Annotated in this window: 41 protein-coding genes and 3 tRNA genes (2 of these 44 running past the window's edge); 14 read left to right on the top strand and 30 right to left on the bottom strand. The window is 69.9% G+C overall.

Features of this window, described 5'->3' with window-relative positions; all coding sequences use genetic code 11:
* The 5 genes in view from EDD30_RS20400 to EDD30_RS20380 are tightly spaced (at most 40 nt apart) and all read right to left on the bottom strand, a layout consistent with a single transcriptional unit that may run on beyond the window.
* A protein-coding gene (locus tag EDD30_RS20400) for a condensation domain-containing protein (RefSeq protein WP_071803110.1) crosses the window boundary here: on the bottom strand, nucleotides 1–5,803 show its 5' portion. 896 nt of this gene lie to the left of the window's left edge; 5,803 of the gene's 6,699 nt are visible here — the first part of the coding sequence; its start codon is at nucleotides 5,801–5,803; the stop codon falls past the left edge of the window.
* A complete protein-coding gene (locus EDD30_RS20395) occupies nucleotides 5,800–8,847 on the bottom strand; it encodes a type I polyketide synthase (RefSeq protein WP_071803111.1) in 3,048 nt (1,015 codons plus the stop codon). Before EDD30_RS20395 ends, EDD30_RS20400 begins: the two co-directional genes overlap by 4 nt.
* 4 nt (nucleotides 8,848–8,851) lie before the next feature.
* Nucleotides 8,852–12,172, bottom strand: coding sequence for a non-ribosomal peptide synthetase (locus EDD30_RS20390; protein ID WP_071803112.1), 3,321 nt, complete (start codon nucleotides 12,170–12,172; stop codon nucleotides 8,852–8,854).
* Nucleotides 12,169–14,133, bottom strand: a complete 1,965-nt coding sequence (locus tag EDD30_RS20385; protein ID WP_071803113.1) for a non-ribosomal peptide synthetase — start codon at nucleotides 14,131–14,133, stop codon at nucleotides 12,169–12,171. Before EDD30_RS20385 ends, EDD30_RS20390 begins: the two co-directional genes overlap by 4 nt.
* Before the next feature lie 40 nt (nucleotides 14,134–14,173).
* Entirely contained in the window at nucleotides 14,174–14,899 is a 726-nt protein-coding gene (locus tag EDD30_RS20380) for a thioesterase II family protein (RefSeq protein WP_071803124.1), read from the bottom strand.
* Nucleotides 14,900–15,161: 262 nt separating this feature from the next.
* Between EDD30_RS20380 and EDD30_RS20375 the strand changes: the two genes are divergently transcribed.
* Together EDD30_RS20375 and EDD30_RS39230 are read left to right on the top strand one after the other, a co-directional pair.
* Nucleotides 15,162–18,269 carry an AfsR/SARP family transcriptional regulator gene (locus EDD30_RS20375; RefSeq protein ID WP_071803114.1) on the top strand — a complete coding sequence of 1,036 codons (3,108 nt, stop codon included), beginning with the start codon at nucleotides 15,162–15,164 and terminating at the stop codon, nucleotides 18,267–18,269.
* Nucleotides 18,270–18,332: 63 nt separating this feature from the next.
* Nucleotides 18,333–18,650: a hypothetical protein gene (locus tag EDD30_RS39230; protein WP_170047105.1), complete on the top strand. Its 318-nt coding sequence runs from the start codon at nucleotides 18,333–18,335 to the stop codon at nucleotides 18,648–18,650.
* Here EDD30_RS39230 and EDD30_RS20370 read toward each other — a convergent pair.
* Together EDD30_RS20370 and EDD30_RS20365 are read right to left on the bottom strand one after the other, a co-directional pair.
* Nucleotides 18,616–18,688: transfer RNA gene (locus tag EDD30_RS20370), tRNA-Arg, on the bottom strand. The genes EDD30_RS39230 and EDD30_RS20370 overlap by 35 nt on opposite strands.
* Before the next feature lie 36 nt (nucleotides 18,689–18,724).
* Nucleotides 18,725–18,815: transfer RNA gene (locus tag EDD30_RS20365), tRNA-Ser, on the bottom strand.
* A 481-nt stretch (nucleotides 18,816–19,296) separates the two neighbouring features.
* Between EDD30_RS20365 and EDD30_RS20360 the strand changes: the two genes are divergently transcribed.
* Together EDD30_RS20360 and EDD30_RS20355 are read left to right on the top strand one after the other, a co-directional pair.
* Complete coding sequence (locus EDD30_RS20360; protein ID WP_071803115.1) at nucleotides 19,297–20,544, top strand: hypothetical protein; 1,248 nt, start codon at nucleotides 19,297–19,299, stop codon at nucleotides 20,542–20,544.
* A gap of 306 nt (nucleotides 20,545–20,850) precedes the next feature.
* On the top strand, nucleotides 20,851–21,963 hold the full coding sequence (locus EDD30_RS20355; RefSeq protein WP_071803116.1) for a globin domain-containing protein: 1,113 nt from the start codon (nucleotides 20,851–20,853) through the stop codon (nucleotides 21,961–21,963).
* Here the strand turns inward: EDD30_RS20355 and EDD30_RS40735 are convergent.
* Nucleotides 21,960–23,732: a peptide deformylase gene (locus tag EDD30_RS40735; protein ID WP_244945328.1), complete on the bottom strand. Its 1,773-nt coding sequence runs from the start codon at nucleotides 23,730–23,732 to the stop codon at nucleotides 21,960–21,962. The two genes, EDD30_RS20355 and EDD30_RS40735, sit on opposite strands and share 4 nt — an antisense overlap.
* Nucleotides 23,733–24,140: 408 nt before the next feature.
* Here EDD30_RS40735 and EDD30_RS20340 point away from each other — a divergent pair, with 408 nt between their 5' ends.
* On the top strand, nucleotides 24,141–24,863 hold the full coding sequence (locus EDD30_RS20340) for an IucA/IucC family C-terminal-domain containing protein (RefSeq protein WP_123678829.1): 723 nt from the start codon (nucleotides 24,141–24,143) through the stop codon (nucleotides 24,861–24,863).
* 40 nt (nucleotides 24,864–24,903) lie between these two features.
* Here EDD30_RS20340 and EDD30_RS20335 read toward each other — a convergent pair whose 3' ends face one another.
* Nucleotides 24,904–26,736, bottom strand: a complete 1,833-nt coding sequence (locus EDD30_RS20335; protein WP_425321278.1) for a DUF6311 domain-containing protein — start codon at nucleotides 26,734–26,736, stop codon at nucleotides 24,904–24,906.
* Nucleotides 26,737–27,133: 397 nt separating this feature from the next.
* On the opposite strand from EDD30_RS20335, the gene EDD30_RS20330 reads away from it, so the two are divergent.
* Nucleotides 27,134–27,847: a class I SAM-dependent methyltransferase gene (locus tag EDD30_RS20330; RefSeq protein WP_071803118.1), complete on the top strand. Its 714-nt coding sequence runs from the start codon at nucleotides 27,134–27,136 to the stop codon at nucleotides 27,845–27,847.
* Nucleotides 27,848–27,911: 64 nt separating this feature from the next.
* Here EDD30_RS20330 and EDD30_RS20325 read toward each other — a convergent pair whose 3' ends face one another.
* Both EDD30_RS20325 and EDD30_RS40730 read right to left on the bottom strand, forming a co-directional pair.
* Complete coding sequence (locus tag EDD30_RS20325) at nucleotides 27,912–28,442, bottom strand: YbhB/YbcL family Raf kinase inhibitor-like protein (protein ID WP_071803119.1); 531 nt, start codon at nucleotides 28,440–28,442, stop codon at nucleotides 27,912–27,914.
* A 521-nt stretch (nucleotides 28,443–28,963) separates the two neighbouring features.
* Entirely contained in the window at nucleotides 28,964–29,788 is an 825-nt protein-coding gene (locus EDD30_RS40730; protein WP_244945326.1) for a C40 family peptidase, read from the bottom strand.
* A gap of 385 nt (nucleotides 29,789–30,173) precedes the next feature.
* Here EDD30_RS40730 and EDD30_RS20310 point away from each other — a divergent pair, with 385 nt between their 5' ends.
* Nucleotides 30,174–31,292 carry an acyl-CoA dehydrogenase family protein gene (locus tag EDD30_RS20310; RefSeq protein WP_071803121.1) on the top strand — a complete coding sequence of 373 codons (1,119 nt, stop codon included), beginning with the start codon at nucleotides 30,174–30,176 and terminating at the stop codon, nucleotides 31,290–31,292.
* Nucleotides 31,293–31,384: 92 nt separating this feature from the next.
* Here EDD30_RS20310 and EDD30_RS20305 read toward each other — a convergent pair whose 3' ends face one another.
* Together EDD30_RS20305 and EDD30_RS20300 are read right to left on the bottom strand one after the other, a co-directional pair.
* The gene (locus EDD30_RS20305) at nucleotides 31,385–31,918 is read right to left on the bottom strand and encodes an NADPH-dependent FMN reductase (RefSeq protein ID WP_071803122.1); all 534 of its coding nucleotides are present in this window, start codon (nucleotides 31,916–31,918) and stop codon (nucleotides 31,385–31,387) included.
* A 153-nt stretch (nucleotides 31,919–32,071) separates the two neighbouring features.
* A complete protein-coding gene (locus EDD30_RS20300) occupies nucleotides 32,072–33,046 on the bottom strand; it encodes an NAD(P)H-quinone oxidoreductase (protein WP_071803123.1) in 975 nt (324 codons plus the stop codon).
* 149 nt (nucleotides 33,047–33,195) lie between these two features.
* On the opposite strand from EDD30_RS20300, the gene EDD30_RS20295 reads away from it, so the two are divergent.
* A tRNA-Ser gene (locus tag EDD30_RS20295) sits at nucleotides 33,196–33,283 on the top strand.
* Between the two features lie 373 nt (nucleotides 33,284–33,656).
* Here the strand turns inward: EDD30_RS20295 and EDD30_RS20290 are convergent.
* Nucleotides 33,657–34,277, bottom strand: coding sequence for a transposase (locus EDD30_RS20290; protein ID WP_244945325.1), 621 nt, complete (start codon nucleotides 34,275–34,277; stop codon nucleotides 33,657–33,659).
* On the bottom strand, nucleotides 34,241–34,705 hold the full coding sequence (locus EDD30_RS20285; RefSeq protein WP_280526161.1) for a winged helix-turn-helix domain-containing protein: 465 nt from the start codon (nucleotides 34,703–34,705) through the stop codon (nucleotides 34,241–34,243). The genes EDD30_RS20290 and EDD30_RS20285 overlap by 37 nt, the downstream gene beginning before the upstream one ends.
* Nucleotides 34,706–35,197: 492 nt before the next feature.
* Between EDD30_RS20285 and EDD30_RS20280 the strand changes: the two genes are divergently transcribed.
* Nucleotides 35,198–36,643, top strand: a complete 1,446-nt coding sequence (locus EDD30_RS20280) for a hypothetical protein (RefSeq protein ID WP_143162795.1) — start codon at nucleotides 35,198–35,200, stop codon at nucleotides 36,641–36,643.
* A gap of 927 nt (nucleotides 36,644–37,570) precedes the next feature.
* Here the strand turns inward: EDD30_RS20280 and EDD30_RS20275 are convergent.
* From EDD30_RS20275 to EDD30_RS20260, 5 genes are all read right to left on the bottom strand, one after another.
* Entirely contained in the window at nucleotides 37,571–38,344 is a 774-nt protein-coding gene (locus EDD30_RS20275) for an FkbM family methyltransferase (protein WP_071806946.1), read from the bottom strand.
* Nucleotides 38,345–38,532: 188 nt separating this feature from the next.
* Nucleotides 38,533–39,351, bottom strand: a complete 819-nt coding sequence (locus EDD30_RS20270) for a CDP-alcohol phosphatidyltransferase family protein (RefSeq protein WP_084556604.1) — start codon at nucleotides 39,349–39,351, stop codon at nucleotides 38,533–38,535.
* 202 nt (nucleotides 39,352–39,553) lie between these two features.
* The gene (locus EDD30_RS20265; RefSeq protein ID WP_071806941.1) at nucleotides 39,554–40,261 is read right to left on the bottom strand and encodes a DUF981 family protein; all 708 of its coding nucleotides are present in this window, start codon (nucleotides 40,259–40,261) and stop codon (nucleotides 39,554–39,556) included.
* 447 nt (nucleotides 40,262–40,708) lie between these two features.
* Nucleotides 40,709–41,428: a hypothetical protein gene (locus tag EDD30_RS38360; RefSeq protein WP_143162794.1), complete on the bottom strand. Its 720-nt coding sequence runs from the start codon at nucleotides 41,426–41,428 to the stop codon at nucleotides 40,709–40,711.
* 596 nt (nucleotides 41,429–42,024) lie between these two features.
* Nucleotides 42,025–42,732, bottom strand: a complete 708-nt coding sequence (locus EDD30_RS20260) for a hypothetical protein (RefSeq protein ID WP_143162793.1) — start codon at nucleotides 42,730–42,732, stop codon at nucleotides 42,025–42,027.
* A 170-nt stretch (nucleotides 42,733–42,902) separates the two neighbouring features.
* Between EDD30_RS20260 and EDD30_RS20255 the strand changes: the two genes are divergently transcribed.
* Nucleotides 42,903–45,566 carry a response regulator gene (locus EDD30_RS20255; protein WP_123678376.1) on the top strand — a complete coding sequence of 888 codons (2,664 nt, stop codon included), beginning with the start codon at nucleotides 42,903–42,905 and terminating at the stop codon, nucleotides 45,564–45,566.
* Between the two features lie 18 nt (nucleotides 45,567–45,584).
* Here EDD30_RS20255 and EDD30_RS20250 read toward each other — a convergent pair whose 3' ends face one another.
* The 4 genes from EDD30_RS20250 to soxR form a co-directional block, all read right to left on the bottom strand.
* Nucleotides 45,585–45,974, bottom strand: a complete 390-nt coding sequence (locus EDD30_RS20250; RefSeq protein ID WP_123678375.1) for a hypothetical protein — start codon at nucleotides 45,972–45,974, stop codon at nucleotides 45,585–45,587.
* A 90-nt stretch (nucleotides 45,975–46,064) separates the two neighbouring features.
* Nucleotides 46,065–48,269, bottom strand: a complete 2,205-nt coding sequence (locus EDD30_RS20245; RefSeq protein ID WP_071806945.1) for a molybdopterin oxidoreductase family protein — start codon at nucleotides 48,267–48,269, stop codon at nucleotides 46,065–46,067.
* A 55-nt stretch (nucleotides 48,270–48,324) separates the two neighbouring features.
* Entirely contained in the window at nucleotides 48,325–48,894 is a 570-nt protein-coding gene (locus tag EDD30_RS20240; protein WP_143162792.1) for a hypothetical protein, read from the bottom strand.
* Between the two features lie 147 nt (nucleotides 48,895–49,041).
* A complete protein-coding gene (gene soxR / locus EDD30_RS20235) occupies nucleotides 49,042–49,479 on the bottom strand; it encodes a redox-sensitive transcriptional activator SoxR (RefSeq protein ID WP_280526160.1) in 438 nt (145 codons plus the stop codon).
* Between the two features lie 48 nt (nucleotides 49,480–49,527).
* Here soxR and EDD30_RS20230 point away from each other — a divergent pair, with 48 nt between their 5' ends.
* Together EDD30_RS20230 and EDD30_RS20225 are read left to right on the top strand one after the other, a co-directional pair.
* Complete coding sequence (locus EDD30_RS20230; protein ID WP_071806936.1) at nucleotides 49,528–50,214, top strand: thiamine pyrophosphate-dependent enzyme; 687 nt, start codon at nucleotides 49,528–49,530, stop codon at nucleotides 50,212–50,214.
* A 1-nt stretch (nucleotide 50,215) separates the two neighbouring features.
* Nucleotides 50,216–51,091 (top strand): transketolase family protein, encoded by an 876-nt coding sequence (locus EDD30_RS20225; protein ID WP_071806935.1) that lies wholly within the window; start codon nucleotides 50,216–50,218, stop codon nucleotides 51,089–51,091.
* Here the strand turns inward: EDD30_RS20225 and EDD30_RS20220 are convergent.
* Nucleotides 51,088–51,531, bottom strand: coding sequence for a hypothetical protein (locus EDD30_RS20220; protein ID WP_071806934.1), 444 nt, complete (start codon nucleotides 51,529–51,531; stop codon nucleotides 51,088–51,090). The two genes, EDD30_RS20225 and EDD30_RS20220, sit on opposite strands and share 4 nt — an antisense overlap.
* A gap of 58 nt (nucleotides 51,532–51,589) precedes the next feature.
* Nucleotides 51,590–52,720 carry a thiolase family protein gene (locus EDD30_RS20215; RefSeq protein ID WP_123678373.1) on the bottom strand — a complete coding sequence of 377 codons (1,131 nt, stop codon included), beginning with the start codon at nucleotides 52,718–52,720 and terminating at the stop codon, nucleotides 51,590–51,592.
* Between the two features lie 37 nt (nucleotides 52,721–52,757).
* Between EDD30_RS20215 and EDD30_RS20210 the strand changes: the two genes are divergently transcribed.
* On the top strand, nucleotides 52,758–53,201 hold the full coding sequence (locus EDD30_RS20210) for a PH domain-containing protein (RefSeq protein WP_071806667.1): 444 nt from the start codon (nucleotides 52,758–52,760) through the stop codon (nucleotides 53,199–53,201).
* Here EDD30_RS20210 and EDD30_RS20205 read toward each other — a convergent pair.
* Both EDD30_RS20205 and EDD30_RS20200 read right to left on the bottom strand, forming a co-directional pair.
* On the bottom strand, nucleotides 53,160–54,074 hold the full coding sequence (locus tag EDD30_RS20205) for a rhomboid family intramembrane serine protease (protein ID WP_071806664.1): 915 nt from the start codon (nucleotides 54,072–54,074) through the stop codon (nucleotides 53,160–53,162). The two genes, EDD30_RS20210 and EDD30_RS20205, sit on opposite strands and share 42 nt — an antisense overlap.
* 10 nt (nucleotides 54,075–54,084) lie before the next feature.
* A complete protein-coding gene (locus tag EDD30_RS20200; RefSeq protein ID WP_071806665.1) occupies nucleotides 54,085–54,615 on the bottom strand; it encodes a peptidylprolyl isomerase in 531 nt (176 codons plus the stop codon).
* Between the two features lie 162 nt (nucleotides 54,616–54,777).
* Here EDD30_RS20200 and EDD30_RS20195 point away from each other — a divergent pair, with 162 nt between their 5' ends.
* Nucleotides 54,778–55,410, top strand: a complete 633-nt coding sequence (locus EDD30_RS20195) for a hypothetical protein (protein WP_084556564.1) — start codon at nucleotides 54,778–54,780, stop codon at nucleotides 55,408–55,410.
* Nucleotides 55,411–55,481: 71 nt separating this feature from the next.
* On the opposite strand, the gene eccB is transcribed toward EDD30_RS20195, so the two are convergent.
* Both eccB and corA read right to left on the bottom strand, forming a co-directional pair.
* On the bottom strand, nucleotides 55,482–56,942 hold the full coding sequence (gene eccB, locus EDD30_RS20190; protein WP_071807308.1) for a type VII secretion protein EccB: 1,461 nt from the start codon (nucleotides 56,940–56,942) through the stop codon (nucleotides 55,482–55,484).
* 50 nt (nucleotides 56,943–56,992) lie between these two features.
* On the bottom strand, nucleotides 56,993–57,671 hold the 3' portion of the coding sequence (gene corA, locus EDD30_RS20185; protein WP_071807307.1) for a magnesium/cobalt transporter CorA. 464 nt of this gene lie beyond the right edge of the window; the window shows 679 of its 1,143 coding nt (coding positions 465–1,143); the start codon falls outside the window, past its right edge; it ends in the stop codon at nucleotides 56,993–56,995.

The raw sequence follows: 57,671 nt of genomic DNA, 5'->3' as shown, positions 1-57,671 counted from the left end.
CCGGCCGGCCGGCCGCCAGTTGCCGGCAGATCGTCTGAAGGTCGTCGAGCAGGACACCACGGGACATGGCGTCCACCACAAGGTGGTGGTTGACGAGGAGCAGCCTGTCCGGCTCGTCCGGGCCGAGCCGGAAGTGCACCGCCCGCACCGCTGGGCCGTCGGTGAGATTCAGTCCGGCCTGTTCCCGTGCGGCGATCGCGACCAGCTGGGCGTCCCGGTCCGGCCCGGCCGGTCCGGTCAGGTCGTGGCTGGTGAACGGCACGGTGCCGACGGCGCCGAACTCCTGCCGCCAGCTGTCGCCGTCTCGGGCGAACCGCGCGCGCAGTGCGTCGTGGTGGCCCGCCAGCTGGATAAGCGCCGCCCGCAGGTGCTCCGGCTCGACCGGTTCTCGCAGGGACAGGTAGTACGGGTGGTTGAAATGACCCGGGTGCGTCAGCGTCGGGGCGATCTCGTCGAGGAACCAGCGCTGGGGCGGAGTCAGCGGCACCGCGCCGACGACCGGGCCCTGCTCCGCCGGCTGGTACTCGGCGTTCTCCGTGCCCGGTGCGCCGGAGGCGAGCGCGGCGATGGTGGGATTCGCCATCAGCTGACGCGGCGCGATCGCGATGCCATGCCGGTTGGCCTGGGAGACCACCTGGATCGCGACCATGGAGTCGCCGCCGAGATCGAAGAAGCCGTCTTCGACGCCGACCCGGTCGGCGTGCAGCAGCTGCGCCCAGACCTCGGCCAGGATCCGTTCCGCTTCGGTGCGCGGCGCCACATACCGGGTGCCGGCGACCTTGGGGGCACCGGCCGACCGCAGGGTCACCCGCGCGTCGGCCAGTTCAGCGCTGACCCCGGCCACCATCGCCAGCGACAGCCGACACTCGCCGCGCTCCAGTTCGTCCGCGGGCGGATCGAAGATCCAGTTGTGGTCGGCGAAGCCGCTCCCCGTATCGTCTGGCAGCGTCAGAACATACGCCTCCGGCCAGCGCTGGCGCGCCTCGTCGGCGGTCCGGCCGTCGATCGCGAGTACCGCGGTTGATGCCAGGCCGGAAGACTCCACGCCGTCCGGATCGAACACGATGTCCCGGCCATAGCGGCGCTGCCGGTGCAGGAATCGCCGCAGCCAGCCGACGGCCGCCTCAGCACCCGCCTCCACGACAATCGTGCGCAGGGCCGGCCCGTGCCACCGGCACACCTCCCGGGCGATGACGGTCCCCAGCGCGGCAAAGAACTCCGGGGTGTACGGGATGTGCCCCAGCTCGTCCGCGCGGGGATCGCCCACGTCGGTCACGCCATACCGCTCAGCGAGCTCGTCCAGGCGCAAGACGCGGCTGCCGGGATGCCGGGCGGTGAGCCGGTCCAGCCGGTCGGTCAGCCCGGTGAGCAGCCCGGACCACGGCGGCCGCCGGTACCTCTCGGAGGCCGGGCAGACGCCGATCAGCAGTGGCGCCGCAGAGCGGGCCCGGAACACCTCCACGGCGGCAACCAGGTCGTATAGCGCCCGTTCCAGCACCGACACGGCGGCCGCCTGCGGCAGAGCCTCCTGGAAGCGCAGCCAGTCCTCCCAGCGCAGCAGCACCACGTCGAGGCCATCGTTCGTCGCGCCGAGGACTCCGTCGGAGTCCAGCAGCTGCTGGAAGACCTGGGCATACGGACCAAAGCGCACCTCGACCGGCATGTCCAGCTCTCCGAGGCAGTGCTGGAGCGCCCCCTGCAGCGGGTCGGCGGTGAACGAGGCGGCGACCGCGACCGGTACCGGCGGTCCCTGCGACACGTCGGTCCGCGCCTGCGCCGGCCGGTGATCCGGCACGACGAAGGACGACCCAAGGTCGAGTTCGGACAGCGGTTGGTCCGGCTCGGCCAGGCCCGTGGTGACCAGCGCCTCCAAGGCGGCCAGGAGTCGTCGCGCCGTCTCCGGGTCGTACAGGTCGGTGCGGTAGTCGAGCGTCATGTGCAGGTCGCCACCCTGCCAGTACAAGGTCAGGAACAGGTCAAAGTCGGTGCCGGCGGACGGCACGTCCAAGGACCGCAGCGGGCGCCCGGCCAGGACCGGCACGCTCTCCGGCAGGTCGACGAAGTTGAACAGGCACTGGAAGACCGGGTGGTACGCCGGGTCGCGCGGCGGCTGGACGGCCTCCACGATCGAGGCGAACGGCAGCTCCTGATGGGCGTACGCGTCCACCACCGTCGCGTGCACCCGGCGGATCAGCTCCCGGAACGTCGGCTCGCCGGTCAGCTGTAGCCGCAGCGGCAGGATGTCGGCGAAGTAGCCGATCAGGCCCTCCAGCTCGGGCCGGTGCCGGGCCGCGATCGGCGAGCCGAGCACCATGTCGTCCTGGTCGCTGTAGCGCTGGAGCAGCCCGGCGAAACCCGCGAGCAGCGTGCTGAACAGGGTGGCCGACTCGCCGCTCGCGAGATCTCGCAGGGCCGGGCCGAGGCCCGGGGCGAAGGCGTGCCCTGCCCGGCCCGCGTGATCCGAGCGCACGGCCGGGCGCGGCCGGTCGGTCGGCAGCGCGAGCAGCGGCGGAGCGTCGGCGAGCCGGGACCGCCAGTAGGCGACGTGCGGCTCCGCCGCGGCGTTGCCGAGCCAGGCCCGTTGCCAGGCCGCGAAGTCGGCGAACTGCACCGGCAGGGGCGGCAGCCCGGCCGGGCTCGCCCCGGTCAGCTCCTCGTACAGCGCGGCAAGCTCCCGCAGGAAGATGTCCCACGACCAGTTGTCCGAGACGATGTGGTGGATCGTCACCAGCAGGTGGTATTCGTCCGGCTCGAGGATCAACGCCTGGACCCGCAGCAGGGGGCCCCGGGCCAGGTCGAAGTGGTGGTCGGCATGCCGCAGCAGTAGTTCCCGGGCGGAGTTGGCCCGCTCGGCCGCCGGCACGCCGGTGAGGTCCACCTCGGGCAGCCAGCAGTCCAGGTGGTCGTGCACTTCCAGATACGGCACCCCGTCCACGTCCCGGAAGGTGGTACGAAGGATCTCGTGCCGCTCGACCAGGCGGGCCACGGCAGTCCGCAGCGCCGCCAGGTCCAGCGGCCCGGACAGCGCCGCCGCGAAGGTGATGTTGTGCCGACCGGGGTCATCACCGATCTGGGCCGCGGTCCACAGCCGCTGCTGCGTCGATGACGGCACCAGATCGCCGTTGCGCGGCACGACCGGGATCGGATCGTCGCTGTGGCCCTGCTCGGCGAGAATCGCGGCGAGCCGTTCGACGGTCGGTCCGGCGAAGAAAGCGTGCAGAGGAACAGCCGTGCCGAACTCGGCATGGACCCGGGACAGCAGCCGCGTGGCCAGCAGCGAGTGCCCACCCAGCGCGAAGAAGTCGCTGTGCGCCCCGATCTCGTGGTCCGGCAGCAGCTCGCGCCACAGCCCGGCCAGCCGCTCCTCGGTACGGGTCCGGGGCGCGACCAGGGGACCGTCGGTGGCCGGTCCGGCCGGTTCGGCCGGCCGGGACCGCTCGGCGATGACCTCCGCATCGGTGAGCTGGGTGGCCAGGTACGCGACCCGCGCCGAATCCGGCCTGGCCGCCGTCGGGCCCGGTTCGGCCGGCGGGTCCAGGAGCCAGACGTGGTCCAGGTAGCGGGCCAGGCGCCGGCTCGGCACGGGCACCGTCAGCGCCACCGCGCCTGGGAACCGGGCGAGTGTCGTGGCGCAAGCGCGCGGGTCGGTGGAGAGCACTACGCAGCCAGCGGGTTCGATTTCCGTCAGCTTGGCGGGGTCGCCCACCATGACACGGCGGCCGTACCGCTCCTGCTGAAGGATGAATCGTCGGACCACCGCCGCAACCTCCGGGTCGGAGCCGTCGCCCGGACCGGCCGGGTCGAGCACGACGGTGTGCACCGGCGCCGTCCATCGGCCGGCCAGGCGGCGGACCACCTGGGTGCCGAGCACCGCGAAGAACGACGTCGAGTACGGCACGTGACCGAGCGCGTCGGCCTGTGCGTCGTGCACCTGACCGGCCGGATAACGCTGGGTCCATCTGTCCGGCAGCATCGCCGTGACGCCGAGCTCGCGGCACAGGCGGCTCAGCCGGTCGTCGAGTTGGGCGAACAACGCAGTCCACGGATGCCGCTCGTACGCCTCGGACGGCGGGCATACGCCGACGATGAGCGGCGCATCCGACCGGTCCCGGTACGTCCGGAGACCCGCCGCGAGGTCGGTCGCCGCCCGGTCGAGCACGGTGGCCGCCTCGGCAGTCGGCATCTTGTCGTGGTGCCGGAGCCAGTCCTCCCATCGCAACAGGCAGACCGTGGCGTCGTCGTCGCCGCTGGCGAGCAGGTGGGGAACGACCTGGCCGTACGGCGCGATCCGCAGGTCGACGGGCATCCGGAGGAAGCGCAGCCAGAAGTCGGCCGGCTCCCGTACCGGGTCCGCGGTAAACGAAGCGGCGATGCTCACTCGGCGTCGGCGCAGGCTCCCGACCCGGCTGAGCGGCCGGTCCGGATGGGTGGCGAACTCGTCCAGGGCGGACCGTAGGCAGTCGACCAGGCCATCGACCGTGCCAGGCAGATAGAGGTCGGCATCGTACGAGGCGAGACCCTCCAGCGCACCGTCCCGGCGGGTGAGCGTGAAGAACAGGTCGAAGTCGGTCAGCCCGTTGTCGACGTTCTCCAGCGTGAACGTCACCGGGCCTGCCTGACGCGGCTCCTCCGAGATGCCGGCAACGCTGAACATGGTCTGGAACAGCGGGTTGACGGCGGGATCCCGCGGCGGCGCGACCTCCTCGACCACCCGGGTGTACGGGGCGTCCTGGTGGGCGTACGCGTCGGCGATCGCGCGATGCGCCCGTTCGGCGACTACTCGCAGAGCCGGGTCGCCGGAGAGGTCCAGGCGCAGGACCAGGGTATTGGCGAAGCAGCCGATCAGCGGCTCGAGGCCGGCCCGCATGCGTCCGCCGACCGGCGTGCCGATCAGCAGCTCATCCTGCCCGGTGGCCTGGCGAAGCACGGCGGCGAAGGCGGCGAGCGCCGCGGCGTTGAGGGTCACTCCGGCCTGCCGGGCGAACGTCTCGACCCGGCCGGTCAGCTCCGCGTCGAGCCGGAACGGCCGCTGGGCGCCCCTGTTTCGCCGCACCGCCTGCCGCGGCCGGTCGGTCGGGAGGGTGGAGAGCAGCGGCGCCCCGGTCAGCCGGCGTTTCCAGTGCGCCAGATGCCCGGCCATCGCCGGCCCGTCGAGCAGGTCGCGTTCCTCTGCTGCCCACTCGGTGAACTGCACAGGGAGGGCTGGCACCTGTGCCGGGACGCCGGTGACCGCTGCCTTGTAGTGCGCAGCCAGCTCGTCGACAAAGACCGAGGTGGACCAGCCGTCAAAGACGATGTGGTGAACCGCGACGAGCAGCAGGTGGTCGGCGCCGAGCACGAGTAGCCGGACACTCAGCAGCGGCCCGTCGGCGAGCGCGAATCGCTGCCGGGCGTGCTCGGCGGCCAGCCGGGAGGATTCCGCGGCCCGCTCCGGCGAAGGCAGATGGCCGAGGTCGGTGACCGGCACCGGCATCTCGAGTACCGCGCGCACCACCTGGCCAGGCCGGCCCTCGGTCACCGGGAAGGCGGTCCGCAGCGCCGCGTGCCGCCTGACTACGTCCCGGATTGCCCGCTTCAGCGCCTCCCGGTCGAGGGATCCGGTGATGCGCAGCGCGAACGGGATGTTGTACGCCGGGTTGCCCGGGTCGAGCTGATCGAGGAACCAGAGCCGTTCCTGGGCGTGGGACAGCGGAAACGTCCGGTCGCCGGCGGGCTGGGGTTCTCGCTGACGCAGCCGACGCAGCAGGGAGGTCCGCTGTGCCGGGGTGAGTTGGGCGAGCTGTTCGCCGAGGCTTGCGGTCATGACGGACGGGACTCCTCACTGCCGCGGAGCAGGTCCAGCTCGGCCTGAAGTTCGTCGGGGGCAACCATCTCCAGCTCGGCCAGCAGCTCGCTCAGGTCCACCGCGGCGGCGGCCTGTATCCGGTCCACCTCGGCGGCGAGCAGGGCGATGGTTGGCATCTCGAAGACGGCCGCCGGGGCGAGCTGGACGCCCAACTCGTCATGGATCCGGGCCACGATCTGGGTGACCAGCAGCGAGTGGCCGCCGAGCTCGAAGAAGTCGTCGTGCGGTCCGACGCCGGGGATGCCGAGCAGCCGCTGCCAGATCTCGGTGATCCGGACCAGCGTCTCCTGGGCATCGGCCGTGGCGGGTGCGGCCACGGGCGCAACGTCGGCCGCGGTCGCGACGGGCGGCGCCGAGGGCAGGTCGACCCAGTGCCGTTGCCGGGCGAACGGATAGCCGGGCAGCGAGATCCGGCGGCGCCCGGGGGCGAGGGCGTCGGCGTTGAGGGTGACACCGGACGTCCACAGCCGGCCGGCCGCGGCGGCCAGCGCGGCGGTGTCGGCGCGCTGCTCGGTGACCCGCGGCAACGAATTCACCGCTGTATGCCCGCTGGCGCCCAGATCGTGCCGGCGTGCCAGACCGGTCAGGGTGGCGCCCGGCCCGACCTCCAGCAGGACCTGCTCCGGCGTGCCGAGCAGGGCGCGTACGCCTTCGCTGAACTGTACCGGCTGCCGCAGCTGGCGGGCCCAGTACCGGGGTTCGGTCGCCTGGTCGGCGGTGATCGGCGCGCCGGTGACGTTGGAGACAAAGGGAATCCGCGGAGGTCGCAGCCGTACCGTCGACACCAGGTCGGCGAACTCGTCGAGGATCGGATCCATCATGGGCGAGTGGAACGCGTGTGAGGTGTGCAGCCGCCGGTGTGCCAGGCCCATCCGGGTTAGCTCCGCCTCGGCTCGTTCGATGTCGGCCACCGGACCGGAGAGGACGCTGAGGTCCGGACCGTTGCTCACCGACAGGGCAAGTTCCCCGCCGAGGGCGTCGGCGAGCGCGGCGGCTTCTTCGGCGGAGAGGGCGACCGAAAGCATGGCGCCGGCGGGCATCCTTTGCATCAGTCGGCCCCGCGCCGTCACCAGCCGCAACGCCTCGGGCAGGTCCATGGTGGAGGCGAGGCAGGCGGCCACGTATTCGCCGACGCTGTGCCCCAGCATCGCCCGCGGCGTGATGCCCCACCCCAGCCAGAGCCGGGCCAGCGCGTACTCGACGGCGAACAGCGCGGGCTGGGTCCAGCAGGTCTGTGCCAGCCGATCGCCGGCGCCGGTGTCCCGGTCGCGCAGCACGTCGCGGAGGTCGGCGTCGAGGTGCGGGCGCAGGAGCTCCGCGCACTCGTCGAGATGGCGCCGGAACGCCGGCTCGTGGTCGTAGAGGCCGGTCGCCATCCCGGGGTACTGCGAGCCCTGGCCGGGGAAGAGGAACACCACGTCGCGCCCGTCGGTTTGCGCCACGCCGGCGGCTGCCGGCGCGCCGGCACGCAGCCGCTGAGCCGCCTCCGCCGGGTCGGCGGCCACCACGGCCATTCGGTACGGGAACGGGCGACGGCCCGCCATCAGCGTGTACGCGACGTCGCCCAGCGCAATGTCAGGCTGCGCGCCGAGGTGGCGGCTCAGCCGGTCCGCCGCCTCGGCCAGCGCCGCCTCGGTCTGGGCCGACAGGAGCAGCACCTCGTGCGGCCGGGTGGGCTCGGCGGGCACCGGAGCGGGCGGTTGTTCGAGCACCACATGGGCGTTGGTTCCCCCCATGCTGAACGAGCTGACGCCGGCGCGCCGCGGGTGATCGTTCTGTCGCCACGGCCGCGGCTCGGTGGGAACGTGGAACGGCGTGGAGCCGAGGTCCAGCTCCGGGTTCGGCGCGGTGAAGTACGGGCTGGGCGGCAGCAGTCCCTCCCGGACGGCGAGCACGGCCTTCACGAAGCCGGCCACGCCCGCCGCCGCATCCAGGTGACCGATGACGGTCTTGACCGAGCCGAGCGCGCACCATCCGGTCCCGTCCGGCGCGCCCGCGCGGAAGGCCTGGCTCAGCGCGGCGACCTCGATGGGATCGCCGAGCGGGGTGCCGGTGCCGTGCGCCTCGACATACCCGATGGTGGCCGGGTCGACGTCAGCCACCTCGTGTGCGGCGCGCACCACGGCGGCCTGGCCGTCGATCCCCGGCGCGGTGAAGCCGATCCGGCCGCGGCCGTCGTTGTTGATCGCACTGCCCCGAATGACGGCGTGCACCGTGTCGCCGTCTCGGAGCGCGTCAGCGAGCGGCTTGAGCACCACGACGCCGACGCCGTTGCCGCCGACCGTGCCCTGCGCCTCGGCGTCGAAGGCCCGGCAGTGGCCGTCCGGAGAGAGGATTCCGCCCTCCTGGTACCGGTAGCCGCCGGTCTGCGGCAGCCGGATCGAGACACCACCGGCGAGGGCGATGTCGCAGTCGCGGCTAACCAGCGCCTGTGCCGCCAGGTGGATGGCGACCAGCGACGTCGAGCAGCCGGTCTGCACGGTCACCGCCGGGCCACGCAGGTCCATGTGATACGCGACGCGGGTAGCGAGGGTGTCCTTGTCGTTGCTCAGGACCAGCTCGTGCTCGCTGAGCTCGGCGGTAAGCTGCTCGTCGGCGAGCAGATGTCGCAGCAGGTAGGTACTCAGGCTTGCCCCGGCGTAGACCCCGACCAGGGCGTCATCGGGCTCTCCGCCGTAGCCGGCGTCCTCCAAGGCGTGCCATGCGCACTCCAGGAACACCCGTTGTTGTGGGTCGAGCACGGCGGCGTCTCGGGGCGTGTAGCCGAAGAAGCTCGCGTCGAAGAGTTCGGCGCCGTCCATGGCGCCTCCCACCGGCACGTGATCCGGCCGCCGTCGCTCAGTCTCGTCGACGCCGGCCGCGGTCAGCTCCTCGGTGGAGAACCTCCGGATCGAGTCTGTGCCGGTGCGGATCAGCCGCCAGTAGTCGTCGATGCTCTCGGCACCCGCGAAGCGACCGGCCATGCCGATGACCGCTATCTCCAGTCCGCTCCAGTCGCTCATCTGTTCACTCTCCGTCTGTTCCTGTCCGTCGGCGGCGCGACCGCTCTGCCAGCGCGCGCCTGCCCTCGGCCCGCAACGCCGACCGGTCTGCGCCGGCCGTGCCCCCGGTGACCGCGCCGTCCGTCGGGCCGACCGCGGAGAGGTTCGCCGCGAGGTCGTGCACCGTCGGGTGGCGGAAGAGCGTCAGCGTGGTGAGGCGGGTGCGGAGCCGCTGTTCCAGCCGGGCCCGGACCTTGGTGATGAGCAGCGAGTTGCCGCCCAGGTCGAAGAAGTTGTCGTGCCGACCGACGCGGCGAACGCCGAGCACCTCCTGCCAGATCTCGGCGATGCCGCGCTCGAGGTCGGTGTCCGGCGGCGTGGTCGCGGTCTCTTCCGGCACGGCGAGGTCGATGCGGGCCAGCGCCGCGTAGTCGACCTTTCCGTTCGGTGTCTGCGGGATCCCGTCGACCACGACGAAGTGCGCCGGGATCATGTACTCCGGCAGGACCTCTCGCAGCGCGCGGCGCAGCGTCACCGGGTCGGACGCGGCGCCCTGCTCCGGCACCAGATAGGCCACCAGCCTTACATCGGCGGGGCCACATTCGCGGGTGGCCACCAGGCTGGTACGCACGCCGGCCAGTTGGGAAAGCACCACCTGGATCTCTCCGAGCTCGATCCGGAGGCCACGGATCTTGACCTGGCCGTCGGCACGGCGCACGAACTCCAGCTGAGCGTCCGCCCGGTACCGGACGATGTCCCCGGTCCGGTAGAGGCGCGCTCCGGGCTTCCCACTGAACGGATCGGGCACGAATCGCTCCGCGGTCAGTCCGGGCCGTTGCAGGTAGCCGCGGGCCAGGCCGATGCCCCCGATGTACAGCTCACCCGGCACGCCGACCGGGGTGGGCTGCATCCATTCGTCGAGGACGTACACGTCGTAGTTGGGCAGCGGGCATCCGATCGAGATGCGGTGTTCGGTGCGGAACAGGCGGGTCATCGTGGTGATGACACTCGCCTCGGTCGGCCCGTACGCATTGAATAGCGCCCGCCCGGCCGACCATGAGCCCACGAGCTCCGGCGGGCATGCCTCGCCGCCCAGCACCAGGGTGCGCACCCCGGGCACGTCGGTCGGATCCATGAGCGCGGCCGCGGTGGGCGGCAACAGCACCATGGTGATCGCGTTCCGGCGTAGCGTCTCCACCAGGTCGGGGCCGGGCTGCAGCTGTTCCCGGGGCGCGAACACCAGCTCCGCGCCGGAGGTGAGGCAGAGCGTGAGGTCGTAGACGGAGGCGTCGAAGGCGAACGAGGCGAACTGCAGGATCCGGTCGCCTCGGGTGGGCGCGAGCACTGCGCTGATCGCGTTGACCAGGTTCCGCAGCCCCCGGTGCGGGATCATCACGCCCTTCGGACGGCCGGTGGAGCCCGAGGTGTAGATGACGTAGGCCAGGTTCGCGGGGCCGGTGGTGCGAGGCGGCCGCCCGGACGGGCCGGCGTCCAGACCTGGCGTCGTGTCCAGGCAGAGCGTGGTCACGCCATCCGGGAGCCGGTCGGCTAGGTCGGTACGGGTCAGCACGAGCTCGACGCGGGCGTCCTTGACGATGAACTGCAGGCGGTCCTGCGGATTGGCCGGGTCCAGCGGAAGGTACGCGGCACCGGACTTCCAGATCGCCAGCGTGCAGACTGCGAGATCGACCGACCGGTCCAGCAGGATACCGACGATCCTTTCCGGGCCCAGGCCGCGGGCGCTCAGGTGATGCGCCAGCCGATTGGCCGCCTCGTCCAGTTGCCGGTACGTCAGCCGGGTGGCCCCGCACGACACCGCGATCGCGTCGGGCTGAAGGTCGGCCCGCTCCTCGATCAGCTCGTACGCAAGCCGGTCGTCGGGCACGGCCAGGGCGGTGTCGTTGCACCCGTACAGCAGTTGCCGCTCCTCCTCGGCGGAGAGCAGCGGGACGGTGGCGACCGGCGAGTCCGGATCGGCCGTCGTCGCCTCGAGCAGGCGTTGCAGGTGGCCGAGCGCGGCGGCCATGCTCTCCTCGTCGAACAGGGCGCTGTCGTATTCCAGCCAGCCCCGCAGCGAGTGCGGCCCGCGGCTGAATGACAGCGACAGGTCGAATTTCGCCGTCTCACTGTGGCTCGGTATCCATTGCACCGACAGACCCGGCAGCCGCAACTGCTCCAGTTGCTCGTCGTGCAGCGCGCAGACCACCTGGAAGAGGGGGTGGTGCGCGGCGTCCGAGTTGCGGCGCAGCCGGTCGACCAAGATCTCGAATGGCAGCTCCTGGTGGACCTGCGCGGTGAGGACGGTCTCCGCGACCTGGCGGACCAGCTGCCGGAAGGTCGTGGCCGGCATGATCCGGCACCGCATCGGCAGCATGTTGACGAAGAACCCGACGACGTCTTCCGTCGCCATCCGGGTGCGGTTGGCCACCGGCGCGCCGACGACGATGTCGTCCTGGCCGGTGTAGCGGTGCAGCAGCACGGCGAAGCCGGCCAGCAGCACAGCGAAGGGCGTGGTCTGCTCGCGTTGCGCGAAGTCGGTGATCCGGTCCGCCAAGCCGGCCGGCCAGGTGAACCGCTTGATACCGCCACGCATCTGCGGCAGTGCCGGACGCGGCCGGTCGGCCGGCAGCTCGATCACCGACGGGGCGCCGGCGAGCTGCTCGGTCCAGTAGCTGGCCAGCTCGTCGGACACCTCGCTGGTAAGCCAGTCGCGCTGCCAGCGCGCGAAGTCCACATACCGGGTGGCGGGCAGGTCCGAGACCGCGGGGCCGGTGCCGAGCTCGGCGCGGTAGCCGCTCTCCAGGTCGCCGAAGAACACCTGCATGCTCCACCCGTCACAGACGATGTGGTGCATGGTGAACAGCAGCACCGCGTCGTCCGGGTCGAACCGAATCACACGCATCCGCAGCAGCGGCCCGGTGTACAGGTCGAACGGGAGGACCGCCTCCTCGGCCGCACGGTCGGCGGCGAACGACTGCCTTTCGTCGGCGCCGACCACCTCGGGGTGGTCGTCGATCCGGAACGCCGGCGCCAGTTCCGGGAGCACCGCTTGCCAGGGTTCGCCGTCGGTGGCGAAGTAGACCGTACGCAGCGACTCGTGCCGGCGGGTCAGGCCCTGCAGGGCGCGTTCCAGGGCGGAGACGTCCAGCGGGCCGACGACGCGGAACGCGTACGGCACGTTGTAGGCGGCCGTCCTCGGATGCAGCTCGGTGAGGACCCAGAGGCGGCGTTGCGCGTACGACAGTGGGTGGATGTCGTAGTCGGCGCCACGCTCGGCCAGTAGCGCCCCTAGCGCCGCGCCCTGCTCGGCCGCGAGCGCGCGCAGCCGGTCCTGTTCGGTGCTCACGCCGCCGCCCCCCGGTTCGGCTGCTCGAAGGCGGCGAGGAGGTCGGCGACACTGCCTCGGGCGTTGTTCGCGGGGCGGGCCGGTCCGGCGGCCGCGGCCCGGTCCGGCTCGGCGGCGAGACCGTCCACGGCGGCGGCAAAAGCGGCGAGCGTCTGATGGTCGAAGAGCAGCCGCAGCGGCACCTGCGCGCCGACCGCGGCGGACACCCGGATGACCACCTGGGTGGCCTTCAGCGAGTGGCCGCCCAGCTCGAAGAAGCTGTCCTGCCGGCCGACCTCGGTCCCGCCGAGCACCTCCCGCCAGACGTCTGCGATCATCCGCTCACTCGGCGTGCCGGGCGCGCTCACGTCCGCCCGATCCCGGAACTGGCCCGTGGGGTCGGGCAGCGCCCGCATGTCGAGCTTGCCGTTGGCGGTCAGCGGCAGTGCAGGCAGCGAGACGAGCAGGTGGGGAACCAGGTAGTCCGGCAGCTCGTCGCTCAGGCGGGCGCGCACCACCTCGGTGGTCACCTCCGGCTCCGCCGGGACGACATAGCCGACGAGGTGCGTGTCGCCGGCAGTGTCGTGCCAGGGCTGGACGGTTGCGTGGCGCACCAGCCCGGTCCGGAGCAGGCAGTCCTCGATCTCGCCGGGCTCGATGCGGAAGCCCCGGACCTTGAGCTGCCGGTCGAAGCGGCCGAGTACCTCCACCGTGCCGTCGGGCCGATGGCGGGCCCGGTCGCCGGTCCGGTACAGCCGGCGTCCCGGGACGCCGCCGAGGTGGTCGGGGACGAACCGGTCCGCGGTCAGCCCGGGGCGGTTCACGTACCCGCGAGCGACCCCGTCGCCGCCGATGTGCAGCTCGCCCTCCACACCAGCGGGCACCGGCTCGAGGGACTCATCGAGTACGTACATCGTCGTGTTGCTCAGGGGCCGCCCGATCGGCACGACGGTGTCGCCGGGACCGAGGCCGTGGCATTCGTGCGCGGCTGCGAACGTCGTGGTCTCGGTCGGGCCGTACCCGTTGACCGTCCGCTGCGGGGCGCCGTGCGCGAGCAGCGCACGCAGGGCGTGCGGGTCGGCCTGCTCGCCGCCGAAAACGAAGCACCGCAGACCGTCGAGCGCCGCCGGACGGTCCCTGGCCACCTGCATGCCGAGCGAGGTGGTGAGGAACAAGATGTCGATGCCCTCGCCGCGGATCCGTTCTCCCAGGCGGGCGGGGTCCAGGATGCCATCCCTCGAGATGCCGACCAGCTGGGCGCCGTTGAGCAGCGCACCCCAGACCTCGAAGGTCGCCGCGTCGAAGGAGATGTTGGAGCACTGGGCCACCGAGTCACCCGGGCGGAAGTCCACATAATCCACGCCGCGAACCAGCCGGATCACGTTGCGGTGCGTCACCGCCACGCCCTTGGGCCGGCCGGTCGACCCGGACGTGTACATGATGTAGGCGAGGTGGTCCGGATGTGCCGAGTGGGCGGGACTGCCGAGCGGCGCGGCGGTGATGGCCGGGGCCACCTCGTCGAGGTCAACCAGGCGCACTGCGGTTCCGGCGAGCCGCTCGGCCGTCGTCGAGCGCACCAGCACCACCTGTACGCCGGAGTCCTCGGCCATGTAGGCCAGCCGGTCGACCGGGTAGTCGGGGTCGAGCGGCACGTACGCTGCGGCGAGCTTCACCGCCGCCAGCGCCCCGACCACCCAGTCCGCCCCGTAGCCGAGGCAGAGACCGACCCGGGCCTCGGCGCCCACACCGAGCTGGGCCAGGGCGTGGGACAGCTGGTTGGCCCGCTCGTCGAGTTCCCGGTAGCTGAGCGTGTCGTCACCGAACCGCAGCGCCGGTGCGTCCGGCGAACGGTCGGCCTGCTCCTCGAACAGGGCGGCGAGCGAGCCGTCCCGCGGGTACGCGACGGCGGTGTCGTTCCAGGCCAGCACCATCCGCTCGTGTTCGGCACCGGACAGCAGAAGTTGATCCCGCGTTGTGGACACTGTACGTACCCCCTCATCTCGTGGGCGGTGTGCTTGAAGGTCAAGGAATCCCGGGCGCGAGCACGTCACGGACCCGGCTGGCGAGGGCATGCTCCGCTGTGTGCAGGTAGAAGTGGCCGCCGGGCAGGACGTTCAGGTCGAAGTCGCCGTCGGTGTGTCGGTCCCACGCGGCCACGTGCTCGACCGGCACCAGGGCGTCGTCCGATCCGGCGAACGCGGTCACCGGCATCGGCAGTGGCGGCGCCGGCCGATAGGCGTACGACTCACAGGCCCGCAGGTCGCCTCGGATCGACGGAAGCAGGAGCGCCATCAGCTCCCGGTCGGCCAGTGCCTCGGCCGGCATCCCGCCGGCAGCGGCCAGCCACCGCAGCAGCTCCTCGTCCGGAAGCGTATGCCGGGGCGCCTGCGCACTCCAGAGTGGAAGGTGTGGGGCCGGGAACGCGGAGACCAGCAGCCGCTGCGGCGGCGGTTCGCCCAAGTCGCACAGCCGCCGGGCCACCTCGTACGCGATCAACGCCCCCATGCTGTGCCCGAGGATCGCGAACGGCGGCTCGATCGTGTCGCCGATGGCGGTAGCCAGCGCCGGCACAATCTCGGCGAGCGACTCCGGTACAGGTTCGCCGAACCTACGCTCGCGCCCTGGAAGCTGGACGGCCCAGACCTCGACGTCTGGCGCGAGGCGGTCGGCGAGCGAACGGTACATCGACGGCGTGCCACCCGCGGACGGCACCGCGATCAGGCGTGCCCGGACGTTTGCGGCGCGCATCGGAGCGGCCAGCCACAACGAACCCGGCGCCTCGCTCCCCACGTGAGCCGCCGCCCGGAGTCCCGACGATGTCACTTCGAGGCACCGCCGTTCGCGCGGTCATATCGAATCCTGGCCATGGCTAGGATGGTGCCAACGGTAGGTCTCCATAGTGGTACGTAGATCCATACATCACGGCGGGGGTATGGCGAGCACCGGAGGATACATGCTGCTCTTTCGCGTCCTGGGACCCCTCGAGGTCAGGGGACCAACGGGCTCAGTGGTGACGATCGCCGGCCGCAAGCAGCGGATGTTGCTGCTTGCGCTGCTGACACACGCCAACGATTGGGTGAGCAGCCGGCGCCTCGCCGAGATCCTGTGGTCCGCGACTCCGCCGCGCTCGGCCATGGCCAACCTGAAGACGTACGTCTGGGGGCTGCGCCAGACACTGCCGGCCACGTCCACCGGCGCCGACCGCATCGAGGGCCGCCGCAGCGAGTACCGCATCGTGGCCGACAAATCCGAGCTGGACCTGTTCCGCTTCACCGACCTGGTCGCCCGCGGTCGCGAGGCGGACGGCCGGGGCGACCTCGCCACCGCCGGAAAGCTGCTGCAGGAGGCGGTCGAGCTGTGGCGCGGCCCGTTCGCCGAAGGTCTCGACGGCACCGACGCGCTCTTCCCGGAAAGCGGTCGCCTGACCGAGGACCGCTGGACCGCCACGGAGGAGTGGATCGACGCTCTCCTGCGCCTCGGTCAGCACACCGAGGTGCTCCGAATCATTCGTGGACTTCTGGCGGACCAGCCGCTGCGGGAGCGCCTGTGGCACCAGATGATGCTTGCCTTGTACCGGTCCGGACGCCGCGCCGAGTCGCTTGCCGCCTACCATGACCTGTACGAAACCCTGGACCGTGAACTCGGCATCAGCCCCGGCCCGGATGTCCAGCAGCTGCACCAGCGGATCCTGCGAGACGATCCGGCGCTGCTGCAGGCGCGGCCCGCACGGGACGATCCACCGGCGCGCGGGCCGCAGCATTTGGTGCCGAGCCATCTTCCCCCGGACCTTGCGTCGTTCACCGGGCGCCTGCCCGAACTCGGTTACATCGTCGGCGCTTGGACGCGCGACGAGACGGACCAGCCGGCGCAGAGCGTCGTGTGCGCGATCGACGGCATGGCGGGAGTCGGGAAGACGACCCTCGCCGTGCACGCGGCACACCAGATGCTCCCCTGGTTCCCCGACGGCCAGTTCTTCCTCGACCTGCACGGGTACACGCCAGACACCCGACCAGTCGATCCGAGCGACGCGCTCGACCGCCTGCTGCGGGCTCTCGGCCTGACGAGCCAGCAGATCCCGAATGAGTTGGAGGACCGGTCCGCGCTGTTCCGCAGCATGCTGCGTGGGCGCCGGATGCTTCTCCTGTTGGACAACGCCGCCGACGAGCGGCAGGTCGCCCCCCTGCTGCCGGCCAATCCGGGATGCTTCGTCCTGATCACCGGTCGGCGGCAGATGACCGGCCTGGACGACCTCCGCTCGGTCTCGCTCGCAGTCCTTCCCCTTGCCGATGCGGTGGCGCTGTTCAGCCGCGCCTCCGGCGACCAGCGGCCGGTCCGCGAGCCTGAGGCGGTCCAGGAGGTGGTTGAGCTCTGCGACCGGCTGCCCCTGGCGATCCGGGTCGCCGCCGCCCGGCTGCAGGCCCGTCCCACCTGGGCGGTCTCCCATCTGGCCGACCGGCTGCGGGACTTCCAGCACCGGCTGACTGAGCTGGAGAGCGGCCCGCGCAGCGTCACGGCCGCTCTGCAGGTGTCCTATGCCCATCTCAGCGGCGACCAGAAGCGGATGTTCCGGCTGCTAGGCGTGCATCCGGGGCCGGACCTCACGGCAGCCGCCGCAGCGGCGCTGATCGACCGGCCGCTGCGCGAGGCGGACCGCCTCCTCCAGGCGCTGGTCGACATGCACCTGCTCTGGCAGGACAACGGGCAGCGGTACCGGATGCACGACCTGATCCGTCAGCACGCCCGCCAGCTGGCCGAGAGCGAGGAGTCGGCGCCGAGCCAGCGGGACGCTATCGGACGGCTGCTCGACTACTGGGTCCACGTGGGTGGCGAGGCGCGCGCCCGGACCAGGTCTGGGCGGAGCCATCCGGTGGCACATCCCGGGTATCTACCCCACCAGTACGCGCCTCGCTTCACCACTCCGGAGCAGGCGATGGACTGGCTGACTGAGGAACGCCGCAATCTGCTGGCCGGAGTCCGCTATGCAGCGCGCCGGTCGCTGCACCAGCACACGTCAAACATAGCCCGGGCCCTACGCACGGTGTTCTACATGCGCGGCGAGGTCGACGACTGGATGGCGATCGAGAAGCTCGCGGTGGAGGCGAGCCGCCGGCTGGACGATCCGCTCACCTTGGCCGAGTCCCTGCAGAGCCTAGGAATGGCCTACTGGGCGGTCGGCGACAACGACGCTACGCTGGGCCATCTCGACGAGGCGCTGGAGACCCTGCGCCGGGCGGGGGACCTCAGCGGCGAGGCCGAAGTGTTGATCACCATCGGCATGGTGCTGATCCGGATGGGCCGCCCGCGAGAGGCACTCGCCCGCGAACGCAAGGCGCTGCGAATCAGTGGGCAGGTGAAGGATCTGCACACTGAGGCGCGGGCGAGGATGATCCTCGGCCTGACTTTTTGGCGGCTCGGTGACTATCCGGCGGCGCTCGACAACGCCAGCCGTTCGCTGACGATCTACACCGAGCGCGGCAGCAAGAGGTGGCAGGCCGACGCGCTGAACGTCGCCGGGATCGTGTATGCGCGGCTCGCAGACGACGACAAGGCCGTCGATCACGCCAAGCGGGCGCTGGCCCTGTCCTTGGAGACCGGGTACCACCGTGGTTCGGCCTGGGGGCTGAACCTGCTCGGTTCCATCCGCGTACGGCAGCAACGGCACAAGGAGGCGCTCGACCACCTCCGGCGCGCGACAAGGTACGCCCGCGACTGCAGTGACCAGCGCATCGAGGCGCACTCGCTGAGTCTTATCGGTATCGTCCTGGCCGAACTCGGCGACCACCGTGCGGCGCTGGAGTGCCAGGAGCAGGCGTTCGCCCTCTGCCGGCACTCCGGCGACCTCGGACTTGAGTGCGAGATCCACAATGAGGCCGGCGCGGCGCAGCGGCTGATGGGCGACGGCGAGTCCGCCCTAAATCACCACCGGCTGGCGCTGGAAATGTCGGACGAGGTCGGTGACCCCTATGAGGCCGCGAGGGCACTGGAAGGTGCGGCACATGCCCTCCACTCGCTCGGCAACACCGCTGCGGCCGACGAACGGCTCCGTCGGGCGAAGGAGAAGTACACCGAGCTATCCGTGCCGGCGGCCTGGTCTAGGCCTAGTACCGCCGCGCGGTAACCGCTTCGCGACACCTGCGCCGGGACGCTTGGTCCGAGGCCTTTTCTGAGAAGCCAATCCAGCGTGGACTCCATCGCCGACTCGCTGCCGGACCGACCATCCCACGGCATGTACGGACAGGCCTTCGACTCCGATCCCTCATTCGATGGAACGGCACCCGATGACGACTACTCGATCGTCATGGCCGCCACGATGGGCAAAGCCGAGCCGGTGCCGCAGACAGCCTTTCGACACGCGAGCAACCGCCGAGCGACGCAACCCACATGGTGGGAAGATCAGTCTGGAGCATGGGACACAAAAATGGCCGCGATCAGCGTTTCCGCTGGTCACGGCCATTTTGTTGTTGTGCGCCCGAAGGGACTCGAACCCCTAACCTTCTGATCCGTAGTCAGATGCTCTATCCATTGAGCTACGGGCGCTCGGTGCTTCGCCAGCATACACACCGGCTCGACACGCGGAGACTCCGGGATTCGAACCCGGGAGGGGGTATAAGCCCCCAACCGCATTAGCAGTGCGGCGCCATAGACCAGACTAGGCGAAGTCTCCCCGGCAGCCTTCAGGCCACCGACCGGTCGAGGATACCGGACGGTCCGAGGCTCCGGCAAAGAGGTCCCCTCCGCGCGCCGCGTCCGGGCCGCTGAGTCTTTCCATCGGTGAAACCGCCGCGGCCAGGATAGGCTGCGACGGCATGGAGGAGAACCAGCCGCCCCCGCGCCGCGCGCGGACGCCTCGGCCCGCGTTCAGCACGCCTGAACGGGCCGAGTCCTCCTCGCCGCCTGCCCACAAACCCCGCCAGTCGCCGCCCTCGGTGACTTTTCGGCCGCCGGCTGCGGACGAATCTTCGGGTACGGGCACACGACCCCCAGAAGCAGACGCGCCCCCCAGCCCCCACGGCCCCACCCCGCCCCGGTCCCGCCCCGCCGGCGAGCAAGTCCCGTCCGCCCGCAAACGCGCCCCGGCCAAGAAGGGACCCGCGAAGAAGGCGGCTCCCGCCTCGGCCGAGCCGACCGTGACGAAGGCCACCCCTATGAAGAACGTGCCCGGCAAGAAGGCGCCCGCCAAGAAGGTCGCCGCCGCCAGGGAGACCGCATCCCGGAAAGCGGTCGCCCAGGAGAGTGCCCCGCCCGCGGTGGCCGACCCGCAAGGAAGCGCCACGAGCGGCACGCAAGGAAGCGCCACGAGCGGGGGGCCCCGCGAGGCGAGTCCCGCCAAGAAGGCCGCACCGGTCAAGCGCGCCGCCGCCAAGAAGACGGCGCCGCTCAAGAAGGCCGTCAAGGCGGCGGCTTCGGAGATCGCACCGGCCGTCGTCGAGCCGGACATGACCACCGTCCCGGACGAGCCCACCCCCTCGCCCGAAGAGCGGGCGGCGACAAGCGGCCGGGAGACGGCAATCCGGCAGGCCTCAGCGAGTGGTCGGGCCGCGGTTACCGGCCAAGCCGCCGCAGAGCAGCAGGCCACGGCGGACGTGCGCGCTACCTCCCGCGATCTGGCCGGGGGGACAACCCCGGCTGCCGAGCCCCCGGCTACGGCCCCGGGGCAGCCGGGGGCTGTCGCCCCCGTGGCATCGACCTTCCCGCCCCGGGCGAAGGAATCGACGGACACCGCGTCCGTCAGGCCGGCGACCGATATCCGGGACGCCCCCGCGGAACAACGGACCGAGGCGTGGGCGCGGCTCCTGGCCGACCCGGGCCACTCACCCGAGCTGCTCGCCCTCGCCGCCGTGCAGACCATCGGCCCGCGTGCCGCGGCGTGGGCCGAGCGCATCCGCACCGCCTACCCCTCCGCGACTCCCGACGCGATCGCCCGCCTCGCGGTCGCCCGATTCACCCGCTTCGGCAGCGTGAGCAGCGTCCTCGCCGCGGTCGCCGGTTCGTACGCCCCGCTTGCCCTGCTCGGTTCCGCGGCGTTGACCCACGCCGAGCTGACCCTGCACGTGGCCGCCGCGTACGGGATCGACCCGGCGGATCCGGCGCGTGCCGTGGACCTGTTGCTGATCGCGCACGTGCACCCGGAGCGGGAGGATGCCGAGGCGGCACTGGCGGCGGCCCAGGAGCACAGCTACGAGGGTCCCGCCCTGGATGCGGCCTGGCGGCTGGGTCGCATGGTCGCCGCTCAGGCGGGCGGCTGGGCGGCGTTGCGGGCCGTGGACCGGCTCTTCCCCGGCACCAGCCTCCTTGCCGCGGTGCTGGCCAGCCGTGCGGGAGCCGCCACCAGCGGCACTCGGGCCATCCTCTACTACCGGACCGCGCGCGACCGACCAAGCCCACTAGCCTGAGCGCCACCGACGAAGCCCGCTGGTCGAGCGCCACCGACGGAGCCCACTCCCCGCGCGCCACCGACCAAGCCCACTAGCCCGAGCGCCACCGACCGAAGCCCACTCCCCGCGCGCCACCGCCATAGGCCGGTTGGCCACAGAGCCGCGGAAAGCAATCGACGGACGGCCTAATCCGTACGGGTGGCCTCGAGTCAAGGCACATCCACACCTTTCCGGGCAAGCGACGCGCCGACTGTCGGCAATTGTGCGGTCTAAGTCGCACTTAGGGTGCGATGCGTTACCTTCCGGGCTCCGCACCCTAAGGGCATGGGAGACCTCGCACGTTTGCTCAAGGAGAGCTGGAGCCTCGTCGAGGAGCATCAGGACAAGGTCGCCGGCTATTTCTACGCGCGCATCTTCCTGTCGCACCCGGATCTGCGGGATCTGTTCCCCGTGCACATGGACGTTCAGCGTGCGCGCCTGCTCGGGGCCATCGTCACGGCGGTGCAGACGCTCGAGGATCCGGAGCGGTTCGACGACTACCTGCGCGGCTTGGGCCGTGATCACCGGAAGTTCCACGTGGAACCGGAGCACTACGAGGTCGTCGGGGGGGCTTTGATCGAGGCCATGCGGCATTTCGCCGGGGAGCAGTGGGGCATCGAGTACGACCAGGCATGGGCCGACGCGTACGCGGTCATCGCCTCCAAGATGTTGGCCGGCGCCGAGGCCGACACCAATCCGCCGTACTGGTACGCCGAGGTCATCGCCCACGAGCGCCGCGGCAACGACATCGCCGTCTTCACCGTGATGCCGTTGCAGCCGCTGGAGTTTCGCGCGGGCCAGTACCTCAGCCTGGAGTGTCCGCGCTTCCAGCCTCGGCTGTGGCGCACCTATTCACCGGCCAACGCGCCTCGGCGCGACAACACCCTGGAGTTCCACGTACGCGCGATCGGCGCCGGCTGGGTCTCCAGTGCGCTGGTCCGCCGCCTGGAGGTCGGCGACATGGTCCGGCTCGCCGCGCCGATGGGCTCCATGAATCTGGACCGGCGCTCGACCCGGGACGCCGTGTTCGTCGCGGGCGGCACCGGACTGGCCCCGATCAAGTCCCTGCTCGAGGAGCTGACCCGGTACAACCGCACCCGCTGGGTGCACGTGTTCTTCGGCGCCCGCAACCGTGACGACCTGTACGACCTGGCCGAACTCAACCGCCTGGCCGCGCGCTATCCCTGGCTCTCGGTGGTCACGGCGTGCAGCGACGACCCCACCTTCCCCGGCGAGCAAGGCAACATCTCCGACGTCGTCGGCCGCTACGGCCCCTGGAAAGAGCACGATTTCTTCGTCTCCGGCTCGGGCCCGATGGTCAAGGCGACCCTCAAGACCCTGGCCGAGCTGCAGGTTCCCTCCATCCGCATCAAGTACGACAGCTTCTCCGACGCCTAATAGATCCACGGGCGGCCGCTCTGGCCGTACTCCTCCACCGGCACCAGCGTGGCGTCCGTCGCCATCCGGTCCACGTACAGCCGGCCCTCCAGATGGTCGATCTCGTGGCTGACCAGGCGGGCCATCGCCCGCTCGAAGGAGGTGATCACCCTCGTCCCGTCGTACCGGGCGTGTTCCACGTCGACCCGCAGCGGCCGGATGACCAACCCGCGGTAGTCGAAGAAGGACAGGCAGCCCTCGTACTGCTCGTCGGCATCGCCGGACTCGTCGACGACGCGGGGGTTCAGCAGGATCACGGGTTCGGCGCCGCGCTCGGGCGGGCGTACCACGGCGGCGGCGACCGGCATGCCGATCTGCGGTGCGGCCAGCCCGACCCCCTTGCTGAAGTCGTGCACGGTCTCGAGGCGGTCCAAGGTGGCGCGCAGAGCGTCGACGGCCTCGCGGGCGTCCGCCTCCTCGCGCGGCAACTGGAAATGCCGGGCACGCTGGCGCAGGAGGTCCGCGCCGCGCTGCACGATGCCTAGTCCGCGCATACGCTGGCTCGCTCTCAGCTCGTGGCCGTTCTGGTCGGCCAGGGGCTGTCCGTCAGCGTGGTTCCGCACGGGACCACGCGCCGCCGGCATCCGCACCGGCCCGTGTTCCCCCACGCTCTGCCCCGGGCCGTCTGCGGTTGCCGCAACGGCACCCCGCCCGGCCGAGACCGTCATCCCCTCCCAGTACGCCGGCCCGTGCACACCGTCGTGGGAGGACCACACGCGCGCCCCGTCCTGGGAGGACAGGGCGGACGACGGCGGCGCCACGACGGAGAGCGCGGCGGCGTCTCCCACCCCCGGTGCGGACTCCCCACGGAACCGCCACTCCAGGCGGTAGCGCGCGTTGAGCAGTGGCGCGTCGGTCGACCATTCGAAGACGGCACGCTCGGCGTCGTTGTGACGTTCAAGCGGCGTCCGCACGGGTACCTCAGCGGCCAGGGACGTCTCCACACCCCACACCTGCGGCTCGAACTCGACCGGGAAGTCCAGCCGTACGGTGAGATTGCGGGTGGGCAGACGCACGGCCCGCTGGAACCACTGGCCCCATTTCTCCTCGCCGACCGTGTAGGCGTACTCGATCGTCGTCCGTTCTCCCGGATAGAGAGGGAACTGGCCGTGATCGTTCGCGAACAGCAGCCAGACCTCCTTCGCCGCGTCCCGGTCGAGCTTGAGTCTCCAGTGCATCGGTTCGGCCGCCCCGCCCTCGCCGGCGACGGCGCTCAGGTCCATCTCCTCGAAGCTGAGCGGGTGCTGCCGGTGATGCCGGTTGGAGCCGGCCGGGTCGTGCGGGTAGCGGTCCACCGCGATCTTGACCAGATACCGCGTGACCGGCTCGACGCCGGCGTTGTAGAGCGCGCGTCGGATCCGGCAGCGGTACGCCCCCTGGATGTACGTGAGCTCGGCAACTTCTTGTTCGACGATGAGCCCGGTGCCGGGCGGCATCCACTGGACCGGCACGGGAGGGTCGCGGTGCAGCGCCGCGCCGCGGGCGTGACGCAGTTCGTCGTACTCCTGGAATCGCTGCCAGATCGCGCCCCCCGCGGCCAGGACCGCTTCCGCGCGCCGGGCGAAGTCTTCGGTGGGTTTGTGCCGGCGTCCCTCGACATGGCTGACGTAGGAGGGGTCGAAGCCCATCCGGGCGGCGAGCTGCTTCTTTGTCATCCCGCGTTCGACCCGCCATTGCGCAAGCGCCGACACGAACTGGTCGGCGGCCCTCTCGACAGGCGAGGTGGTCATCACGGATGTCCCCTTTGCGACAGGAATTTCAGTGTCCACGTCTTCCGGTGTCCGCATGGGGCAAGTAGCGCGTTGCCGACAGATGCCTTGACGAAAGCGGCAACGCCGCAACGCTCCGTTAGGTCACCCTTGCTCGGGGTATTGGTCCGAAGAACACCTGTCTGTGACCCGGATTCCCGGCGGCCCGGAGGCATGGTTAGGCTAGCCTTAATAAGGTACGGTGGGTCGTCCTGACAGGTGAGGGCCCTCTGCGGCGACGGGCGAGGTGACAGCGGTGATCCGGCAGATGACGTTCTGCTCCCACCGGACTGGCGGCCGCCCGTGACCACCGCTCTCGACCGCACGCTCGCCGGGCGCTCCGCCTTCGCCGAGCGTCCCCTCGCCCCGGTCACCGCGACCCTGCGGGCGATGTTCGGTACGTCCACGGAGCTGCCGGGCCTGGCCCCCGACCTGCTCGTGGCCGACCCGACCGGCTGGCGGCCGGCCGCCGAGCTGACCGGCCACGCCCTGGACACCCTGCTCGATTCCTCCCGGCAGCGCTGGCAGGCTCAGCCGCATGCGGCCGCCGCCCTGGCCTGGAAGGCGTACACCTACTGGCTCGCGCTGCCGGCGGTGCTGGGCTGGGCCTCGGCCCGGCGCGTGCCGCTGCTGACCGGCGCCGACGTGCTGATGCACTTCGACGACCCCCGCCCGCTGGTGACGCTCGGCCTGCACCCGGACATCACGGTGGCGGTGCTGCCGTCGGACCCGCTGGCCCTGAGCGGCCTGCCCGAGGTCCGGGTGGTCCCGACCGAGGCGGCCCTGCTCGAGGAGCTGCGCCGCTCACTGCTCGACGAGCACCTGACTCCCCTGCTCGACGCCATCCACGGCAAGGTCCGGCTCGGCACGCGCACGCTGCTCGGCTCGCTGGCCTCCGGGGTCGCGTACGCCGTCCTGCGCGCCGCGGACGTGCTGCCGGGTTCGTCGGCCGGGAACATCGCCACCCTGCTGGGCGCCCTCGGCGTCGAGGATCTCATCGAGCTGGTCCCGGGTCACGCGGGACGGCTGGACGTGCAGCGCAAGACCTGCTGCCTGGCGTTCACCCTGCCCAAGCCGAAGATCTGCATGGGCTGCTGCATCCAGCAGCACTGAGGCACGGCCCCGCCTCTCGCGGCGTCCCGGCCCCGAGGGCTCAGCCCAGTATCGTCTTGGGGTCGTCGACGAGATTGCGTACGTCCCAGACCCACGCGCCCCCGGTCCACGTCGGCTGGAAGCCGAGCAGCTTCGTCATGGCGCGCAGCATGTCCATGTCACGCTCCTGCGGCGTGAGCACGATCGCTCCGGCCTTCCAGAAGCGCAGGTCCGCCAGCGTCATCTCGCGGCGCGTCGGCGTGATCTCCGGGGTCGGGTTGCCCTGCTTGATGGAGCTCATCAGGCCGCTCGTCGGGCGCCACGGCGGCGCGAACAGCGCCGTGCGGTCGGTCGGGTCGAGCGGGTTCTGGTTGGGCAGCAGGGCGTACGCGCTGGCGATCCGCATGTCGTGCCCGGTGTAGGCGCTCCACCGCAGCGGGTCCGGGTAGTTGGGGTCGGGCAGCGGCAGGGTCACCAGCGTGTGGTCATCGTCGATGTACTGACGCCAGGCGCCCGAGGTGACGAACTCCGGCACCGGCTCCATGTGGGCGGTCCGCAGCGGGGTGGGCGCCAGCGGCACCAGCGCCATCGCCACCGCGGTGATCATCCCGGCCCGGACCAGGCCGCGGGCCGAGGGCTGCGCCTTCATCAGGTCCGAGGCCTTCTGGCAGCCGAGCGCGAGGACGATGGCGATCATCGGGGCGATCGCCATGGCCCAGCGGGTGGGCACGGCGGAGCTCAGGATGGGCACGCTGTGCAGCACCGACCAAAGGCCGGGGACCTCGGTGGGCACGCCGTTCAACTGGATGCGCGGGCCCAGGGACATCGCGCCGAAGAACACGGCGAGGCCGGCCAGGGTGACCACCGCGGCGTTGCGGCGCATCCACGCCACCAGGCCGAAGAAGAGGATGACCAGGCCCCACCCGAAGAACGCGTTCTCCTCGGCGGCATTCTGCGCGAGCTTGGCGGCGGTCAGGCTGTTGCCGGCGATGGAGCGCTGCGCGTAAGCGGTGAAAGAGCCGAGGTCCGCACCGAAATAACGAACCAGCTCGGAAAGACCGTGGTAGCTCTGCGGCCCGAAGAATTGCACGCTGAGTGGATAGGCGAGCACCGCCAGCGTCGCCACGGCGGTGACGCCGAGCGCGCGCAGGAAGGGGATCACCTCGGTACGGCGGCGCCGGGTGGCGGCCATGACCGCGCAGAAGATGCCGAGGCCGACCGCCGTCATGAAGAGGATCTCGAGGTTGATGAACGCCTGCCAGACCAGCAGGCCCGCGAGGACCAGTCCCTTGCGTACGGCGTGGCCGGGCGTGCGCAGGGCCAGCGTGCGCCAGATGATCAGCGGCACCAGGAACTGCGAGACGATGTTGGGGTGCCCGCCGGCGTGCGAGATCATGCTCGGCGCGAAGGCGGCGAACAGCGCGCCTACCCAGGCGGCCAGCCGCGAGGTCACGAACTGGCGCGACAGCACCAGATACCACGAGATGCCGGTGAGCGCCAAGGCGAGGGTGAGAAACGCGTTGAACGCCACATGCGGACCGAACATCACAGTGACCGGCGTCATCGGCAGGGAAACGGCCAGCACCGAGGTGTTGGCCATCATGTTCACCCCATCGGGGTAATTCATGCGATCGGAGAAGAACGGATAAACGCCATCGGTGACCACGCGGGCACCGTGCGCCAGCATCCACTCAAAGAATGCGTGATCCTGTGGATCATCACGCAACTCATGATCAAGATTCAGCCACAACGGCGCGGTGACGAAGAGCGCTACACCAATGAAGGTGGTAATCGCGAGCACATCTCGCCACGTGAGAGAGCGCCACCAGCGCGGCCGCGGCGCGGCCGCAGGCCCCGCCTCGACCTCCGTGCGATCTGCGGGTATGACGGTGATCGGCGCGGCGGCTACCTCGGTTTCGAGGGCGATGAGCTCCGCATCCAGGTCTTCGGCGGCGACCCCGGGATCCGGCGGCAGAACGTTCCCACCGGGCGAGTGGCCTGTCGAGTCAATACCCGTAATCGTCATAGCATCGGCGAGCCTAACGGAGGTTGGTAACGGTGTTGTGACGGGCGGCCCAGGCGTGATGCACCCGATATGCGGCTGCGTTTTACCGCACCTTGACCTACGTGGTGCATGATGGGTAACGGCCCCGGGCACCCCCGGGTCAACGTCTCAATCAGGCAAAAATAGAGCGGTCACCCCCCGCTCAACTTTCGGTTGCGCGCAGCGGATGCTTAACTCTTCCGGTCCCGCTGTCAGCTCGGATCGGCAAGACGAGGGAACCTTACTTATGGCAGACATCACTGGAGACCAGAGGATCCAGTCCGAAGTGCTCGAGGGCCTCGCCATGGCCGTGAACCACCGTCGCTGGTTCGTCGAGCTAGCTCTCCCGTACCTGGGGGAGAACCCAATCGAGATCGGAAGCGGTCTCGGCGACTACGCCCTGGAGTGGGCGGAGCGCGTCCCGCGCTTCACCGCCACGGAGGCGGACCCGGATCGGCTCGTGCAGCTCAAGGAGCGCCTGGCCGACCACCCCAACATCGACGTGCGGCAGATGCTGCTCCCGGCGTCCGACGCCGCGGGTGAATACAGCGCCGCGGTGTCCTACAACGTGCTGGAGCACATCGAGGACCACGTCGGCGCGCTGCGCAGCATGGCGGAGCTGGTGCGCCCGGGCGGACGGATCATCCTGATCGTCCCGGCGTTCATGTTCGCGATGAGCCAGGTCGACATCGCGACCGGCCACATCCGCCGCTACACCAAGAAGACGATGCGGGCCGCCATGACCGAGGCCGGCCTCACCATCGAGAAGCTGCACTACGCGAACGCGCTCGGCCTCATCGGCTACTACACCGCGACGAGCATCTTCAAGCTGGCCCCGAAGGAGGGCCCGATGGTGAAGATCTACGACAGCCTGGTGCTTCCCGTCACCAAGGCCGCCGAGAGCCTCGTGAAGCCGCCGTTCGGCCAGTCGGTCTTCGTGGTCGCCAAGGTTCCCGGCTGACCCACGCGCACGGGAAAGCCCGCCCGGTCCCAGGACCCGGCGGGCTTTCCCGTGTCGCGGACGCTCAGCCCCTGACCTGATACGTCGGGCGGATCGTCGCCCGCGCCAGCGTGTGAAAGGCCAGGTTGAAGCCGACGTACGCCGGAGTCGCGTCCTCCCCGACCTCCAGGCGGTCCACGTCGAGGGCGTGCACCGCGAAGACGTACCGGTGCGCCCGGTCACCCGGAGGTGGTGCGGCACCGCCGTACCCTGCCTCGCCGTAGTCGGTGCGGATGCTGAAGGCGCCATCCGGCAGCGGGTCGACGCCACGAGGCAGCTCGGTGACCGAGGCCGGCAGGTTCACCACCACCCAGTGCCAGAACCCGCTGCCCGTGGGTGCGTCCGGGTCGAAGCAGGTCACCACGAAGCCTCGGGTCTCGGCCGGGAAGCCGGACCAGGAGAGCTGCGGAGAGAGGTTCTTGCCACCGACGCTGGGGTGCGCGTACAGCTCGTCGAGTGGCTGCCCGTCGGTGACGTCCGTGCTGGTCACCGCGAAGGAAGGAACCGGCGGGAGGATGTCGTACGGATCCGGTGCTTCGGCGCGCTCCAAGCTCATGGTCGATCGCCCTTCCGACTACGGATGGATTCAGACTGCCCCCGACGACCTCAAAATATCCGAGTGACGTGTCACACAGCTTTCGGTTCTGTCACGCCACGCTGGCGCCCGGGGAAGAAACGCACAGCTAGTGCGCGGTCCCGGGCTTGACCGGGGCGATAGTTGTGTCAGACATCCGACCGGGTTCGAGCGGCTGAGATCCCCGTGCCCGGTGGTGATCGGTCGCTGAGCGCAGCCGGTGGCCAGCAAGTCGGCACCTGTCCGCGGACAGGTGCCGACTGCTGCGTAGGGCCGAACCGTCGTCCTGGTCGCGAAGCCGGTGAGACGAATCGATCGTGCGCGCCACCTGCCACCGCGAACCGTCCAGCGTCAGCCGCCGGCCCCGGACCCGGTGGCCCCGGACCCGGCGGCCCCGGACCGGGCGGCCCCGGACCCGGCGGCCCCGGATTGCGTGCCGCGCGGTGCCGTCGTCGGCGTAGCCGAGCGCGCGCCCACGTCGACTCGGCGGGCGCGCATCTCGGTCAGAACCGCTCGATATGCAGCCCGGCGTAGAGCTTGCGATACACCACCCCGGTTCGCGGGTTGCCGGCGTCGATCATCATTCCGCGCCCCATGTACACGCCCACATGACCGCGTCCGACGACCAGATCACCGGGACGCGCCGCGGCTCGAGAGACGATGCGTGCCCGCGCCGCCTGACCGTTCGAGGAGTGCGGCAAGCGCAGGCCGGCTCGGGCGTACGCGGTCTTCGTGAAGCCGGAGCAGTCGAACGCGTGCGGGCCCTCCCCGCCGCGGGCGTAGCGCTTGCCGAGCTGGGACCGGGCGAAGGTGACGACCGACGCCATCCGCGCGGCCGAACCGACGGCGCGCTGCCCGACGGCCGCAGCCCGGTGGGTCACCCGGGGCCGGACGGCGGCTCGCTTGGCCGTCTGAGCGGCGCTTCGCTGGGCCCTCAGGGCGGCCGCTCGTTGGGCCCTCCGGGTGGCGGCTCGCTGGGCGGTGGCTCGCTGGACGGCCCTCTGGGCGGCGCTCCGGACGGCCCTCTGGGCGGCTAAGCGGCGCTCCGCCTCGGCCATACGCTGGGCGATCCCCATCGTCACCTCCGCGAGGGGACGGGGCTCCTCGTCCGCCCGTACCGTCGGAATCTGGCCGTGAACCGATGCTGCAGCAGGGCGGGTGACCGACCGGCGGGCCGCGGTTCGTGAGGCGGCGCGGTAGCCGTTGCGGGCTTCCAGGAAGGGCGTCACCGCCGCGATCGGATTGAGGGGAATCTGCGCTTCAGCAGGTGCGGCGGGTTCGAGGGCCGGTGTGCTCACGGCCAGCGCCAGGGCGCCGGCGGCCAGCACACGGCCGGTGGACGGACGGGACAGTAGGGCCTCCGAACTCGGCCCGGGGCACTCACGCGAATCCCAAGGCACGCGGAAGGTCCGCCGTGCCGGTGTCGGCCGTGGAACGGCGACAAAGGGAACCCGGGCGTTTATTGGGTAATTCCGCCGACCATGCCAACACACATTCGACGCCGCGAGAGGCGGAACCGGAAAATTCCATCCAGGTCCGGCGTCGATTTCCGCCTCTACCGGGCTCTGGCAGCTCAATGTCACCTGTCGTCACCCTCGCCACGGAGCCAGGCGGTCGGCGGCAATGTGGACCGGTCCGGTCGCGATCGCGCGCTCACCACCCGTCCTACTTGGCCGCCCCACCCGAGATAGATGATCGGGAATACTCGGCGTCATGGCAATCTCACTGCTGGACGACATCCGCGCTCTGACCCCGGCCATCCGCAAGTTGGCGCCACAGATCGAACAGGACCGGAACGTACCGTCGACAGTCATCGACCAGCTCGCCAGCCTCGGCGTCTTCAAACTCGCGGTCCCGAAGGAGTACGGCGGTTCCGAGGCGGAACCGGCCCTTCTCGTGGACGTCTTCGAGGAACTCGGACGAGCCGACGGATCGACGGGCTGGTGCGCCATGGTCGGCGCCGCGACCGGGATGACGCTGGCGTACCTGCCTCCCGCCACGGCCGGTGAGCTGTTGCGCGACCCCCGGTTCCTCATCGCCGGCGTCGCCGCACCGATGGGCCGGGCGACGCCGGTCGAGGGCGGATTCCGGCTGAGCGGGCGATGGGCGTTCGCGAGCGCCTGCCGGCACGCGACCCATCTGGTCGGCGGCATGGTCACGCCCGAGGGCGTACGCCAGGCCGTGCTGGATCCCGCCGATCTGACCATTCACGACACCTGGGATGTCGCCGGCCTGCGCGGAACGGGCAGCCACGACTTCACGGCCGACGGAATCCTCGTGCCCGCCGATCGGACGTTCACCCTGGCCGCACCGCCGGTCCAGAAAGGACCGTTGTACGCCTTCCCCGCCCTGTCGCTGCTGGCCCTCGGCATCGGTGCGGTGTCGCTGGGCGTCGCGCGGGCGGCAATCGAGGACTTCGGCGAGCTGGCCCGGAACAAGCGCAACCCGCTCGGCGGCGAGGCGATCGCGGCGAAACCCGCCGTCCGGGTTGCCATCGCGGAGGCGACGGCGCTGCACGGGGCCGGACTCGCATATCTGCGGCACGCTGTCAACGACACGGCAGCGTCGGCGGCCACGCCCGAGACGGACGCTCCGCGCCGGGCACGGCTGCGGCTCGCCATCTCCACCGCCACCCGCAACGCGGCGCGAGCGGTCGACCTCCTCTACAACGCCGCCGGAGGAAGCGCCGTGTACGAATCCAGCCCGCTGCAACGCCACTTCCGGGATGTCCACGTCGCCACCCAGCACGCCATGGTCTCCGGCGACGTCACCGAAACGGCGGGCGCGGTTCTGCTCGGCCTCGCCGACTCGGTGCCGACCACGCGACTCTGACCCGCACCCGCCGCCGCGGCGTCCCTTTCCAGAGCCCGGCCTCTCCCCCCGCGGAGCGACCCGGACCGCCGCGGCGGCGGTCCTTCGCGGTCTCAGCGCGCGTAGGGCCGGACCGCGCGGGCATCCCGTAGGGCATGGGCCCACCAGGCGAGCCGGTCCAGCATCCGCTCCGCCGCGACGACGCTCTCCGCATCGGTCGGACGGCCCTGCGCATCGAAGCACCGGCGGCCGCCGTGGAAGCTCACCGTGTCGCGCACCGTGACGGCGTGCAACTCGGCGAAGACCGGGCGCAGGTGTTCGACCGCGCGCAGGCCGCCCGACAATCCGCCGTACGAAACGAAGGCGACGGGCTTGGCCACCCACTCGGCATTGTGGTCGTCGATCGTGGCCTTGAGCGGAGCGGGGAAGCTGTGGTTGTACTCGGGGGTGACGACGACGAAGGCGTCGGCCAGCCCCAACTGCTTGGTGACGGTGCCGCTCCCCATCTCGGCCACATCGACGGTTTCGGCCTCCAGATCGCGGCGCCTACCGATCTCGGCGGCTACCCAGGCGGCGACGGTGGGACCGAACCGGCCCTCGCGGGCACTGCCGATGATGACTGCGACACGTAGCGGCGTGATATCCATGCCGGCGACGCTAAAATCTCAACCTCGGTTGAGGTCAACAACAAGTCCGTCGCGGATGCTCGAGCCGTTCGATCCGATGGCCCCTGGTGGGCCGGTCTTGCCGCGGTGGTCGTTGGCCTCCGCGGCGACGTTGCCCCTCATGTCCGCCGCGAATCAGGGGAGTAGAACGATTTTGCCGAGGTGGTCGCTGGCCTCCATCAGGCGGTGGGCTTCCGCGGCGTCCCGCATGGCGACGGTACGGTCGATGATCGGTCGGATCGCGCCGGCGTCGACGAGAGGCCAGACCATGTCGTGGACGCCTCGGACGATGCGGGACTTGTCCTTGACCGGGCGGGCACGCAGGGTCGTGGCGATGATCGAACCACGCTTCGCCATCAAGGCGCCGAAGTCGAGCTCGCCCTTGCGGCCGCCCTGCAGGCCGATGGTCACGATGCGGCCGCCGGCGGCAAGCGCGGCGATGTTCCTCGACAGGTATCTCGCCCCGATGATGTCGAGGATCACGTCGGCGCCGTGGCCCTCGGTGAAGTCGCGGGTGGCCTCGACGAAGTCGGTGCCCGTGTAGTCGACGGCGAGGTCGGCCCCAAGCGCCAGGAGCTGCTCGTGCTTCTGCTCGCGCGCGGTCACGACGACCGTCGCACCCAGGGCCTTGCCCAGTTGGATCGCGAAGGTGCCGATTCCACCGCCGCCGCCGTGCACGAGCAGTGTCTTGCCCTTGCGCAGACGGGCGATGTCGACCACATTCGACCAGACCGTGCAGGCCACCTCCGGCAACGCCGCGGCTTCCTGGAGCGACAGGCCCTGCGGAACCGGCAGCAACTGACCCGCCGGCACGGCGACCCGCTCGGCGTAGCCCCCGCCGGCCAGCAGCGCGCAGACCCGCTCGCCGATGTGGTGCCCGGTCACCTCCGGACCGACCGCCGTGATCACCCCGGAACACTCGAGCCCGGGATAGGGTGGAGCGCCCGGCGGCGGCGGATAGTGGCCCTGCCGCTGCATGACGTCCGCACGGTTGACGGCCGCGGCCGTGACCTCGACGACAACCTCACCCGGCCCCGGCTCAGGATCCGGCACCTCGGTCCAGACGAGCGCCTCGGGCCCACCCGGCTCCTCGATCACGATGGCGTGCATGCCGACAGCTTGCCCGACGGGTCTGACAAGAAACGAGATGGCGGCGCCAAGACCAGCGACCGGCGACCGGCAGTCGGCCGGTCAGACGCACGACCGGTGTCCGTTCCGCGGCACGTGCGTCGATCTGGCAGACTGAGTGCCGTCACTCGGGAGGGCTCGCCTAGTGGCCGATGGCGCCGGTCTTGAAAACCGGTGAGGCGTTCCGCGTCTCCGTGGGTTCGAATCCCACGCCCTCCGCTCGTGATCACGGCAAAGGCACCGCCGACCTGCGCGAACGCAGACCGGCGGGGCCTTGCTTGTCGATCGAGGTGGTCTCACTGAGTCCCGGTTGATCTCGCTCCGGCTGACCCGTCACGGCAAATACGCGGCAACGATCGGACGGCCTACCCGAGCTGGCCGACAGTCGCCAGTAGTTCGAGGGCTTGAGCCGGGCTGATGACCGATCTCCGATCATCCACGCTCGATGCTCAGGTGCGGGCCGAACGATCCGTTCCGGGCGTTGCATTCCTGCCCGCCAACATCAGAGCCGGTACCGAGCCCGTCCTGACGGGTGCCTCCCGGGAACAGCGATGCTCCGGCTACAGAGGTTGAAAGGCTGAGGTTCGAGTCGTCACGGTGGCTCGGGGTCGAGGGTCATGCCGGTGCCGGCGAAGAAGCCAGCGAGGAGATCGGTTTGTTGCTGGCAGGCGCGTAGCCGACGTTTGACGAGGTCGGCGAGGTGGTCGACGCCGCGGGCGGCGGTGTTGGTCAGGCCGCGTTTCATCCACCGCCAGACGCCCTCGGCCGGGTTGAGGTCCGGGGCGTAGGCGGGTAACCGGATCACGGTCAGCCACCTCCGGGCCGTGATCAGTTCCCGGATCCGGACGCTGACGTGGGTGTTCAGGTTGTCCCAGATCAGCACGATCGGTGCCCGCAAGCGTTGGTGGGCCTGATCGAGGAAGGCGATGTAGTCGTCCTCGCTGAAACTGCCACGCTCACCTTTGCGGTTTCGGTGCAGCCTCGTGCGCCACATCAACCGGCCGCGGTGTCCGGGCTTGAGGCAGACCAGCCCGGCAATCGAGACCCGCCCGGAGCCCTTGCCGGAGACCTCGACCACGGGAGTGTGCCCGCGCCGGGCCCAGGTCTTGGCCACCGGCGGCCGCATCACCTGGCCCGCCTCGTCCTGGAAACAGATCCCCGCGCCCTGAGCCGCCGCTAACCTCTTACCGACGGCCACCGCCGGCGATGCCACGTAGCGATCGCCTGAGGGTCGCGTTCGATCGCCCGACGAGTGGGAACCTGCTGGCTGTAGCCGATGCGGTGCAGCAGATACGACACTCCGCGCAGCGTGTAGGTGATCTCGAAGCGACACTCGATCAGCTCCGCGACCCTGGCGAGGGTCCAGCGGGCGTCGTCCCAGCCGTGCACGACCGGGCCGTCATCGAGCATCTCGATCAACTGTTTCTGCTGGTCGCCGGAGAGTTTGCAGTCCGAGCCGCCAGGGCCGGCCGACGCCAGAGCCGCCGTCCCGCCGGCCGTCCACCGTCGACGCCACTGGCGTACTGATTTCTCGGAAACTCGCAGCTCAGACGCAATCTGCGCGGTCGTTTGGGATTCGGCGAACATGGCCGCAGCCTGGATCCGAACCTTCTCACGCCGGACCCGGGCTGCCGCGTTCATGCCACCACCAGCCGGATACCTCATCCCTTCGGCCTACCGAACCCATCGAGATCTATCACGCCGCCACGCCGACGAACCTCAGCTATTCAACCTCTGTAGTGCGGTGTCCACGAACCTTCGCCGGGTCCACGAGGCGGCCGGATCAGGGCTGATTCCAAGCGCCAACCCGGTCAACGTTGGTGGGTCATCGCACACTAGATCTAGCTGGCGGCGCACCTCGTCCCAGCGGGACGGCGTGAGCTGCCACGCGTCCACGTCAAGGCGTGCGCCGACGCAGACCATGTACGGCGTTGCGGCCATCCACCGCTGGTCGCAGGCGTAGAGGCTGCCGCCGCGGCAGCCACGACGGCCCGGAACTCCGCGATCTGGCCGGATCCGAATGCGACACGGAGCATTGGGCCCGGACATTCACCTCTCGCCCCGCCGATCGGGGGAATGAATGTGTTTTACGAAGCCGTATGGTGGCCCACGTCATCGTCAGGGAGAGTGGTAATGCGGCTTTCAACAAGACTCAAGCAATTAGTCCGTATCGGTGCGGTCGGCGCCCTGCTGGGAACCTCGCTAGTGGTAGGACAGGCCGGTCCCGCTTCGGCCGGCGATTGCGATACCTACGGCTGCGGCGGAAGGGTCCGGAATACCTCGTCCAGCCCCATTTGGGTAACGAACTGCTGGTCCGGCTTCTCGGATTCCTACTACGGAACCTACCCGCCGTGTACGACAAACGGCTTCACCAAGTCCGCCGCAAACGCTTTCTACAGCCTGTCCGGGAACGGCTACACCCCGGATGAACTCGGGCGTTGGTACTACGACACAGATGCGTTCCTGGCGCGCCACGGATGCCTCACCACCGGCTATTTCTCCTCGGGGAGATCGATCCGTGAGGACCGGCGAGGGCCAGGGCTAGGAGACCGCTGGAGGCGGGTGTACGCCCAGGAAACCGCCTTCATCACCGGCATCGACTGCACGCCGGAGGAAGGTTTCGGCTCAACACCGCAAACCGGGATCGGCACCGCACCCTGGGAAGACGGGTTCGGCACAGCGCCGAGTGGCGGTGGCACGGATTCCGGCTCGGGCACCGGTACGACCATACCGAGCCCCGAAACCATCCCGGCGGCCTTCCAGGCCAACACCGGCTTCTTGTATACCCGCAGCGGCGCAGGCGCCATGTTCGACACCCGCTACGGCATGATGAACGGCACGAGCCCCGCCACTTCGGGTGGGCAGACCGCGTTCCAGGCCAACACCGGCTTCCTCTACACCCGCAACACCAACGGCGTCACGCTCGACACCGGCTACGGGATGATGAACGGCACCAGCCCCGCCATCTCCGGCGGCCAGATCGCCTTCCAGGCCAACACCACCATGCTCTACACCCGCAACATGAACAATGGCGCCACCCAGAACCTGCAGCTGGGCATGATGCGTGGCACCAGCCCGTCCATCGCGGGTGCCACCAGCCGGTGGCGGATCGCGTTCCAGGCCAACACCGGCTTTCTCTACACCCGGGACTCCTCCGGCGCGGTCGTGAACACCGGCTACGGCATGATGGCCGGCACCAGCCCGTCCATTACCGCCCTGCCGAGCGGCGGCTACGCCATCGCCTTCCAAGCCAACACCGGCATGCTCTGGACCATCGACGGCAACGGCCGCGCCACGGACACCCGCTACGGGATGATGAACGGCACCAGCCCGGCGATCAGCGCCACCGACACTGGATTCACCACGGCGTTCCAGGCCAATACCGGCTTCCTCTGGGTCCGCACCAGCGGCGGCGTCGCCAAGGACACCGGCTTGGGGATGATGCGCGGCACGAGCCCAGCCATCCGCGGCTACCGGATCGTGTTCCAAGCGAACACCGGCTTCCTCTGGGTCCGCGACGGCGAAAGCGCCACCGACACCCGGTACGGGATGATGGCCGGCACCAACCCGGCCGTCTGACCCGGGGCCGCACGGTGCCGCCCCCGCCGGATCCTTTCCGGCGGGGGCGGCTGCGTCTGCAGACGAACAGCTCGGTGACGACCTCGCCGAATACGCGACGGCGGGCCTGTCAAACAAGTTGGTGTAACAGCGGCTAGAGAACATGAATGGTTGAGGTTGGCCGACGTGGTTGCGTGACGCGGGTCGGTGGTCGGACTCTGCTGGTGGGATGCTGTATCCAGACGGTGGCGGGTTGACCGATGCGGCGCGGGCTCGGCGGCAGGTGGTCTAGCTGTAGCAGGCTTAATCTGGTCTCGACGGGCGCGGCCACGCCGGTCTACGGCCGTCTTCTGCGCCGTTCCTCTGCGGCGAGAGCGTCGACGACATCGACGCGCTCAGCCTCGACGAGCTCCGGGATGAGCATACGAGGGCCTAGGGATGTTGCCCGGCTGGCCGTCGGGGCACCCGGACGGCCGAGCCCATAACGGCGACAGCGCTCGTTCTGGGCACTCCCGGCACGGGTACGGCAACCGGGCTCTGCTCGATGCCGTCTGCCCAGCTCAGGAGACATACACCTCCCGGCCTTGAAAACCGGTGAGGCGTGCCGCGTCCGTTGGTTCGAATCCCACGCCCTCCGCTCCTGACCCGCGGATACGCAGGTCAACCCCATCGTTCACTGGCGTGAACGGCCCACCCAGGGCTGACAGCACCGGCGCCCGGACGACCGCACCGGGGACGCGCCGCGAATGACACTCCCCGCCAGTGCCCGGACATAGCCTTTGGCCGCCGTCGGTACCTAGCGGACAGCGCTAAGGCGCCCGAGTCGACAGGGTTGGCCCATATTGTTCAGCGTTTCTCGCTACTGCACACTCATCGTTCGCCGAACGCTCGCGCCCGGGCGCGCATCTGTCGCTGTTCTCGCGAGGTGGCGGGTCGGCGCTGAACCGGTCAGGAGGACAAGCAGTAAATGTCGCCGGCGTTGGCTTCGTGCGGCAGCGCCTGGACGTAGGCCGCCATCTGCTCGACCGACACCCATTGCTCGAATTCCATCCTCATTGTCTCTCCCATAGAGACGTTGAAGGAACTGAAATCCAGTGACTTTGCCTGGTCGAGGCACCTCAGAGCCGATGCTCTCTCAATCGTCGTGAACTCGAACGACAACGCCGGCAGAGTTCGACTCAGGCCGGCGAGGACTGAATCTTCGAAACCTTCGACGTCAATCTTGACAAAAGCGGGCGCTCCATAGGTCTCGATAAGAGCATCAAGAGTAGTGGAAGTGACCTCGAGCTCGTCATCCCACACCTCGTCCCGCCATCCCGGCGCGCCGTCCGCGGCCTTCACGAAGTCCGGCGACGCGGTGGAGACCGTGGGGTTCGTCGAATTCACATAAAAGCGCACGCTTCCTTCCGAAGCTCCACACACCGCCTCAACCAGGGTCACATCCTCATCGCCAGCATAGATATCCCGGATAGCTCTGATGCAGAGTGGTTGCGGCTCTACGGCCACCACTCGGCCGCCGAGCCGACGGAAGCTGCCGATGCGGTCGCCGACATGTGCACCGATGTCGAAGACGAGATCGCCCGACCGGACGAACTCTGCGTAAAAGGAATCCATAGCTGCATCATGAGCCGCATTGTTATAGTAATAGTCGAGCGACCGGTGGATGGATGACGCTCCGGGGTCGGCACGGAGTGACTCCACGGCATCACGATTGAGTCCCATTTCTCGACTATACATCACGCTGAAGAGACGCCGCGGCATTGGTTTATCCGGTGCGGGCGTACACGCAGACAACTATTCAGCACCGCCTGTTTCCGCTTTCCTCTTTTGTTGCCGTCGGGGGCGTGCAGCCATTACCATCACGAGCACGGCACGGTCGGCTCGGTGCAGGCGACTCTCGATCCGGCCGATCACAATATCGCGGGGCCGACTGCCTGAAGGCCCGATCCGCCAGTGTCGACACCCGGTCCATTATTTGCGTTTGCTACCTTCCCGGCTCGCGCATCCTTCCGCCGCAAGGCCTCCTGACGCCACAACCACCGTACGTCAACGCCAAACGACCAAGAGAGCGCAGCAAGCGTGAGCGCAACGCAGAACTGAGCCATGGTCGCAGGGAGCAATGCCGTACTTGTGACAACCAGTACTGCACCCTGCGAGGCGGCCACGACTTTTCGCGACAGTCGAGGGGGAAGCCGGGCATTCAGCCACGGCGTCACCCTGGCAGCGAATGCAAAGAAGTAGCGAAAGAGGCCCATGGCGACAGCCCACCATCCAAGGTGGGTGGCGACGTAGATGCTCAGCACGACGGCTAAGACAGAGTCAGCCTCCATGTCGAAACGCGCTCCGAAGCGGGATGCCGTTCCGGTGCGGCGCGCAACCTGGCCGTCGCCCGCATCGAGGACCAGGGACACGACAGCGAGAGCGACCAGCGCAAGGTGATGCACGCTCCCGGCGATGGCGTCGGCTACCAGGGAGGCGACACCCCCCGTCAGGATGAGACGACCAAACGTGATGCTGTCCGCCGGTCCCCAGCGACGGACATCGGGCTGGTTCAGTGCGCGGTTGAGCAGCACCCACGTGCAGGCCGTGAACCCTAGACCAACGAGTGATCCGATCAGGCCGAGCCCGACGGTCACCCACAGCGACACGAGCAGCGCCACCTGCACGATGGCACCCAGCGTTGGCGGGTGAACACGCCAACTTGTCTCGCGTCGTGCGAGAACCGTCATCTTTCCTCCTGAAGCCTGCTCACACCTGGGTGTCGCCCTCCACCAACACGTTTGCCAACCTCGCAAGGTTCAAACGGAGGGAAAGCAAACCGGCAGTTCGCACAAGCGGGATCCTTCGGGTCAGAGCAAAGATTCGTCGGAAAATGGGAATTCTTCGGCGATGAAATGGACTGGGCGAGCCGTTCGGTGCGGGACCGGGAAATCACCAACGGAAGTCGACTCCGTCTGTTCCCAGGTTGATCAGGAGGCCGGTGTGCGTGTAGAAATTCATCGCCGAGAACAGCGCGAACGCGACACCGGACACGGTCCATGCCCAGTACATGATCGGCCAGGCGACGCGGCTGGTGGGGCGGATCGCGAACGGGAAGGCGAGGCAGCCGACCGCGGCGAGGCCGTACAGGACGATGGCGAAGAACAGGTTCTCGACCATCGGCCAGTCGTGCAGCAGGCCGGTGATGGGCTCTTCGGCCGGTGCTGAGGAGACCGCGTCGAAGCGGACGATCGCGGCGGCGCACCAGGCGAGGACGATGCCGAGCCAGAAGACCACCCAGCTCGCCGGCGACAGTGCGGTCCGCAGCCGCTCCGGGTCGAGGGGGTCGCCGGAGCGGGCGAGGTGCCAGGCCGCGGTGAGCAGCAGCACGCCCAGGATCAGCGTCGGCTCGCCGAAGATCGTGTCGATGTAGTCCTTGGCCGGGGCCAGGGGATGCCACACCGTCATGACGAAGCCCAGGCTGGTGAGGATGGCACCGAGGGCGCCGAAGGTCGCGGCCCATCCTCCGGCGGCCCGCTGCGGGCTGACGAGGAGCAGCGGTGGGTGGTCGCCGCGGACGACTGCCCAGAAGCGAGGGACGAGCATGAGGGCGATCCCGGCGGCAACGCCCATGGTCGTGTTGAACATGATCAGTCGCATCGGATGCTCCCAAGGGTGGTGCACGGGATGGTCAAGTTGGGGAGCGGATCGAGCTGACCCTCACTAGTAGTGCTGTGTCTCGCCGTTCCTCACGGTCAACGACGCGAATACATCCTTCGCGTTCTCGTCCAGGTCATCGGTGTGCTGTCGCGCCTCGGCGGTGTCCATCAACCCACGACACCAACATCAGCATCTGCCTGTCACCGTCACCCACCCGGACGTGACGGAGCATTACCAGGTCGAGCTATCCGGGGGCAGGGCGGATGGTGCACCGCTCAACATCCGCTCCCAGCGGCCAAGCTCGCCCTTGGGCCAGTGGTCGAGCGGATGCCGGACGGCGCGGTGTCGAGGTCGTGGCCGCGCTACAGGTCATGCGCGCAGCACCGGGCCCGGTACACGCCCGGTTTCGGCCGTGGAAGCCGTACGAGCTTGTGGGCGGACGATCAGCTATCTGCACGGGATGTCGTCGACGATGGTGACGGCTGCCTCGTCCAAGAGTTCGTACTTCGCCGGCAGGTGGACATAGCTTTTCAGTTCCGCGGATGCGCGATGGTATTCGGCCGTGGCATCGCCTTCGGTGCCGATGACCCGCAATTGGAATGTCTTTCCCTTGGCTCCCGGATCGCCAATTTGCTGTGCTCTGAAATTCCAGTCGGTAGCGTCGGGTGATCTGAGGGCGATCTCGCCGAGGAGGTAATAGAGCTCGCCTGTGGCCGGACCCTTCACAAGAAGCCAGGCGGCCCGGTCGCCTTCGAGACCGGACACGGTCCCGCTGATCGGGGTACACAGGGGAGTGTCACCACCGTCCGGAACGACGATCCTTGCCGTCGGCTTTCCGGCCGCTTCGCCGGCGGGAGGTGTCGTTGCCTTTACGGTTGGCTGGGACGGTTTCGTCGTCGGCTCCGGAGACACGGACGGGGGCGGAGCGGAGTTGACGGGCGAAGGAATCGGTTCCGCGGGTGAGCAACTCAGAACCACACACGCGGCGCGCTTGATGTCGTCGTAGGTGACAGTACTGTCGGTCAAGTCGCGGCCGAGGCCAAGAACTGCGGCGATGGTGCCGACGGCCGTCAGTACCAATGCCATTTTCTCCAGGCGGCGACGTCGTGTTGCGGACGCGTCCGTCTCGCCGCGGCTCTCCGTCAGTCGGTCCTGCTCTGCCACCACGCCGTCCTCCATATAGGAAGGTCCCGAGGGGGATACGAACCGGCAGGACTTCTGGTTCAATGCGCGTCGCCGCGGGTTCGGGTCCACGCCCTCCGCTCCTGACTATGGAGAAGGCCCCGCTGACCTGCGCGAACGCAGAGCAACGGGGCCCGGACGTCCATCGTTACGAAGCGACGATGCCCCCGCCGTGCCAGCCGCCCTGGCCGTCGCCACCGCGGTTCAGCCAGGCCTGCACCGCGCCGTTGGCGTCGACGGCCAGGTAGTCGTCCTTGCCGTCACCATCGAAGTCCGCCCACCGGACAGTGGCGGTTTCGGGGTCGGCACCCTGGTTCAGCGGCCATTTGTTGCGGATCGCGGACCACTGCTGGCTATCAGCGTTGGTGAGCTGCCCCGCGACGGCGGCGGCGCCGTTGTCACGACTGCCGTCTCGGACTGTGATGGCCTGGTTGCTGTGCTCGTTGACCCAGATGTAGTTGCTGCCGGCCTTACGGTGGGAGAAGTGCTGATCCGGCCGGCCATCGCAGGTGCGCAGTACGAACGTGCTGTCGCTTCCCGGGCTGACGCACTTGGTGCGGTCTTCGGCGTTGATGATGGAGTCAGCAACTGCTCGGTGACCGGCAGGCCGACGCGGTTCGCGGCGAATTGCCTGGCGGCCTTGGCCCCGGGGCGGCTGCCTTCTCCTCTTCGGTCTTCTTCGTGTCGGCGGCGATGCGGTCGTCGGTGTCCTCTTTGGCCGCCGCGGCGAGGCCGGTAGCGATGAACTGTTGCTGCTGTTCCGGGGTGCCGCCGCGGGCGGCGCTGGCGGCGGCCTTCACCTTCGGCCACTTGGGATCGTCGGTGACGCGTTCCCAGATCAGCCGGATGAAGGTGGCGTCGGTGCCGTTCAGCAGCTCAGCGTCGGCGACGATGTCGATCGCGGCGGCGGCCGTGGTGCGGGCCAGGTCGCTGTGGCGTTTGGCGTCGGCTTCGCGCTTCTCCCGCGCGGTGTCGCGGTCGAACGCGGCGAATACGCCGGTCACGATGAACTCATAGCAGGCCTGGTCGGCTTCCTGCGGTGCGCTGCTGAAGGCCTGTTCGGCGGCGGTGCGTACCTCGAGGTGGTCAGGCTTGTTCTTGACGTGGTTCCAGATCGCGATGACGAAGTCCCGGTCGGCGAGCTCGACGAGGGCGGAGTCGTCGCCGCGGCCGAACTTGATGGCGACGGCCAGTTTCTCGTCATAGCCGGCCTGGCTGGCGCCGGTCTCGGCGGCCAGCACGCGGGCACCGTTCAGAGCGGTCGAGGTCTGGGCGTACGCGGCCGTCACGGACGCGTCAAGATCTTCAAGCGTCGACGTGATCTTGATCAATGTCGGGCCCGGCAGGCTTGCATATCCCGGTCGGACCCGAAGCGCTCACGCCGGCCGACCCGCACAGCGCCGAGCCCGAAAGGCGCGTTCGTCGTTTAGGCAATACCACCGAGTTGTACCTTTTTCCTATGGAAGAGGAAAGCGTCGGAGCCCTGTGGTTGACGCTGGTGGCGGAGGCGCTGTTCACCGCCGTGTTCCTCCGCCTGCTGGTCGGCTACCTGCGCAGACGCGACGGGTTGCACCGCGACGTGGTGGTGATGTTCTCCGCCATGGCGGTGCTGTTCGTTCTCGCCGTGCTGAGCCAGGTGGTCGGCGAGCCTCCGCGGCCGGTCGAGGTGGCGGCATCCGTACTGCTGCTCGGACAGCCGTTCCTGACCCTGCGCGTGGCGCGGCGGGTCGGGCCGGTTCCGGCCGCGGTGTACTGGTCGGCATTTGCGGGATGGCTCGTCAGTGCCGTACTGCTCGCCATCGGAGGCGAGGCCCTGAGTTCCTCGGCCGTGCTGCTCGTGGTGGCCGTGTTCGTGGTTACGGAGATCGTCGCCGCGTGGTTCCTGACCCGTCTGGCCATGGCACGCGCCGGAGCGGCGCGGACCCGGTTGTGGCTGGCGGCGGCGGCCACCGCGTTGTTCGCGGTGGCGATCCTGCTTGCCGGGGCCGGCTCCGGCGACCCGGAGGCCGCGCAGCGCGCGCGGCAGGCCGCGCGGCTGATCGCCGTGGTGTCCGCGGCCGGCTACCTGATGGCGTTCGCGCCCCCGGCGTGGGCACGGCGAGCGTGGTCGAACCGGGCCGCCTACGACGTGGTGCGTCAACTGTTGCAGGCGCCGCCGGACGCTCCCGCGTCACAAATCTGGCAGTGCTATGCCGAGGCGGTACGCCGGGCCACGTCCTCGGGCGGCGTGGTCGTGCTCATCTCCGCCGGCGATGGGCCTCTCGAGGAGGTCGCACGGGTCGGTGTGCCCGGCCGGCCGGACGGGGCCCACACGACGGCCGCCCGCGCCGAGCTGCTCGGGTTCAGCGGCAGCGCCAGCGTCGACGACCGTCGACGACCGCCCCCGGCGGAGGCGCTGGAATATGCGCGAGCCGGCGGACTGCACTTCGTCACCGTGGCACCGCTGCGGCTGCCGACCGGCGCCGCGGTCCTGCTGCTGCTCAACACCCACCGCAACCTGTTCACCGACGACGACGTGCAACTGCTCGGGGAGCTCGCCGGCCAGGCTGCCGCGCTGGGGCAGCGCGCGGAACTGCTCACCGACCGTGAACGGCTCACCGGCGAACTGTCCGCCTCGGTCTCCGCCCTGACGGTCGCGAGCAAGGCCAAGAGCGACTTCATGGCGAACATGAGCCACGAACTGCGGACCCCACTGAACGCGATCATCGGTTTCAGCGACCTGATGCGCACCGAACCGGCCGCGGACGGACAGACGAGCGTGCCCACGGAGTGGATCGGCCACATCCATTCCAGCGGCAAGCATCTGCTCAACCTCATCAACGAGGTCCTCGACCTAGCCAAGATTGAATCCGGCAACGTCCAGCTCCGGTGCCAGCCGGTGGACGTGCAGGAGGCGATCAATGAGGTCATCACGACCCTGGAGGCGCTCTCTCAGCGCAAGCAACTGGACATCACCGTGGCCGTGTCACCGCTGCGCGCCCACGCGGACCGGACGCGACTGCGCCAGATCGTGACGAACCTGCTGTCCAACGCGATCAAGTTCACCCCCGAGCAGGGCAAGATCTTCGTCGCGGCGCGCCGCGTCGGCCATGACGTCGCGATCAGCGTGGCCGACACCGGACCCGGCATCGCCGCCGAGGACCAGCAGCGCGCCTTCGAGGAATTCCAGCAGGTCGGCGGGGAGCACCACCGCGCCGGCGGGACCGGCCTGGGACTCGCGCTGACCCGCCGCCTCGTGCACGCGCACGGCGGACGCATCGAGCTGGTCTCGCAAGCGGGCCACGGCGCGAAGTTCACCGTCTATCTGCCGACCGCCGGCACTCCCGCCGCCGTCGAGGCCGGCGGCGCCCGCGGCGGGGTACTGGTCATCGAGGATGATCCGGCCGCGGCGGAACTGCTCTCCACTCCCCTGCGGCGGGCCGGCTACCACGTCACCGTCGCGGCCAGCGGCGAACAGGGACTGGCCACCGCCCGCGCGAACGATCCCGAGGCCATCCTGCTCGACATCGAGTTGCCCGACATCGACGGCTGGCAGGTCCTGGCCGGCCTCAAGCGCGACGAGCGGCTCCGGCACGTTCCCGTACTCATCGTGAGCGTTCACGACGACGCTGCCGTCGGAGTGGCGCTCGGAGCCGTCGACTACTTCGTCAAACCCGTCGACCGCACCACCTTGCTGACCTGGATGGCGCGCCACGGTCTCGTCCCGCCGGGCGGCGACGAGCGTCTGCAGGTCCTGGCGATCGACGACGACGCGCAGGGCCTGGAGCTCATCGACGCCACACTCAGCGCCGAAGGCATCCAGGTCACCACCGCCGCCAGCGGCGTCGACGGTCTCGCGGCGGCCCGGAGCCGCCCCTTCGACCTGATCATCTGCGACCTGATCATGCCGGGCCTGGACGGCTTCGATGTCATCGCTGCTCTGCACGAGGACCCGGCAACCCGAGGCATCCCCGTGGTCGTGCTCACCGCGCACATCCTCAGCGAGGCCGACAGGAACCGCCTCAGCGGAAAGGTCATCGCCATCGCCGGCAAGACCGACACCGCCGAGGGCCTCGCGGAGATGGCCCGTACCGTCGGCGAGCTGACCGGCCTGACGATCAGGTCGAACATGGTCGTCGCCTGAACGCCCCACGGCGATCCATCAGCATGCTCGGACGTACCACACCGGGGAGAAGTCGAAGTTGTCGACGGACTCGACCGGGGTGCTGGTGCGAATCACCCGGTAGTTGCGGTCGAGGAACTGGGCCTGCGCCCCGCCCGTGTTGTTGTTCTTGAAGGAGCCGACGCCGTTCCAGTTGTTCAGGCTGTAGGTCCGGCAGTGGTACAGGTTGAACTTGATGCCGTTCTGCCACCCTTGGGTGTACAGGCAGAAGAAGCCCGTCGCGCAGCCGGCGTCGTTGGCGTCGACACCCGACACGCCGCTCACGGTGGCATTCGCATTGTCGTGGGGACCGGCGATGGCAGCGCCCGGCGTGACGACGAGCGCCGTCGCCAGGGCGGCAACAGCGATTGCGACGCGCTTGAGGTTCATGGTCACTCCCTTGCTGAAAGACTTGCTTGTCGACCGGCTTGGAGCCTGCGCAAGCAGACAAGGAAGAACAACCTGGAAGGTTCGAGGTTGTCAGGCGAGCGCCTTGATCTCGACCGGGATGCCGTTCAGCACGCTGTTCCCCGAAAGCGGATCGGTCGCGTACTCGTCGGTCAGCACGTTGCTGTTCACCCCCGGCCGCTCCGCGGCGACCGACATGCGGGTGCCCGGCAGGCCGTGGCCCCAGCCGTGCGGCAGGCTCACGACGCCGGGCATCACCTTGTCGGTGACCTCGACCCGCACCGCCACCGTGCCCGCTCGTGACATCACCTCGGCCTCGTCGCCGTCGGTGAGGGCGAACCGTTCCGCGTCCTTCGGGTGCATGTGGAGGGTGCACCGGTCCCGGCCCTTCACGAGCGCCGGAACGTTGTGCATCCAGCTGTTGTTGGAGCGCAGGTGGCGTCGGCCGACCAGGACGAGGTCGTCGCGCCGCCGCGGGAGAGCCTCGCTCAGCCGGGACACGTCGGCGGCGATCGCTGGGTGGCACAGCTCGATCGTGCCGCTCGGGGTCTGGAGGATCTCCGGGATCCTCGGCTGCAGCGGTCCGAGGTCGATGCCATGCGGGTTGGCCAGGAGGCGGGCCAGGGAGAGGCCGTCGGGCCGGGCACCGAACTGGTCCCCGTACGCGCCGGTGCGCAATGCGACGTCGAGCAGGCGCTCGGCCGGATGGTCTCCGTCGACCAGCTTCCGGAGGTCTGCGGACGCGGCCTTCTGCAGCATCTCCTGCAGCATGTGCTCGTGCAGCTCCGCGGGGTCGGCATCGGCGCCCTTGCCGGTGACGATGAGCGTGAGCCGCGCGAGGATGTCGCACTCGTCCATCTCCGCCGGGTCCGGCGGAAGCACCGGTGGCGAGTACGCCGCGAAGTTGCGCACCGCGAGCCCCAGGAACGAGAAGTCGTAGTGTCCCTTGCGGGTGGCGTCGGAGGGCGGCAGGACGACGTCGGCATGCCGGGTCGTCTCATTGAGGTACGGGTCGACGCTCACCATGAACTCGAGCCCGCCGAGTGCCCGGTCCAGCCGCCCGCTGTTCGGTGTCGAGAGCACGGGGTTGCCGGCCACCGTGACGAACGCACGCACCTGCCCGTCGCCCGGCGTCTCCATCTCGTCCGCGAGAGTGGCGACCGGCAGCTCGCCCCTGACCTCGGGCAGCCCGCGGACCCGACTCTGCCACCGGCCGACGCGGAAGCCCTTCCCACCCGGCTGCGGCCGCGTACGCAGGTGCGCCGCGAGCGGGAACATGGCCCCACCGGGGCGGTCGAGGTTGCCGGTGAGCACGTTGACGACGTCGACGAGCCAGTTGGTCAGCGTGCCGAACTCGACCGTGCAGGTGCCGATCCGTCCGTACACGGCCGCCGTGGGTGCGGCCGCGAGCTCCCGCGCGAGCCCGCGGATGCGATCCGCCGGTACGGCGCAGGCGGCGGTCACCACCTCGGGCGCGAAGGCGCGGGCCAGCTCGCGCACCGCCTCGACGCCCGTCACGTGGCCGGCGAGCCGCCCGAGATCGGTCAGCCCCTCCTCGAACAGCGTGTGGACGATCCCGAAGAGCAGGTACGCGTCGGTGCCCGGCCGGATGAAGAGGTGCTCGTCGGCGTGCTCGGCGGTGCGGGTGCGTCGCGGGTCGACCACCACGAACCGGCCGCCGCGGGCCTGGATCGCCTTGAGCCGGCCAGGGAAGTCGGCCGCGGTGGCGAGGCTGCCGTTGGACTCCCACGGATTGGCGCCGAGTACCAGAAGAAGATCGGTACGGTCCACATCGGGCACCGGAATGGCCAGCGGATTGCCGTAGAGGTAGCCGCATGCAACGTGCTTGGGCATCTGGTCGACGGTGCTGGCGCTGAAGATGTTGCGGCTGCCGACGGCACGCAGCAGCGGCGATACGTAGAGACCGCCCGCCATGGTGTGCACGTTGGGATTGCCGAGATACAGCGCGACGGCGTCGGGGCCATGACGTTCGAGGATCGGGCGCAGCCCCGCCTCGACGGCCTCGAACGCCTCGTCCCAGCCGACCTCCTCGTGGCGGTCGCCGCGCCGCACGAGCGGGCGGCGCAGCCGGTCCGGGTCGGCGGTCAACTGTCCGAGGGTGGCGCCCTTCGGGCAGATGAAGCCGCCGCTGAAGACGTGCCGCTGGTCGCCGCGGGCGGAGACGATCCGGTCGCCGGTCACGGTGAGTTCGAGGCCGCAGGCGGCCTCGCACAGCGGGCAGGTCCGGTACGCCGTACGCGTCGTGTCGTCCGTCACGAGCCACCAGCCTTCCGGCCGCGCCACCGCGGCCCTCGGTTGCTACCGGCGAGTATCACATCCCGATCGACGCGCGGCCACGGTCTGGCACGAAGAACAGCGCGTCTTTTCCGGGTGTGCCGGCGGCCAGGGGTACCGCCCGCACCCCGCTCGCCGGGCTCTGCACCAGGCACGTGTCTTTGCCCGTACAGAGCGTGTAGGCCGTGCCCGACCGGCGGATGCGGAACACCTGACCGTTCTTTGCGGCGTCGCAGGGCGCCGCGGTGACGGCGCCGGCCTTACCCACCTCGATGCAGGACGCCTTGCCGCCGGTGCGCAGGCGGGCCGTGCGGATGCGGTAGCGGTCGCCGTCGGCCTTGGTGAGGACGAAGAGGGCGCGGTCGCCGAAGTCGTCGGTGAGCTCGATCCAGCCGGTCTCGCCCACCGCCAGCGTCGCCGCGCTGCCGACGGGAAGCAACAGCACTTCCCGGTCGCCGCGGAAGACATCCTGGGCGGACGGTGACGGTGACGCCGCCGCGGACGAGGTCGGTGAAGGCGCGGGCTTCCGCGCGTCACAGGCTTGCTGGGTGAGCAGGATGCCCAGGAGTGCCGCACAAACGCGTGCCATGCCTCCGGTGTCGTGCACAGGCGCCTCCCTCGACCACGGCCCCCGGACTGCATGATCTGCCGCCTTGGTCGATGCGTGGTGGGAAAAGGTCCTGATGCCGGCCAGGGGTGCCCGAAAGAGACGGCATGGGCAAGACCGGCGAGGCAGACGTCCGGGCTCTCCGGTTCAGGGCGGGTTGATGATCATTTGGGGTCCTTCGCCACGCTCGGCGAGCTGGTCCCGCGGGTTGATCAGTTTGCAGCGCTGCAGCGACAGACAGCCGCATCCGATGCACCCGGTCAGCTCGTCGCGCAGCCGTTCCATGACGGCGATGCGTTCTTCGAGCTTGCGTCGCCACCGCGCGGACAGCCGGGCCCAGTCCGCCTTGGTGGGCGTCCGGTTCTCCGGCAGCGCGGCGAGCGCCACCCGGATCTCCTGCAGGGACACCCCGACCTGCTGCGCGATCTTGATGAACGCCACCCGGCGCAGTTCGTGGCGCTCGTATCGGCGCTGGTTGCCGCCCGTACGGGTCGAGCGGATCAGGCCCTCGCGCTCGTAGTAGCGCAGCGCCGACGGGGCCACGCCGCTGCGGGCCGCCATGTCGCCGATGGTGAGAAGCTCCACAGGCGCCTTCCTTGAGTTGAAGTGAAGTTTAGGTTGCAGGCTACGGACATGACCGCGACAGCCATCAGATCAGATCCCCTCGGACTGCTGCTGACCAGGATCACCGGCGACCACAAGCACGCGCCCAGCGCGTACTCGACGCTCGACGTGTTGTGGGTGCTCTACGACCGCATCCTGCGCGTCTCGCCCGGGACCGCCGACGAGCCCGACCGCGACCGCTTCCTGCTCTCCAAGGGACACGGTCCCGCCGCCTACTACGCCGTCCTCGCGGCCAAGGGTTTCATTCCCGAGGAATGGCTCGACGACCTCGGCAGCAGCACCAGCCACCTCGGCCATCACCCCGACCGCGTGCTGATCCCGGGGGTGGAGATCGGGACCGGATCGCTGGGTCACGGTCTCGGACTCGCCGTCGGCACCGCGATGGGCCTGCGAGCACAGGGGTACGACGAAGCGCACACGTTCGTGCTCCTCGGCGACGCCGAGCTGGACGAGGGATCGAACCACGAGGCCATCGCGTACGCGGCGGCGACCGGGCTGCCCCTGACCGCGATCGTCATCGACAACCGGTCCGCCACCCACGGCCGGCCGGGCGGGATCGCGAGCCACTTCGTCGGCTGGACGGTGTCCTCGGTGGATGGGCACGACCGCGACGCGCTGGAGGTCGCGTTGAGGCCGGACGTACGGCCGCGCCGGCCGCACGTCGTCATCGCCACCGTCGCACCGAAGGGACACTGACATGCGAGAGACGTTCGTCGCCACCACGACCGCCCTCCTGCAGGAGGACCCGCGGACCGCCCTCGTCCTCGCCGACATCTCGGCCGCCGCCTTCGCGCCGGCGCTGCGGCGCCACCCCGACCGGGTGATCAACGTCGGGATCCGCGAGCAGCTCATGACGGGCGTCGCGGGCGGGCTCGCGCTCACCGGGATGCGACCGTACGTGCATTCGTACGCGCCGTTCGTCGTGGACCGGGCGTACGAGCAGATCAAGCTCGACCTCGGCCACCAGGACGCCGGCGCCGTGCTGGTGAGCATCGGCGCCTCGTACGACGCGTCGGCCGAGGGCTACACGCACCAGTCGCCGGGAGACGTCGCGCTGCTCGACACCCTCGAGGGCTGGACGGTGCACGTACCCGGTCATCCGGACGAGGTGCCGGACCTGCTCCGTGCGGCCGCGCGGCACGACGACCGGGTATACGTCCGCCTGTCCACGCAGCAGAACCGGCATGCCTATCCGGGCGTGGACCTTAAGGTGATCCGCCGCGGTCCGGTCGGCGGGGCGGTCGTGCTGGCCGTCGGACCGATGCTCGACGCCGTCCTCGCCACCGGCCTGGACGTCACGGTGGCCTACACCAACACGCCACGGCCGCTCGACACCGCACGACTGCGCGAACTGGTCACCGCCGAGATCGTCGTCGTGGAGCCGTACCTTGAGGGAACGTCCAGCCGGATCGTCTCCGCGGCGCTGTCGGCCGTACCCCACCGGGAGTTGCACCTCGGGGTGGGCCGGGCCGAGCAGCGGCGCTACGGCTCACCGGCCGACCACGCCCGCTGGCACGGTCTCGACCCGGCCGGCTTGCGCGCCTCCATCAGCGCCTTCACAAGCCGGGACTAGGCGGCGATGCTCAGACTGCGGCGGTCGCGGAAGACGTGCCTGAGCAGGGCGTCGAAGTGCCAGACGCGGTCCGGCTCGCCGACACGCATGCGGAAGCGCTCGCGGACGCCGTCCACGGCGGTGGCCGCGACCTCGACGGCGGACTGGCGCAGGTCCGGGTTCCAGGTCACGTCGCTCAGGTGGCGCAGGTTCGCGTTGAGGTGCAGCCGCAGCCGGTGCAGCACCCGGGTCTCCTGGGTGATCACCAGCCGGCGGTACGTCAGCAGCAGCAGGAAGTCGCCGGCCAGCGGACGATCCGGGTTGACGCACCGGGTGACGAGCACCGTCGTGTCGTCCGGCTCCACGCAGCGGCGGAAGATCGGCATGTGCCGGCTCACGGTGGGGATGGCGACCCCGGCCTCGGCCGCGGCGGGAAGGAACGTACGGGAGAACACGTCCATGTGCGTTCAACGCGTGACGGAAAGGGAAAGGCGCGGGGCCGTCACGATGAATATCGAATTACAGAATCTCGACCACCGTGGCGTTCGCCATTCCGCCTCCCTCGCACATGGTCTGCAGGCCGTAGCGGATGTCGTTCTGCCTCATGTGGTGCAGCATCGTGGTCATGATGCGGGCGCCGGATGCGCCGAGCGGGTGACCGAGGGCGATCGCGCCGCCGCGCGGGTTGAGCCGGGACGGGTCGGCGCCGGTCTCCGCCAGCCAGGCCAGCGGTACGGGTGCGAACGCCTCGTTCACCTCGTACACGCCGATGTCGCCGAGGGTGAGACCCGACTTGGCGAGCGCCTTCGCGGTGGCCGGGATGGGCGCGGTCAGCATGATCACCGGATCGTCGGCGGCGACGACGGCGGTGTGGATCCGCGCCAGCGGCCGCAGGCCGTGGGCGGCCGCCCAGCGTGACGTGGTGACGGCGAGCGCGGCGGCGCCGTCGGAGATCTGCGAGGCGGAGCCCGCCGTGACGACGCCGTCGGGCTTGAACGGGGTCTTCAGCTCGGCCAGCTTCTCGAGCGTGGTGTCGCGGCGGATGCCCTCGTCGCGCCCGATGTCGCCGACCGGCGCGATCTCGGCGTCGAACTCGCCCGCGTCCTGCGCCTTGCCCGCCGCGGCGTGGCTGGCCAGCGCGTACTCGTCGAGCTGCTGGCGGGAGAAGCCCCAGCGCTCGGCGATCATCTCGGCGCCGACGCCCTGGTTGAAGACGGCGTTGCCGTATCGCTGCTTGACCGTGTCGCCGTAGGGATCCGCACCGGCGGCGCTGGAACCCATCGGCACCCGGCTCATCGACTCGACGCCGCCGGCGACCACCAGGTCGGCCTGCCCGGAGAGCACGGTCGCGGCCGCGAAGTGCAGGGCCTGCTGGCTGGAGCCGCACTGCCGGTCCATGGTCGTGGCCGGCACCGCTTCGGGCCAGCCGGCCCCGAGCACGGCGTGGCGACCGATGTTCCACGACTGCTCGCCGACCTGGGAGACGCATCCCCAGAACACGTCCTCGACATCGGCCGGGTCGAGCCCCGACCGCTCCGCCAGGGCGCGCAGCACTCCGGCCGAAAGATCGACCGGGTGCACGCCCGCAAGCCCGCCGTTTCGCCGTCCCACGGGGGTCCGCACCGCCCCGACGATCACCGCATCTCGCATACCGCCGACGTTACGCGAGACTGCGATAGTTGTGACCATGGCACCTCACCAGTGGCGCGTGAAGCCCGCCCTGCCCGCGGTCAAACTCCTCGGCGCGGCGGCCCTGATCGCCCTGGTGGCGGCGTTCGGAAGACGGGATCCTGTGCAGTGGGTGCTGGTAGTCGTGGCCGGTCTCGGCCTGGCCGCCTGGGGGTTCCGTGACCTGATTCACCCCGTCCGGCTGGCGGCGGACATCACCGGCGTCACCGTGGCCGTGGGCTTCGCCGGGCGACGTCACCTGCCGTGGTCGCGGATCGAGCGGATCAGGGTCGACCGCCGCGCCCGCCGCGGGATCCGCAGCGAACTGCTGGAGATCGACGCGGGGGAGAGCCTGCATCTTTTCGGCGCTCCCGAGCTGGGCGCGGCACCGGAGGACGTGGCGCGGGCCCTCCAGCAGCTCTCAGAGCAGAGCCAAGGTGCGGTAGATCGCGATCATCAGTAGGAGGACGAACACCGTCGCCAGCCCGGCGCCCTGCACGAGGTTGCGCTTCGCCCGCGGCGCGTACGCCAGGATCGCCGCGACGACGGCGCCGGTGAGGAGGCCGCCGAGGTGGCCCGCGATCGAGACGCCGGTGACCGCGAAGGTGAAGATCACGTTGATGACGATCACGGGGAGGATCGGGGCGACGCTCAGCTTGAGGCGCTTGAGCAGCACGAAGATGGCCGCCATCAGGCCGAAGACCGCGGTGGAGGCGCCGGCCGTGCTCTGGTTGGGCGGCGAGAAGACGTACGCCGCGACGTTGCCGCCGAGCCCGGCGAGCGCGTAGAGGCCGACGAAGCGCAGCGGTCCGAGCGCCCGTTCGAGGTCGCGGCCGAGGATCCACAGTGCGTACATGTTCATCAGCAGATGCAGCACGCCGTAGTGCAGGAACATGGCCGTGATCAGGCGATACCACTCGCCGTTGCCGGCGATGCCGTGCACGTCGACGTCGCCGGCCGGGCCGTAGACCGCGCCGCCGAGGACGGCGCCCCACCGAGTCAGCGGGGTGTCGCTGCCGAGGAGGCCGCCCCAGCCGCCGCCGGCGACGGCGTTCGCGCCTCCGGACATGATGGAGGCGATCATGACGAACACATTGATGCCGACGAGGACCTTCGTGGCCGTGCCGGAACGGCCGGCCGCGCTCCCGCCGAAGGCGGTGCGGGCCGACCGCTGAGTGCGCCGCCCCTCGGCGACGCATTCCGGGCACTGGTGGCCGACCGAGGCCTCGTTCATGCAGTCCGGGCAGATCGGCCGCTCACAGCGGGCGCACCGGACATAGGTCTCCTTCGACGGGTGTCGGTAACAGACCGGAACCGTCACCGGAGACTCACTCATGTGTCAGAGACTAACCGGCGACCCGATCGATCTCGACGCGCTCGATGACGACGTCCTCGCGCGGACGGTCGCCGGGGCCCGTCGGCGTGGTGGCGATCGAGTCCACGACCTTGGCGGACTGCTCGTCGGCGACCTGGCCGAAGATGGTGTGCCGCCGGTTGAGGTGGGGGGTCGGGCTGACCGTGATGAAGAACTGCGAGCCGTTCGTACCCGGGCCGGCGTTCGCCATGGCGAGCAGGTACGGACGGTCGAACTGCAGCTCCGGGTGGAACTCGTCGGCGAACTGGAAGCCCGGGCCGCCGCGGCCGGTGCCCGTCGGGTCACCCATCTGGATCATGAAGTTGGCGATGACCCGGTGCGAGATGGTCCCGTCGTAGTACGGGCCGCTGCCCTTCTGGCCGGTCCGCGGGTCGGTGTAGTCCTTGGTGCCCTCCGCAAGCTCCACGAAGTTGCGCACGGTGGCCGGCGCGTGGTCCGGGAAGAGCTGGAGCCGGATCGGACCGTGGTTGGTGTGCAGGGTGGCGTAAAGCTTCTCAGCCACGGGTACTCCTAACGGGTGTCGCGGTCGCCGGTCCGCTGGCGTAGGGACCGGCGCTGGACAGTTCTTTGCAGTTCGGATCCTGCCCCATGTGTCAGAACCGGGTACGCGGGGGTACCCAAGAGGGCAGCATGGACCCGGGAGAGAACCACAGGAGGTGCACTGGTGTTCGCAACTATGCGACGTAAGAACCGCAACGCGAAGATGAAGAGCGAGCTCGGCCAGAGCGTTGATCACTTCAAGCGTGCGGCCTCGCTCGCCGCCCAGGAGACCAGCGCCACCGTGGGGCCCAAGATCGCCGCCGCGCGTGACCGCGTCCAGCCGGCGGCCAGCAAGGCGAAGGGCGCGGCGACCAGCGGCTGGGACAGCGCCATCGCGACGCTCGGGCCCCTGATGGCCGCGGCGAGCGACAACGCCAAGCAGACCGGCAGGAAGACGGCGAAGGCCAACCAGAAGGCCGCCAAGTCGAGCAGGAAGAACGCCAAGAAGCTGGAGAAGAAGGCCAGCAAGGCGACCGGCAGGAAGAGCAGCGGCGGCAGGCTGGTGAAGCTCGCGCTCGCCGGCGCCGCGATCGGCGCGGCGGGAGCCTACGTGATGCGCAAGCGGCGCGCCGACCAGTGGGACGAGTACGACCCGACCCGCCCGCTGAGCAGCACCACCGGAGCCGACGACGCGGCGTTCGAGCCCGGCGACCTGTCCGGCCAGTCGGGCTTCGTCACGCCGGCCGGCAGCTCCGAACCGGCCGTCGGCGCGGTCGGTTCCGACCCTGCGTTGATGCCCGACAGCAAGAAGATCTGACCCCTCGGTTCGCCACCGTACGGCGGGCGGGCTCCCCGGCACGGGAGTTCGCCCGCCGTCGTGCGTGTCCGTCAGTCGTTGCGCGCGGCGTTGGCCTCGCCGGCGCGTACCGGATCGAGGGAGGGTCCCTGCGGCAGCAGGGCGGCCAACTGGCCCGGGACGGCCTGGGGTTCGACGCCGCCGTAGCCGAGCTTGGCCAGCACGTCGCGGCCGGCCAGGGGGTAACGGCGCCCGGTGTCGGTGACGATGCTGACCGTGCCGCTGCCGGCGGGAGCGTTCGGCGAGGCGACGGAGACCACCACGGCGCCCTTGCCCCGCGGCACGTGCACCCGGTCGGCGCGGACGCCGCCCGGCACGGCCGGCTCACCCGCCACCGCGGCGCCCTCGGGCAGGACCGGGCCGATCCGGACGACGACGCCGCCGTTCGCGGCACCGTCGTAGGTCAGGCAGACGCTGTCCGGGCCGTTGAGCAGTACGGGCACGGCGGGCGGCAGGCCGGCCGCGTTCGCGTCGGCGACGAGCTGCGTCCCCGGGCCGGAGCGGGGCATGTTGCCGTAGGTGGTGGTCGAGATCGCGGTGGGGGCCGACGCCCCCGGCTCGGCCTGCATCAGGCTGGCCTGCACCTCGGTGAGGTCGGCCACGCCGTCCTCGAGCACGACACCCCACTGGTCGGGCGTGTTGCCCTCGCTCTCGACACGCAGGAGCTGCCCCACGTCGAGATCGGGCCCGGCCTCGGAGCGCGCGCCGAGGTCGCCGAGCGAGGGCGGTCCGAGGTCGGGACCGATCGGGACCGCGTTGATCCAGGCCGCGGCGACCGGCAGGGCTTCCTGGTTCCACCGGAACCGGACCCGGATCTGCTGGAGGCGCTCGGGAGGGACGCGGAAGCGCTTGTTGTTGTAGACCAGGAAAGTCCGGTCGGAGGTGTCGGTGACCAGCAGGCCCCGGAGCTGGTCGGGCGGGGTGTCCGCGCGCGGCACGGGCAGCTCGGTGCCGCCGCCGACGCCGTCGCCGATCGACAGCACGCTCTGCGGCGCGTCGGAGCCGCCCTGCGCCTGCGGTGCCTGCGAGCACACCGTCCAGACGTTCTTGAGCAGGCCGCCCTTGGCCGGCGGCAGCGAGTCGGGCGCGTCCGGAATGCCCAGCGGCTCGCCGAGCGGGACCTTGGCGAGGCTCTCGCGGGAGGCGTTCTTCAGCTCGGGGGTGGGGGAGTTGGCGATCAGCATCCCGGAGACGTAGTTGAGCACCGGGTGCATCTTCTCGTCGGACTTCAGGTAGACGTAGCGCGCGCCGGTGCCCTTCTCGAGGAAGACCACCGCGTCGTTTCTCGGGTCGACCGTGCTGCGGCCCGTGAGCAGGCCGTAGAGAGCGGCGCCACCGACCGCGAGCGCGGCCACGACGACGCCGACCAGCACCGTGGTGCCGGCCTTGCGCAGCGGGGAGCGGTGGGGATCGGGGTCATGGGTGACGAGTGCGGCCACCACTCGCTGCTGCGCGTACTGGTACGAGTGCAGCTGATCCTGCCGAGACGGCACGCGACTTCCCTCCCCGCGATGACCTCGCCACTCTAGAGGCCGGGCACCCGCTACAACCAACCGTTGCGGCGGAAGGCACGGTAGAGCAGCACGGAGATCAGCAGCATCACCGTGATCACGCCCGGATAGCCGTACTGCCAGCCGAGCTCCGGCATGTGCTCGAAGTTCATCCCGTAGACGCCGGCGAACGCGGTCCAGATGGCCGAGATGCCGGCCCAGGCGGCGATCTTGCGCATGTCGTTGTTCTGGTCGACGGTCACCTGCGCCAGGCGCGCCTGCAGGATCGAGTTCAGCAGGTCGTCGTAGGAGGAGACTTGTTCGACCGTACGCGTCAAATGGTCCTGCACGTCCCGGAAGTAGCGCCGCATCTCCTTGGGCACCAGCCGGCTCTGCGGTGCGGTGATGGTCGCGAGCGGGCGCTGCAGCGGGACGACCGCCCGGCGGAACTCCACGATCTCGCGCTTCATCTGGTAGATCGCCTGCACCGGGCTGCCGGTGTCCCGCGAGAAGGCGCCCTCCTCGAGGATGTCGAGGTCCGCCTCGACCTGGTCGGCCACCTCGACGTACGCGTCCACGACCCGGTCGGTGACCGCGTACGCGACCGCCCACGGCCCCTGCGCCAGCAGGTCTCCCCGCGCCTCCATGTCGGCCCGGACCGGCGCGAGCCGGGTGGCGTCCCCATGCCGGACGGTGATCACGAACCGGTCGCCGACGAAGATCATCACCTGG

This window comes from Couchioplanes caeruleus (genome assembly GCF_003751945.1).
GTDB classification, from domain to species: Bacteria; Actinomycetota; Actinomycetes; order Mycobacteriales; family Micromonosporaceae; genus Actinoplanes; species Actinoplanes caeruleus.
The sequence above is the reverse complement of the archived record's forward strand: the minus strand, read 5'-3'. Positions and strand labels throughout refer to the sequence as shown.

Coding starts and splice junctions, on each gene's coding strand:
- EDD30_RS20395 (WP_071803111.1), bottom strand. CDS start 8,847: ATGAGCGACTGGAGCGGACTGGAGATAGCGGTCATCGGCATGGCCGGT.
- EDD30_RS20380 (WP_071803124.1), bottom strand. CDS start 14,899: ATGCGCGCCGCAAACGTCCGGGCACGCCTGATCGCGGTGCCGTCCGCG.
- EDD30_RS20360 (WP_071803115.1), top strand. CDS start 19,297: ATGAAGAACGTGCCCGGCAAGAAGGCGCCCGCCAAGAAGGTCGCCGCC.
- EDD30_RS20355 (WP_071803116.1), top strand. CDS start 20,851: ATGGGAGACCTCGCACGTTTGCTCAAGGAGAGCTGGAGCCTCGTCGAG.
- EDD30_RS40735 (WP_244945328.1), bottom strand. CDS start 23,732: ATGACCACCTCGCCTGTCGAGAGGGCCGCCGACCAGTTCGTGTCGGCG.
- EDD30_RS20340 (WP_123678829.1), top strand. CDS start 24,141: ATGTTCGGTACGTCCACGGAGCTGCCGGGCCTGGCCCCCGACCTGCTC.
- EDD30_RS20330 (WP_071803118.1), top strand. CDS start 27,134: ATGGCAGACATCACTGGAGACCAGAGGATCCAGTCCGAAGTGCTCGAG.
- EDD30_RS20325 (WP_071803119.1), bottom strand. CDS start 28,442: ATGAGCTTGGAGCGCGCCGAAGCACCGGATCCGTACGACATCCTCCCG.
- EDD30_RS20310 (WP_071803121.1), top strand. CDS start 30,174: ATGGCAATCTCACTGCTGGACGACATCCGCGCTCTGACCCCGGCCATC.
- EDD30_RS20305 (WP_071803122.1), bottom strand. CDS start 31,918: ATGGATATCACGCCGCTACGTGTCGCAGTCATCATCGGCAGTGCCCGC.
- EDD30_RS20300 (WP_071803123.1), bottom strand. CDS start 33,046: ATGCACGCCATCGTGATCGAGGAGCCGGGTGGGCCCGAGGCGCTCGTC.
- EDD30_RS20285 (WP_280526161.1), bottom strand. CDS start 34,705: ATGAACGCGGCAGCCCGGGTCCGGCGTGAGAAGGTTCGGATCCAGGCT.
- EDD30_RS20280 (WP_143162795.1), top strand. CDS start 35,198: ATGCGGCTTTCAACAAGACTCAAGCAATTAGTCCGTATCGGTGCGGTC.
- EDD30_RS20275 (WP_071806946.1), bottom strand. CDS start 38,344: ATGGGACTCAATCGTGATGCCGTGGAGTCACTCCGTGCCGACCCCGGA.
- EDD30_RS20270 (WP_084556604.1), bottom strand. CDS start 39,351: ATGACGGTTCTCGCACGACGCGAGACAAGTTGGCGTGTTCACCCGCCA.
- EDD30_RS20265 (WP_071806941.1), bottom strand. CDS start 40,261: ATGCGACTGATCATGTTCAACACGACCATGGGCGTTGCCGCCGGGATC.
- EDD30_RS20255 (WP_123678376.1), top strand. CDS start 42,903: ATGGAAGAGGAAAGCGTCGGAGCCCTGTGGTTGACGCTGGTGGCGGAG.
- EDD30_RS20250 (WP_123678375.1), bottom strand. CDS start 45,974: ATGAACCTCAAGCGCGTCGCAATCGCTGTTGCCGCCCTGGCGACGGCG.
- EDD30_RS20230 (WP_071806936.1), top strand. CDS start 49,528: ATGACCGCGACAGCCATCAGATCAGATCCCCTCGGACTGCTGCTGACC.
- EDD30_RS20225 (WP_071806935.1), top strand. CDS start 50,216: ATGCGAGAGACGTTCGTCGCCACCACGACCGCCCTCCTGCAGGAGGAC.
- EDD30_RS20220 (WP_071806934.1), bottom strand. CDS start 51,531: ATGGACGTGTTCTCCCGTACGTTCCTTCCCGCCGCGGCCGAGGCCGGG.
- EDD30_RS20215 (WP_123678373.1), bottom strand. CDS start 52,720: ATGCGAGATGCGGTGATCGTCGGGGCGGTGCGGACCCCCGTGGGACGG.
- EDD30_RS20210 (WP_071806667.1), top strand. CDS start 52,758: ATGGCACCTCACCAGTGGCGCGTGAAGCCCGCCCTGCCCGCGGTCAAA.
- EDD30_RS20205 (WP_071806664.1), bottom strand. CDS start 54,074: ATGAGTGAGTCTCCGGTGACGGTTCCGGTCTGTTACCGACACCCGTCG.